Annotated in this window: 60 protein-coding genes and 1 tRNA gene (2 of these 61 only partly in view); 38 read left to right on the top strand and 23 right to left on the bottom strand. The window is 68.5% G+C overall.

The genetic code is table 11. The features are described from left to right. The 4 genes from BEP68_RS04340 to BEP68_RS04355 form a co-directional block, all read left to right on the top strand. A protein-coding gene (locus BEP68_RS04340; protein WP_187249349.1) for a Na+/H+ antiporter NhaA crosses the window boundary here: on the top strand, nucleotides 1-275 show its 3' portion. 892 nt of this gene lie to the left of the window's left edge; only the last 275 of its 1,167 coding nucleotides appear in the window; the start codon falls outside the window, past its left edge; its stop codon occupies nucleotides 273-275. Nucleotides 276-360: 85 nt separating this feature from the next. Continuing rightward, nucleotides 361-975, top strand: coding sequence for a MazG family protein (locus BEP68_RS04345; RefSeq protein ID WP_187249591.1), 615 nt, complete (start codon nucleotides 361-363; stop codon nucleotides 973-975). 65 nt (nucleotides 976-1,040) lie between these two features. Beyond that, nucleotides 1,041-2,291, top strand: coding sequence for a histidine--tRNA ligase (locus BEP68_RS04350; RefSeq protein WP_222839175.1), 1,251 nt, complete (start codon nucleotides 1,041-1,043; stop codon nucleotides 2,289-2,291). A gap of 53 nt (nucleotides 2,292-2,344) precedes the next feature. Further along, the gene (locus BEP68_RS04355) at nucleotides 2,345-3,157 is read left to right on the top strand and encodes an SGNH/GDSL hydrolase family protein (protein WP_187249351.1); all 813 of its coding nucleotides are present in this window, start codon (nucleotides 2,345-2,347) and stop codon (nucleotides 3,155-3,157) included. Here BEP68_RS04355 and BEP68_RS04360 read toward each other — a convergent pair. Then, entirely contained in the window at nucleotides 3,126-3,650 is a 525-nt protein-coding gene (locus BEP68_RS04360) for a VOC family protein (RefSeq protein ID WP_187249352.1), read from the bottom strand. The two genes, BEP68_RS04355 and BEP68_RS04360, sit on opposite strands and share 32 nt — an antisense overlap. A gap of 155 nt (nucleotides 3,651-3,805) precedes the next feature. Here BEP68_RS04360 and BEP68_RS04365 point away from each other — a divergent pair, with 155 nt between their 5' ends. Then, nucleotides 3,806-4,609 (top strand): AraC family transcriptional regulator, encoded by an 804-nt coding sequence (locus tag BEP68_RS04365; protein ID WP_187249353.1) that lies wholly within the window; start codon nucleotides 3,806-3,808, stop codon nucleotides 4,607-4,609. Here the strand turns inward: BEP68_RS04365 and BEP68_RS04370 are convergent, their stop codons facing one another. Both BEP68_RS04370 and BEP68_RS04375 read right to left on the bottom strand, forming a co-directional pair. Beyond that, the gene (locus BEP68_RS04370) at nucleotides 4,610-5,836 is read right to left on the bottom strand and encodes an APC family permease (protein ID WP_187249354.1); all 1,227 of its coding nucleotides are present in this window, start codon (nucleotides 5,834-5,836) and stop codon (nucleotides 4,610-4,612) included. Between the two features lie 48 nt (nucleotides 5,837-5,884). Then, on the bottom strand, nucleotides 5,885-6,355 hold the full coding sequence (locus BEP68_RS04375; protein ID WP_187249355.1) for a DUF4442 domain-containing protein: 471 nt from the start codon (nucleotides 6,353-6,355) through the stop codon (nucleotides 5,885-5,887). 100 nt (nucleotides 6,356-6,455) lie between these two features. Between BEP68_RS04375 and BEP68_RS04380 the strand changes: the two genes are divergently transcribed. The 11 genes from BEP68_RS04380 (at nucleotide 6,456) to BEP68_RS04430 (ending at nucleotide 16,752) form a co-directional block, all read left to right on the top strand. After that, nucleotides 6,456-6,806: a GntR family transcriptional regulator gene (locus tag BEP68_RS04380; protein WP_072590965.1), complete on the top strand. Its 351-nt coding sequence runs from the start codon at nucleotides 6,456-6,458 to the stop codon at nucleotides 6,804-6,806. Continuing rightward, nucleotides 6,803-7,822, top strand: a complete 1,020-nt coding sequence (locus BEP68_RS04385) for a DUF1648 domain-containing protein (protein WP_187249356.1) — start codon at nucleotides 6,803-6,805, stop codon at nucleotides 7,820-7,822. The genes BEP68_RS04380 and BEP68_RS04385 overlap by 4 nt, the downstream gene beginning before the upstream one ends. Nucleotides 7,823-7,895: 73 nt before the next feature. Next, entirely contained in the window at nucleotides 7,896-8,846 is a 951-nt protein-coding gene (locus tag BEP68_RS04390) for a CPBP family intramembrane glutamic endopeptidase (protein ID WP_187249357.1), read from the top strand. 31 nt (nucleotides 8,847-8,877) lie between these two features. After that, nucleotides 8,878-9,537: an O-methyltransferase gene (locus tag BEP68_RS04395; protein WP_072590968.1), complete on the top strand. Its 660-nt coding sequence runs from the start codon at nucleotides 8,878-8,880 to the stop codon at nucleotides 9,535-9,537. A 99-nt stretch (nucleotides 9,538-9,636) separates the two neighbouring features. Next, the gene (gene eno / locus BEP68_RS04400) at nucleotides 9,637-10,917 is read left to right on the top strand and encodes a phosphopyruvate hydratase (protein ID WP_053095504.1); all 1,281 of its coding nucleotides are present in this window, start codon (nucleotides 9,637-9,639) and stop codon (nucleotides 10,915-10,917) included. A gap of 53 nt (nucleotides 10,918-10,970) precedes the next feature. Beyond that, complete coding sequence (locus BEP68_RS04405) at nucleotides 10,971-11,534, top strand: FtsB family cell division protein (RefSeq protein ID WP_083569297.1); 564 nt, start codon at nucleotides 10,971-10,973, stop codon at nucleotides 11,532-11,534. A gap of 68 nt (nucleotides 11,535-11,602) precedes the next feature. Beyond that, the gene (locus BEP68_RS04410; RefSeq protein WP_053095505.1) at nucleotides 11,603-12,145 is read left to right on the top strand and encodes a DUF501 domain-containing protein; all 543 of its coding nucleotides are present in this window, start codon (nucleotides 11,603-11,605) and stop codon (nucleotides 12,143-12,145) included. Next, nucleotides 12,142-13,434: a S8 family serine peptidase gene (locus BEP68_RS04415; protein ID WP_053095506.1), complete on the top strand. Its 1,293-nt coding sequence runs from the start codon at nucleotides 12,142-12,144 to the stop codon at nucleotides 13,432-13,434. Before BEP68_RS04410 ends, BEP68_RS04415 begins: the two co-directional genes overlap by 4 nt. 39 nt (nucleotides 13,435-13,473) lie before the next feature. Further along, nucleotides 13,474-14,943 carry an NAD(P)/FAD-dependent oxidoreductase gene (locus tag BEP68_RS04420; protein WP_053099042.1) on the top strand — a complete coding sequence of 490 codons (1,470 nt, stop codon included), beginning with the start codon at nucleotides 13,474-13,476 and terminating at the stop codon, nucleotides 14,941-14,943. Between the two features lie 286 nt (nucleotides 14,944-15,229). Then, complete coding sequence (locus BEP68_RS04425; protein ID WP_187249358.1) at nucleotides 15,230-16,045, top strand: cation-transporting ATPase; 816 nt, start codon at nucleotides 15,230-15,232, stop codon at nucleotides 16,043-16,045. Further along, the gene (locus tag BEP68_RS04430; RefSeq protein WP_261987722.1) at nucleotides 16,042-16,752 is read left to right on the top strand and encodes a DedA family protein; all 711 of its coding nucleotides are present in this window, start codon (nucleotides 16,042-16,044) and stop codon (nucleotides 16,750-16,752) included. Before BEP68_RS04425 ends, BEP68_RS04430 begins: the two co-directional genes overlap by 4 nt. 11 nt (nucleotides 16,753-16,763) lie before the next feature. Here the strand turns inward: BEP68_RS04430 and BEP68_RS04435 are convergent. After that, nucleotides 16,764-16,836, bottom strand: a tRNA-Leu gene (locus BEP68_RS04435). A 324-nt stretch (nucleotides 16,837-17,160) separates the two neighbouring features. Here BEP68_RS04435 and BEP68_RS04440 point away from each other — a divergent pair. From BEP68_RS04440 to BEP68_RS04450, 3 genes are all read left to right on the top strand, one after another. Then, nucleotides 17,161-18,408 (top strand): alanine racemase, encoded by a 1,248-nt coding sequence (locus BEP68_RS04440; RefSeq protein WP_056277950.1) that lies wholly within the window; start codon nucleotides 17,161-17,163, stop codon nucleotides 18,406-18,408. Then, entirely contained in the window at nucleotides 18,405-19,718 is a 1,314-nt protein-coding gene (locus BEP68_RS04445) for a D-arabinono-1,4-lactone oxidase (RefSeq protein WP_187249359.1), read from the top strand. The genes BEP68_RS04440 and BEP68_RS04445 overlap by 4 nt, the downstream gene beginning before the upstream one ends. Nucleotides 19,719-19,805: 87 nt before the next feature. After that, nucleotides 19,806-20,372: a LemA family protein gene (locus BEP68_RS04450; RefSeq protein ID WP_187249360.1), complete on the top strand. Its 567-nt coding sequence runs from the start codon at nucleotides 19,806-19,808 to the stop codon at nucleotides 20,370-20,372. Between the two features lie 90 nt (nucleotides 20,373-20,462). Here the strand turns inward: BEP68_RS04450 and BEP68_RS04455 are convergent, their stop codons facing one another. Together BEP68_RS04455 and BEP68_RS04460 are read right to left on the bottom strand one after the other, a co-directional pair. Continuing rightward, nucleotides 20,463-20,948 (bottom strand): hypothetical protein, encoded by a 486-nt coding sequence (locus BEP68_RS04455; RefSeq protein WP_187249361.1) that lies wholly within the window; start codon nucleotides 20,946-20,948, stop codon nucleotides 20,463-20,465. After that, nucleotides 20,945-22,207, bottom strand: a complete 1,263-nt coding sequence (locus tag BEP68_RS04460) for a winged helix-turn-helix domain-containing protein (RefSeq protein WP_056277957.1) — start codon at nucleotides 22,205-22,207, stop codon at nucleotides 20,945-20,947. Before BEP68_RS04460 ends, BEP68_RS04455 begins: the two co-directional genes overlap by 4 nt. 79 nt (nucleotides 22,208-22,286) lie before the next feature. Between BEP68_RS04460 and BEP68_RS04465 the strand changes: the two genes are divergently transcribed. Next, nucleotides 22,287-23,483 carry an AI-2E family transporter gene (locus tag BEP68_RS04465; RefSeq protein WP_082297766.1) on the top strand — a complete coding sequence of 399 codons (1,197 nt, stop codon included), beginning with the start codon at nucleotides 22,287-22,289 and terminating at the stop codon, nucleotides 23,481-23,483. After that, a complete protein-coding gene (gene ilvA / locus BEP68_RS04470; protein ID WP_053095513.1) occupies nucleotides 23,480-24,709 on the top strand; it encodes a threonine ammonia-lyase in 1,230 nt (409 codons plus the stop codon). Before BEP68_RS04465 ends, ilvA begins: the two co-directional genes overlap by 4 nt. Before the next feature lie 76 nt (nucleotides 24,710-24,785). Here ilvA and greA read toward each other — a convergent pair whose 3' ends face one another. Continuing rightward, nucleotides 24,786-25,274 (bottom strand): transcription elongation factor GreA, encoded by a 489-nt coding sequence (greA, locus tag BEP68_RS04475; RefSeq protein WP_053095514.1) that lies wholly within the window; start codon nucleotides 25,272-25,274, stop codon nucleotides 24,786-24,788. Between the two features lie 96 nt (nucleotides 25,275-25,370). Continuing rightward, nucleotides 25,371-25,757 carry a DUF4307 domain-containing protein gene (locus tag BEP68_RS04480; protein WP_053095515.1) on the bottom strand — a complete coding sequence of 129 codons (387 nt, stop codon included), beginning with the start codon at nucleotides 25,755-25,757 and terminating at the stop codon, nucleotides 25,371-25,373. 69 nt (nucleotides 25,758-25,826) lie between these two features. Here BEP68_RS04480 and BEP68_RS04485 point away from each other — a divergent pair, with 69 nt between their 5' ends. After that, entirely contained in the window at nucleotides 25,827-26,111 is a 285-nt protein-coding gene (locus BEP68_RS04485; protein ID WP_053095516.1) for a hypothetical protein, read from the top strand. 16 nt (nucleotides 26,112-26,127) lie between these two features. On the opposite strand, the gene trhA is transcribed toward BEP68_RS04485, so the two are convergent. Next, entirely contained in the window at nucleotides 26,128-26,856 is a 729-nt protein-coding gene (gene trhA, locus BEP68_RS04490; protein WP_072590976.1) for a PAQR family membrane homeostasis protein TrhA, read from the bottom strand. 96 nt (nucleotides 26,857-26,952) lie between these two features. Between trhA and BEP68_RS04495 the strand changes: the two genes are divergently transcribed. From BEP68_RS04495 to BEP68_RS04510, 4 genes are all read left to right on the top strand, one after another. After that, a complete protein-coding gene (locus BEP68_RS04495) occupies nucleotides 26,953-27,732 on the top strand; it encodes an isoprenyl transferase (RefSeq protein ID WP_053095518.1) in 780 nt (259 codons plus the stop codon). Between the two features lie 260 nt (nucleotides 27,733-27,992). Next, nucleotides 27,993-29,312 (top strand): PhoH family protein, encoded by a 1,320-nt coding sequence (locus BEP68_RS04500; RefSeq protein ID WP_053095519.1) that lies wholly within the window; start codon nucleotides 27,993-27,995, stop codon nucleotides 29,310-29,312. Between the two features lie 143 nt (nucleotides 29,313-29,455). Continuing rightward, on the top strand, nucleotides 29,456-31,687 hold the full coding sequence (locus BEP68_RS04505) for a carbon starvation CstA family protein (RefSeq protein WP_187249362.1): 2,232 nt from the start codon (nucleotides 29,456-29,458) through the stop codon (nucleotides 31,685-31,687). After that, nucleotides 31,687-31,893 (top strand): YbdD/YjiX family protein, encoded by a 207-nt coding sequence (locus BEP68_RS04510; RefSeq protein ID WP_053095521.1) that lies wholly within the window; start codon nucleotides 31,687-31,689, stop codon nucleotides 31,891-31,893. Before BEP68_RS04505 ends, BEP68_RS04510 begins: the two co-directional genes overlap by 1 nt. Before the next feature lie 68 nt (nucleotides 31,894-31,961). On the opposite strand, the gene BEP68_RS04515 is transcribed toward BEP68_RS04510, so the two are convergent. The 5 genes from BEP68_RS04515 to xseA are packed head-to-tail and all read right to left on the bottom strand — an operon-like array spanning nucleotide 31,962 to nucleotide 36,267. Continuing rightward, complete coding sequence (locus tag BEP68_RS04515; RefSeq protein WP_053095522.1) at nucleotides 31,962-33,377, bottom strand: class II fumarate hydratase; 1,416 nt, start codon at nucleotides 33,375-33,377, stop codon at nucleotides 31,962-31,964. After that, complete coding sequence (locus tag BEP68_RS04520) at nucleotides 33,374-34,063, bottom strand: carbonic anhydrase (RefSeq protein ID WP_053095523.1); 690 nt, start codon at nucleotides 34,061-34,063, stop codon at nucleotides 33,374-33,376. Before BEP68_RS04520 ends, BEP68_RS04515 begins: the two co-directional genes overlap by 4 nt. A 5-nt stretch (nucleotides 34,064-34,068) precedes the next feature. Beyond that, nucleotides 34,069-34,707, bottom strand: a complete 639-nt coding sequence (locus BEP68_RS04525) for a DUF4245 family protein (RefSeq protein ID WP_187249363.1) — start codon at nucleotides 34,705-34,707, stop codon at nucleotides 34,069-34,071. After that, entirely contained in the window at nucleotides 34,704-34,943 is a 240-nt protein-coding gene (locus BEP68_RS04530; protein ID WP_053095525.1) for an exodeoxyribonuclease VII small subunit, read from the bottom strand. The genes BEP68_RS04525 and BEP68_RS04530 overlap by 4 nt, the downstream gene beginning before the upstream one ends. 31 nt (nucleotides 34,944-34,974) lie before the next feature. Further along, nucleotides 34,975-36,267 (bottom strand): exodeoxyribonuclease VII large subunit, encoded by a 1,293-nt coding sequence (gene xseA, locus BEP68_RS04535; protein WP_187249364.1) that lies wholly within the window; start codon nucleotides 36,265-36,267, stop codon nucleotides 34,975-34,977. Nucleotides 36,268-36,357: 90 nt separating this feature from the next. Between xseA and BEP68_RS04540 the strand changes: the two genes are divergently transcribed. The 3 genes from BEP68_RS04540 to BEP68_RS04550 all read left to right on the top strand — a co-directional run bounded on the left by BEP68_RS04540 (nucleotide 36,358) and on the right by BEP68_RS04550 (nucleotide 39,011). Further along, on the top strand, nucleotides 36,358-37,401 hold the full coding sequence (locus BEP68_RS04540; RefSeq protein ID WP_053099044.1) for a 4-hydroxy-3-methylbut-2-enyl diphosphate reductase: 1,044 nt from the start codon (nucleotides 36,358-36,360) through the stop codon (nucleotides 37,399-37,401). Between the two features lie 2 nt (nucleotides 37,402-37,403). Further along, on the top strand, nucleotides 37,404-38,195 hold the full coding sequence (locus BEP68_RS04545; protein WP_187249365.1) for an IclR family transcriptional regulator: 792 nt from the start codon (nucleotides 37,404-37,406) through the stop codon (nucleotides 38,193-38,195). A gap of 276 nt (nucleotides 38,196-38,471) precedes the next feature. Continuing rightward, a complete protein-coding gene (locus tag BEP68_RS04550) occupies nucleotides 38,472-39,011 on the top strand; it encodes a DUF6264 family protein (RefSeq protein WP_187249366.1) in 540 nt (179 codons plus the stop codon). A gap of 62 nt (nucleotides 39,012-39,073) precedes the next feature. Here the strand turns inward: BEP68_RS04550 and fbaA are convergent, their stop codons facing one another. Continuing rightward, nucleotides 39,074-40,102 (bottom strand): class II fructose-bisphosphate aldolase, encoded by a 1,029-nt coding sequence (gene fbaA, locus BEP68_RS04555; protein WP_053095529.1) that lies wholly within the window; start codon nucleotides 40,100-40,102, stop codon nucleotides 39,074-39,076. A gap of 183 nt (nucleotides 40,103-40,285) precedes the next feature. On the opposite strand from fbaA, the gene glpX reads away from it, so the two are divergent. Together glpX and BEP68_RS04565 are read left to right on the top strand one after the other, a co-directional pair. Beyond that, nucleotides 40,286-41,272, top strand: coding sequence for a class II fructose-bisphosphatase (gene glpX, locus BEP68_RS04560; RefSeq protein WP_053095530.1), 987 nt, complete (start codon nucleotides 40,286-40,288; stop codon nucleotides 41,270-41,272). 170 nt (nucleotides 41,273-41,442) lie between these two features. Next, entirely contained in the window at nucleotides 41,443-41,739 is a 297-nt protein-coding gene (locus tag BEP68_RS04565) for a hypothetical protein (RefSeq protein WP_053095531.1), read from the top strand. 2 nt (nucleotides 41,740-41,741) lie between these two features. On the opposite strand, the gene BEP68_RS04570 is transcribed toward BEP68_RS04565, so the two are convergent. Continuing rightward, nucleotides 41,742-43,094 carry a DNA recombination protein RmuC gene (locus BEP68_RS04570; RefSeq protein ID WP_150115171.1) on the bottom strand — a complete coding sequence of 451 codons (1,353 nt, stop codon included), beginning with the start codon at nucleotides 43,092-43,094 and terminating at the stop codon, nucleotides 41,742-41,744. Nucleotides 43,095-43,138: 44 nt separating this feature from the next. Continuing rightward, nucleotides 43,139-43,732, bottom strand: a complete 594-nt coding sequence (locus BEP68_RS04575; RefSeq protein WP_187249367.1) for an exonuclease domain-containing protein — start codon at nucleotides 43,730-43,732, stop codon at nucleotides 43,139-43,141. 59 nt (nucleotides 43,733-43,791) lie between these two features. Here BEP68_RS04575 and BEP68_RS04580 point away from each other — a divergent pair, with 59 nt between their 5' ends. Together BEP68_RS04580 and ychF are read left to right on the top strand one after the other, a co-directional pair. Further along, a complete protein-coding gene (locus tag BEP68_RS04580) occupies nucleotides 43,792-44,541 on the top strand; it encodes a class I SAM-dependent methyltransferase (RefSeq protein WP_187249368.1) in 750 nt (249 codons plus the stop codon). A 50-nt stretch (nucleotides 44,542-44,591) separates the two neighbouring features. Beyond that, complete coding sequence (gene ychF / locus BEP68_RS04585; protein ID WP_056277996.1) at nucleotides 44,592-45,665, top strand: redox-regulated ATPase YchF; 1,074 nt, start codon at nucleotides 44,592-44,594, stop codon at nucleotides 45,663-45,665. 63 nt (nucleotides 45,666-45,728) lie between these two features. Here the strand turns inward: ychF and BEP68_RS04590 are convergent, their stop codons facing one another. Together BEP68_RS04590 and BEP68_RS04595 are read right to left on the bottom strand one after the other, a co-directional pair. Further along, nucleotides 45,729-46,061, bottom strand: coding sequence for a hypothetical protein (locus BEP68_RS04590; RefSeq protein ID WP_285363091.1), 333 nt, complete (start codon nucleotides 46,059-46,061; stop codon nucleotides 45,729-45,731). 106 nt (nucleotides 46,062-46,167) lie between these two features. Beyond that, the gene (locus BEP68_RS04595) at nucleotides 46,168-46,947 is read right to left on the bottom strand and encodes an alpha/beta fold hydrolase (protein WP_187249369.1); all 780 of its coding nucleotides are present in this window, start codon (nucleotides 46,945-46,947) and stop codon (nucleotides 46,168-46,170) included. A gap of 84 nt (nucleotides 46,948-47,031) precedes the next feature. On the opposite strand from BEP68_RS04595, the gene BEP68_RS04600 reads away from it, so the two are divergent. Beyond that, nucleotides 47,032-48,804, top strand: a complete 1,773-nt coding sequence (locus BEP68_RS04600) for a GNAT family N-acetyltransferase (RefSeq protein ID WP_187249370.1) — start codon at nucleotides 47,032-47,034, stop codon at nucleotides 48,802-48,804. A 6-nt stretch (nucleotides 48,805-48,810) separates the two neighbouring features. On the opposite strand, the gene BEP68_RS04605 is transcribed toward BEP68_RS04600, so the two are convergent. After that, nucleotides 48,811-49,917: a N(5)-(carboxyethyl)ornithine synthase gene (locus tag BEP68_RS04605; protein ID WP_187249595.1), complete on the bottom strand. Its 1,107-nt coding sequence runs from the start codon at nucleotides 49,915-49,917 to the stop codon at nucleotides 48,811-48,813. Between the two features lie 232 nt (nucleotides 49,918-50,149). Here BEP68_RS04605 and BEP68_RS04610 point away from each other — a divergent pair, with 232 nt between their 5' ends. The 3 genes from BEP68_RS04610 (at nucleotide 50,150) to BEP68_RS04620 (ending at nucleotide 53,059) form a co-directional block, all read left to right on the top strand. Further along, nucleotides 50,150-50,713 (top strand): alpha/beta fold hydrolase, encoded by a 564-nt coding sequence (locus BEP68_RS04610; protein ID WP_053095540.1) that lies wholly within the window; start codon nucleotides 50,150-50,152, stop codon nucleotides 50,711-50,713. 5 nt (nucleotides 50,714-50,718) lie between these two features. Continuing rightward, complete coding sequence (locus BEP68_RS04615) at nucleotides 50,719-51,255, top strand: isochorismatase family protein (RefSeq protein WP_187249371.1); 537 nt, start codon at nucleotides 50,719-50,721, stop codon at nucleotides 51,253-51,255. 139 nt (nucleotides 51,256-51,394) lie between these two features. Next, nucleotides 51,395-53,059 (top strand): ABC-F family ATP-binding cassette domain-containing protein, encoded by a 1,665-nt coding sequence (locus BEP68_RS04620; RefSeq protein ID WP_187249372.1) that lies wholly within the window; start codon nucleotides 51,395-51,397, stop codon nucleotides 53,057-53,059. 3 nt (nucleotides 53,060-53,062) lie between these two features. Here the strand turns inward: BEP68_RS04620 and BEP68_RS04625 are convergent, their stop codons facing one another. The 3 genes from BEP68_RS04625 to BEP68_RS04635 all read right to left on the bottom strand — a co-directional run bounded on the left by BEP68_RS04625 (nucleotide 53,063) and on the right by BEP68_RS04635 (nucleotide 54,453). Further along, a complete protein-coding gene (locus tag BEP68_RS04625; protein WP_053099048.1) occupies nucleotides 53,063-53,407 on the bottom strand; it encodes a LysR family transcriptional regulator in 345 nt (114 codons plus the stop codon). A 132-nt stretch (nucleotides 53,408-53,539) separates the two neighbouring features. After that, nucleotides 53,540-53,839: a Fe-S cluster assembly protein HesB gene (locus BEP68_RS04630; RefSeq protein WP_053095543.1), complete on the bottom strand. Its 300-nt coding sequence runs from the start codon at nucleotides 53,837-53,839 to the stop codon at nucleotides 53,540-53,542. A 104-nt stretch (nucleotides 53,840-53,943) separates the two neighbouring features. Continuing rightward, nucleotides 53,944-54,453 carry a GNAT family N-acetyltransferase gene (locus BEP68_RS04635; protein ID WP_372984305.1) on the bottom strand — a complete coding sequence of 170 codons (510 nt, stop codon included), beginning with the start codon at nucleotides 54,451-54,453 and terminating at the stop codon, nucleotides 53,944-53,946. A 96-nt stretch (nucleotides 54,454-54,549) separates the two neighbouring features. On the opposite strand from BEP68_RS04635, the gene BEP68_RS04640 reads away from it, so the two are divergent. Further along, a protein-coding gene (locus tag BEP68_RS04640) for a Dps family protein (RefSeq protein ID WP_053095544.1) crosses the window boundary here: on the top strand, nucleotides 54,550-54,682 show its 5' portion. It continues 422 nt past the right edge of the window; only the first 133 of its 555 coding nucleotides appear in the window; its start codon is at nucleotides 54,550-54,552; its stop codon lies beyond the right edge, outside the window.

The following is a 54,682-nucleotide window of genomic DNA, read 5'->3' on the forward strand; positions in this document are numbered from 1 at the left end:
TCTCCCTGTTCGGGTGGCTCGCGATGCGGATCCGGCCCCGAGGCGCGGCGCCGGCCCTGCCGTTCGCCGACATCTTCGCCGCCGGCGCGCTGGGCGGCATCGGCTTCACCGTCTCGCTTCTGCTCGCCAACCTCGCCTTCGCGGCCGACGCCGGCACCCGCGATCAGGCCATCCTCGGTGTGCTCGTCGGCTCGCTCGTGGCTCTCGTGCTCTCGGGTGTGATCGTGTCACTCCGCGCCCGTACGTACCGACGACGCGGCGCCGTGACCTCGTGACCGCGAGGCGACCCGAGTGGCGTTCGAAGGAGGACCGGTGAGTGCAGAGCCCGCCCGCGACCCGCTGCGCGCCGCAGCCGAGACGATGCGCGAGGTCCGGGATCGCTGCGTCTGGTCGCAGCAGATCACCCATCGTGATCTCGTGCCGTATCTCATCGAGGAGTCGCACGAGGTGATCGACGCCGTCGAGGACGGCTCACGGGCCGACCTGCGTGAGGAGCTCGGCGACCTGCTCTGGCAGGTGCTGTTCCACGCCGCGATCGCCGCGCAGGACCCCGACGACCCGTTCGACATCGACGATGTCGCGGCCACGCTCACCGAGAAGATGGTGCGGCGGCATCCTCACGTCTTCGCGGACGAGGTCGCGACGACCCCTGAAGAGGTCCTGGTGCACTGGAACGCCGCGAAGGCGGCGGAGAAACGCGCGAGACGCAGCGTCCTCGACGGGATCCCGCGCGGTATGCCGGCGCTCGCGCTGGCACAGAAGGTCGCCGGTCGAGCCGAGGGGGCCGGCGTCGTCGTCGCCCGGACCGATGCGGACGGGGCTGGACCGGCGCCCTCCTCGGAAGAAGAGCTCGGCGACGCTCTTCTCCGCCTCGTGGCGGTCGCGCGCGCCGAGGGCTGGGATGCCGAACGAGCGCTGCGCGAACGGCTCCGAGCGGTCGAGGCCGAGGTCCGCGAGGCGGAATCCGAAGCCTGAGTCCACGGCCTGGCCCGCCGACCTGGAAAGATGGAGGCGTGGCTACTGTGAACCCGCCGCGCGGAATGCGCGACATCCTCCCCGCCGACAAGGCTCGCCGCGAGCGCGTCCTCTCCGTGATCCGTGATCGTTACCGCTCGCACGGGTTCGACGAGATCGAGACCCCGGCGCTCGAGGAGTACTCGCGACTGCACGCCGGCATCGGCGGCGACAACGAGAAGCTCGCCTACAACGTGCTGCGCCGCGGCCTCGATGCGGATGCCATCCGCGACGCCGCCGACGACCAGGGCGCCCTGGCCGACCTCGGTCTGCGATACGACCTCACGGTTCCGCTCGCGCGCTTCTACGCGAGCAATCGCGCTCAGCTCCCCGGTGTGTTCCGCGCGATCCAGATCGGTCCGGTCTGGCGTGCTGAGCGACCGCAGAAGGGGCGCTACCGCCAGTTCGTGCAGTGCGACATCGACATCATCGGCGACGACTCGTCGCGCGCGGAGGCCGAGCTCATGGTCGCCTCGCTCGCTGCGGTCGACGCACTGGGTCTCGAGGGCGCCACCGTGCGCATCAACGACCGCCGTGCGCTGGACTGGATGCTCGACAGCTTCGGCTTCACGGGCGACGAACGTCCCGGGGTCCTCATCACGATCGACAAGCTCGACAAGATCGGGCCCGACGGCGTCGCCGCCGAGCTGCGCGAGCGCGGTTCGGCGCCATCGGCCGTCGACGCGTTCGAAGCCTTCCTCCTGCGCCCGCAGACGATGGAGTACAACCCCTTCGGCGAACGTCAGATCCGCAAGGCGCTTCCCGACGGTGCCCCGGACGAGATCGTCGGACACCTCGTCGCGATCGGCGAGGCCGTCGCCGCCGGCCGAGGCGCGACCGACATCCCGCTGGTCTTCGACCCGTTCCTCGTGCGCGGCATGGGCTACTACACGGGCACGATCTTCGAGCTGGCCCACCCTTCGGTGTCGTACTCGCTCGGCGGCGGCGGTCGCTATGACGGCATGATCGGCCGCTTCCTCGGCCAGCAGGTCCCTGCCGTCGGGTTCTCGCTGGGCTTCGAGCGCCTCGTCGACCTCGTGACGGCGGGCGCGGATGCCGGCGAGCGCGCCGTCGTGCTCATCCACGACGCCGACGTGCCGGTCGCCGAGCTCGTCATGCACAAGGCGGGTCTCGTGGGCTCCGGGGCGCGAGTGCGGCTGGAACGGCGCACGAAGAACGTCAAAGCCCTGCTCGAGCGCTCGGCCGCCGACGGATACACGGAGTTCGCGACCGTCTCGGCGGGAACCTCGGAGCTGGAGCTCAAGCCCCTCTCCTGAGTTCGGGGGATGCCGTTCACTCGGCGTTCACGCCGTTCCGGTCGAATCGGGACATGAGCCGACCGCCGTTCGTCGCCGTCGCGGCGGTGGGTGTCGCCACCGCGGTGGCCGCCGCCGTAATCCGGGTCGTCCTCACCCGACAGGCCGCGATCGCGCGTCGACGCATCGGCAAGCCGCTCGGAGAGGAGTCGATCGACGCCGACCGCGTCTGGCGTCGTTCGCTCGACGGCATGCCGATCGATCTGCTCGTGCTCGGAGACTCGCTGGCGGCGGGCCTCGGCGCCGAGCGGCGCAAGGAGACACTGGGCGGACGACTCGCCAAGGGTCTGGCGCGACGGATGCGACGACCGGTCCATCTGCGCACGGCCGCCGTCGTCGGGTCCGAATCGCCCGACCTCGCCGCCCAGCTCGACGCGCTGCCCGAGGACTACGCCCCGCATGTCGCCGTGATCGTGGTCGGGGGCAACGATGTGACGCACCGCATCCCCGTCGCCGTCTCGACGCAGCACCTGCGGGAGGCCGTCCGACGGCTGCGTGCTCGGGGTGCGGAGGTCGTGGTCGGCACCTGTCCCGATCTCGGAGCCCTCCGCCCGGTACCGCAGCCTCTGCGGCGCCTGATGTCGAGCATGTCCCGTCGACTCGCCAGGGTTCAGGCCGAGACCGCTCGTGCCGAGGGCGCGCACCCCGTCGACCTCCGCCGCGCCGTCGGCCCGATGTTCTTCGACGATCCGGAGGCGATGTTCAGCCTTGATCGCTTCCACCCGAGTCCGCTCGGCTATCGGCGCACGGCGGAGGCACTGCTCCCGGCCACGTGTCGGGCTGCCGAGACCGCGCTCAGCTCGCGCCGTCAGACGGGGCAGCACTGAAGGACGCCGCCCAGTCGGCGACCCGCCGTGCGCTCTCCTCGTCCGAGAGGTCTTCGACCCGGGTCATCACCGACCATCGCACGCCGAACGGATCCCGGATGCTGGCGAATCGGTCTCCCGACACGAACGCCGACGGAGCCTCGCGCACGGTTGCGCCCGCGGCGACGGCACGCTCGACGACGGCGTCGACGTCCGAGACATAGAGTCCCATCGAGTAGCAGTCGTCGTCTCCCGACGGCGCAGAAACCAGATGATAGTCGGGGCTCGGCTCGCCCAGCTGCAGGTGGCCGAACCCGAAGTCGAGGTCCGCATGGGCGACGACACCGCCGAACTCCGTGACATCGATGACGCGAGCGCCGAAGACGTCCCGGTAGAACTCGATCGCCTCCCGCGCCCGGGGGACCGCGAGGAAGGGAGTGAGGGAGGTCGCGCTGTTCGGTCGGCCGTCCGTCGTGTGATCGCCGGTCACGCCGGTCCTGTTCTCGGTGCTCATGCAGCCACAGTAAGGAGCAGTCGCAGACGCGCGCTTGAACTTGCGCGACACGATCGTGCGCCGGGGTCATAGGGTCGAGGCATGGACGTCGACGACCTCGGACCGATCGTGTCCGCCATGCGGGTCACAGTGGCGATCCTCGCCGGCGGCTAGCGATGCGTGCGACCCGCGGTGTGCTGTATCCGGCCCGGCTGCCGGACTTCCATCGTCTGCCGCCTGCGACCGCCGCGCGGGACCTCGCGGTGTGGTTCTGGATCCCCGAGTGGAGCATCGAGCCCGCTCGATCGTCTCGCCAGGAGATCGTCGGCTACCCGGCGCTGAACCTCGTCGTCGAGAACGGTGACGTGAGTCTGTCCGGGGCGACGACACGGGCTTCGCATCGCGAGCTGACCGGCACGGGCTGGGCAGTGGGCGCCCTGCTGCGACCCGCAGCTGTCGCGGCCCTCATCGACGACCCTGCCGCACTCGTCGATTCCGAGCAGCCGGTCGTCGCTCCCGAGCTCGCGGACGGGGTCAGTGCTGCGATGGCGTCGGGGGAGGGGCATCGCGAACTCGCCGTCGCGGTGTTCTCGGAGTGGCTCGCTCGTCGGGTCGGACCCCTCGACGACAGTGCGAGGCATGCGAACGCGCTGGTCGAGGTGCTCATGGAGGAGGGCGCGGCCGACTCGGTCGAGGAGGCCGCGACCCGACTCGCGGTCTCGCTGCGCACGCTGCAGCGCCTCGCCCATCGTCACGTCGGAGTGTCGCCGGCCGCCATGATCCGGCGCCGCAGGCTGCAGGAGGCCGCGGAGCACCTGCGTCTGCACCCATCGGTCGATCTGGCGGATCTCGCCGCCGACCTGGGGTACGCGGATCATGCCCATCTCACCCGCGACTTCCGGAACGTGCTCGGAATCGCGCCCCGCGCGTACCGGGCGTCCTCCGCGCAGGACGTTCGGAGCGCTGCCGCGCCACCCTGATCAGCGCGCGAGCCGCAGCCGGATCATCCGATAGAGCACACCGACCAGCACGACCGCGGTACCCACCACCGAAGCCACCACCGGCAGCGTGTTCACGAGTACGAGGCACCCGAGCGCACCGACGACCTGCAGCACCCGCGGATAGCGGCGAGCCGCAGTGCGCTGGCGGAATGCCGCCGCATTGGCGATGAGGTAGTACAGCAGTACACCGAACGAGGAGAAGCCGATCGCGTCGCGCAGATCGGCGACGAGCACGATCATCACGATGATGACCGCGATCGTGATCTCGGCCCGACGGGGTACGTGCCAACGCTCGTCGACCTTCGCGAGGAAGCGCGGCAGATCCTCTTCGCGGGCCATCGCCAGTGTGGTGCGACCGATGCCGGTCAGGAGGGCGAGCAGAGCTCCGAGCGAGGCGGCGGCCGCGGCCACGCGGACGACAGGAGTGAGAGCCGTCCACCCCGAGGCCGTTACGACATCGGCGAGAGGGGTGGTGCTCGTGACCGCGTCGCCGCCGAGCACGACGACGACCGTGATCGCGACGAGCGTGTAGACGACGACCGTGCCGCCGAGGGCCAGGGCGATCGCCCGGGGGATCGTCCGGGCGGGGTCGACGACCTCTTCGCCCATCGTCGCGATGCGCGCGTATCCCGCGAACGCGAAGAAGAGCAGGCCTGCGCCCTGCAGCACCCCGTACGCGGAGGCATCCGGAAGGGGAGCCGGGGCGGTAGACGAGGAACCGCCGAGGCCCACCGCGACCACCACGGCGAGTCCGAGCAGCGAGCACACGACGAGGATGCGCGTGACGAGGGCGGTTCGCGTCACGCCGAAGCAGTTGACCGCCGCGAGAGCGACGACGGCAGCGACGGCGACCGGCACCTGCCAGCCGTCAGGTGCGGCGTAGGCGGCGAAGGTCATGGCCATCGCCGCGCAGCTGGCGATCTTGCCGATCACGAAGCTCCATCCGGCGACGAATCCCCACCACGGGCCGATCTCGGCGCGGGCGTACGCGTAGGTGCCGCCGGCGACAGGATGCGCGGCGGCGAGCTGCGCCGAGGCGGTCGCGTTGCAGTAGGCGACGATCGCGGCGATCGCCAGGGCGATCAGGATGCCGCTTCCGGCGACTCCCATGGCCGGTGCCCACACGGAGAACACGCCTGCGCCGATCATCGAACCGAGACCGATCGCGACGGCGTCGACCAGTGTCAGGCGGCGGGCGAGGGGCATCCCGTCATCGTGGCACGTCCGGGTGAACGTCCGGTATCGCCGTCGCCGTCAGCCCCGAGCGGAGGTGACGCGCTGCTTCTCGCGGATGTAGACCTGTCGGCGGACTCTGGCGACGACGTCTCCGTCGCGGTCGGTGATGACGGTCTCGAACCACTCGAGCACCTTCGCACCGCCGTTCGCCCGCTCGCGGATCTCCTCGGCCCGCTCGCGGCTGACCTCGAACTCGGCGGTCAGCACCCCGCGCCCGGGCTTGACGAACTCGATCTCGCCCCGGGTGTCCCAGACGACATAGTCCCGGCCGAGCTGATGCATCACGAGCATGAAGAAGTACGGGTCCGTCATCGCGGACATCGAGCCGCCGAATGCCGTCTTCACGTAATTGCGGGTGAACACGTTGATGTGCAGCTCGACCGTAGCGTGCGTCCAGTCCTCGCTGAAGCGGCGGATGCGGATGCCGCTGAACAGATTGGGGACCCACAGGCTCATGCCCGTGGCGAGACGACGGGGAGTGATGCGCATGAGGTCAGTGTGGCCGACGGCCTGATCCGGACAAAGCTCGCTGGAGGGTTGCGACAGTTGTTATAGTTTATGTAGAACTACTAGAAGATTGGAGGACGGGATGCTGATCCGCATCGACGCCGACAGCGCTCGGCCGCTCTTCGATCAGGTCGCGGCATCCGTTCGCGCCGATGTCCTCGCCGGACGTCTCGTGCCGGGTGACCGGCTGCCTGCCGCCCGTGAACTCGCCGAGGCGCTCGAGATCAACCTGCACACCGTGCTCCGTGCCTATCAGCAGCTGCGCGACGAGGGGCTGATCGATCTGCGCCGTGGCAGGGGAGCGGTGGTGTCCGCTGCTGCATCTCCGCTCGCCGAGCTCTCACAGGACATCGCCGCGCTCGTCGCCCGCGCCGCATCCCTCGGACTCTCTTCCTCGACACTGGCCGCGCTCATCAAGGAGACCGACGCATGACCCCCGAGATCCGCCGCGCCCGCACCGCCTTCTGGTGGGTCGGGGTCATCGTCCCCGCCGCTCTGATCGTGCTCGCCGCCGTCATCGTCCTGGCGTGGCTGCCCGACATCCCCGATCCTGCGGCGATCCACTGGGGCCTCGACGGGGCCGATGGCTTCGCGCCGCGGTGGACGCCACTGGTCATGCTGATCGGCCTGGGCGGAGGGATCGTGGCGATGTTCGCGATCATCGTCCTGGTCTCGCACAGGCTGCCCCCACGGGGCTCGGGCGGGCCGCTTCCTCAGTCGCAGTGGTCGACGACCGCCCGTCTGCTCGGAGCGGCCGGCCTCGCGATGGCGGGCCTGATGTCCATGCTCGCGATCACGACGACCGGCTCCCAGCGAGGGCTCTCCGATGCGACCGAGGCGCCCGACATCACCCCCTGGGTCCCGGTCATCGTCGCGATCGCCGCCGGCCTCGGGGTGATCGGATGGTTCGCGCAGCCGAAGGTGCCCGTCGCGTCCGTCGCGTCCGCGGATCCGGCGGCACCTCTGCCTCTCGCCGACCACGAGCGCGCCGTGTGGATGAAGACCGTGAACGTGGCCCGCAGTGGCCAGGTCGTCCTCGGGATCAGCGTCTTCTTCACGGTCGCCGTGAGCGTGCTGCTGCTCGCCCGGGGCATCGCCGCCGGGTGGATCGTGGCGGGCATCACTGTGGTCCTCGTCATCGTCGTGGCGACCGGTCTGTCGTTCCGGGTGCGGGCGAGCACCGCTGGCCTTCGGGTGCGCTCCGTCGCCGGATGGCCGCGTCTCGAGATCGCCGCGGCCGACATCGCCAGCGCTCGCGCGGTGCAGGTCGACCCGTTCGCCGAGTTCGGCGGCTGGGGCTACCGAATCGGCACCGACGGGCGGCGCGGATTCGTGCTGCGCACCGGCGAGGCCCTCGAGATCACCCGCACAGACGGTCGCGTGTTCGTCGTCACCGTCGATGACGCCTCCACAGCGGCATCTGTCCTCGCTTCCGCAGCATCCCGATGATCGCACCGCACATCGACACCGAACAGCACATCGACACCGATCAGCACATCGACACCGAACCGGGAGTCAATCCATGACCCGCATCAGAGCCGCATCCGTCGTCCTCTTCGTCGCGCTCGCGTGCGGGCTCGCCTGGCTCGTCGCCCTGCCGCTGTGGCTGGGCGACGGCCTCGCCGAGCCCAGCACCTGGTTCCTGCTGCCCGTGATGATGCTGACCCCCGCGCTCGCCGCGCTCGTGGTCACCCTCGCCCTGCGTGTGCCGGCACCGGGGGAGCGGCTCCGCTTCCTGGGCATCTGGCCCCTGCGCCCGGCCAGGCGGGTCGTCTGGCTGATGGTGGCGGGCTGGCTCGTCCCTCCGGTTCTCGTCGCGCTCGGCATCGTGGTCGCGGCGGCCTTCGGATGGGTGCAGCTCGACCCGACGTTCTCGGCGTTCTCCGCTGAGATCGCGAGGTCGCTGCCCGCCGGTGCGCCGATGCCCCCGATCGAGCTCATCGTGATCTCGCAGATCGTGACGATCCCTGTCGGCGCCCTGATCAACAGTGTGCTGGCGTTCGGCGAAGAACTCGGCTGGCGCGGGTGGCTCGTCCCGGCCCTGCGACCGCTCGGCACGTGGCCGGCACTCCTCATCAGCGGAGCGATCTGGGGCTTCTGGCACAGCCCGGTGATCCTGCTGGGCTACAACTTCGGGCGCACCGACATCACCGGCGTGCTGTTCATGATCGGCGGCTGCATGGCCTGGGGTGTGCTGCTGGGCTGGCTGCGTCTGCGCTCCGCATCGGTCTGGCCCGCCGTCCTCGCGCACGGCTCGCTGAACGCGGCCGCCGGACTCGTCCTCATCTTCGCCGCATCGCAGCCCGATCTCGCACTCGCCGGACCTCTCGGCGTCGCGGGATGGATCGTCGCGGCGGCGGTGATCGCCGCATTGGCACTCACGGGCCAGTTCCGTCGTCAGCCCGAGCTCGCGGGCGCGCCCGGGCGGCTGCTGTCCGCTCCCCGAGCCGGGAGGGGTCCGCAACCCTCTTGACGCTCTTCGGGGCTCACGGTTTGCTGAGGGCATGGAATCCACTCCCGCCGCCTGGTCGAATGCCGACGCCTATCTCGCTGATCTCCTCGTCGGTCATGATCCGCAGCTGGAGGCGGCGCTGGCCGCTCAGCACGATGCCGGTCTTCCCGAGATCGAGGTCGCGCCGGTCGGCGGCAAGCTCCTCAACCTCCTCGCCCGCATCAGCGGCGCTCGCCGCGTGCTGGAGATCGGAACGCTCGGCGGGTACTCGACGATCTGGCTCGCACGGGCGGTGGGTCCCGAGGGGCGGGTGATCACCGTCGAGGCCGAAGCGGACAACGCCGCCGTGGCCCGCGCGAGCATCGATGCCGCCGGCGTCGGAGACCGCGTCGACATCCGGATCGGCCGAGGTGCCGACGTGCTCCCCACGCTGGTCGGCGGCTTCGACCTGGTCTTCATCGACGCCGACAAGGAGTCGAACACGGTCTACCTCGACTGGGCCGCGAAGCTGGGCCGTCCCGGAACCGTGATCGTGCTCGACAACATCGGACGGGAGGGTGAGATCGTGCGCGACGATGCGACCGACCCCAAGGTCGTCGGCACCAGGGATGCACTGCGGATGCTGGGCGAGGACCCGCGCTTCGACGCCACCGCGCTGCAGACGGTCGGTGTCAAAGGCTGGGACGGCGTCGCGCTCGCTGTCGTCGTGTGAACCTCCGGCCCCGACCCGGGTGCTGAGGGCCGGGCGGGCTAGACTGGGCGCGGATCGACGACGCTCCACACACCTTTTCTCTGAGCAAGGAGCACATCAGTGGCACTGATCGAGGCTGTAGGCGCACGCGAGATTCTCGACTCGCGCGGAAACCCGACCGTTGAGGTGGAGGTGCTCCTCGACGACGGCGTAGTCCAGCGGGCAGCCGTCCCGTCGGGTGCATCCACCGGCGCATTCGAGGCGTACGAGCTGCGCGACGGCGACAAGAGCCGTTATGGCGGCAAGGGCGTGCTCAAGGCCGTCGACGCCATCATCGACGAGCTCGGACCGGCGCTCGAGGGCATCGAGGCGAGCGAGCAGCGCATCGTCGACGAGATCCTGATCGAGACCGACGGCACCGAGAACAAGCAGCGCACCGGCGCCAACGCGATCCTCGGCGTCAGCCTCGCCGTCGCGAAGGCCGCGGCCGACTCGGCCGATCTGCCCCTGTTCCGCTACCTGGGCGGCCCCAACGCGCACGTGCTGCCCGTGCCGCTCTTCAACGTGATCAACGGCGGCGAGCACGCCGACAACGGCATCGACATGCAGGAGTTCTTCCTCGCGCCGATCGGCGCCGAGACGTACTCCGAGGCGCTCCGCTGGGGTGTCGAGACCTACCACGTGCTGCGCGGCGAGCTGAAGGCCGCCGGCTACGCGACGGGCCTCGGCGACGAGGGCGGCTTCGCCCCCGACCTGCCCAGCAACCGCGAGGGTCTCGACTTCCTCGTCAAGGCGATCGAGAAGGCCGGCTTCAAGCCGGGCACCGAGATCGCGCTCGGCCTCGACGTCGCAGCGACCGAGTTCTTCAGCGACGGCGTGTACCGCCTCGACAACAAGGACTGGACCGGCCCCGAGCTGATCGAGTACTACCAGGGTCTGGTCAACGACTTCCCGATCGTCACGATCGAGGACGCCCTCGCCGAGGACGACTGGGACAACTGGAAGCTCCTCACCGACGCTCTCGGCTCGAAGGTCCAGCTCGTCGGAGACGACCTGTTCGTCACGAACCCGACGCGTCTGGCTGACGGCATCAAGCGCGGCGTCGCCAACTCGCTGCTCGTGAAGGTCAACCAGATCGGAACGCTCACCGAGACGTTCGACGCGGTCAGCCTGGCGCAGCGCTCGGGTTACACCGCCATGCTGTCGCACCGCTCGGGTGAGACCGAGGACACGACGATCGCCGACCTCGTGGTCGCGACGAACGCGGGTCAGATCAAGGCGGGTGCGCCTGCTCGCAGCGAGCGCGTCGCGAAGTACAATCAGCTTCTGCGCATCGAGGAGGAGCTGGGCGACGCGGCTGTCTTCGCCGGCCGCTCCGCGTTCCCGCGCTACCAGGGCTGAACACAGCTGAGACAGACAGAAGCCGCCTGAGCGGCTCGAACGGAGGAGGAGCCGTGGCACGACGACCGGCTCCTCCTTCGGCGTCTCCGGGGGCGACCCGGCCCGCCTCAGCGCCGCCGTCGCCCGCACAGCGCACCGCGGGTCGGACGCCCCGGGGTGCGGCGAGCAGAGGCGCGCAGGACCGCAGGGTCGATGTGCGCGAGTGGGCCTCCGGCATCCGCCTGTCGGCCTTCTCGGTCATCATGCTGTCTCTCGTGGTCCTCGGCGCATGGGTGCTGGTGCCGACGCTCGGCACCTTCATCGATCAGAGGCAGAAGATCTCGGCTCTGGAGCAGTCGATCCAGGTCTCCGAAGACCAGATCGCCGCGCTCGAGAAAGAGCGTGAACGCTGGAACGACCCGGCGTACATCACCACCCAGGCGCGTGAGCGCCTGTATTACGTCAAGCCCGGCGAGGTCGTGTACCTGATCGACAACGACCTCGACCCCGCCGCGCTTCCGCAGCAGCAGGGCCCGGTCAGCGACACGCTCGAGGAGACGCCCTCCGACTGGATGCCGCAGCTCCTGCGCACTCTGACGTCCGCCGGACTCAGCGACACGGCCGCAGTCGCCCGCTGACCTGCGCCGCCGCCGCACGGGGCGTGTGCTCCGAGCATCCTCCCGGTCGGCTCCCGTACGCTGGTCGGGTGACCACGCCGCCATTCCCCGCCCCCACGACCGCCGAACTCGCCGTGGTGTCGGCCCAGTTGGGGAGAACCGCGCGCGGCGTCGTCGGCATCGCAGCCCGTTGCGTGTGCGGCAACCCCACGGTCGTCGCCACCACGCCGAGGCTGCCGGACGGAACGCCGTTCCCCACCTTCTACTACCTCACCCACCCTGCCGCGACTGCGGCCATGTCGACTCTCGAGGCCACTCAGGTCATGCCGGAGCTCGCGGCGCTCCTCGCCGAGGACGACGGGGTCGCGGCGGCCTACCTCGCGGCGCACGAGGCCTACCTCGCCGACCGTGCGCAGTTCGGCGAGGTCACCGAGATCGACGGCATCTCGGCCGGCGGCATGCCCACGCGCGTCAAGTGCCTGCACGCTCTGGCCGGTCACGCTCTCGCGGCCGGCCCCGGCGTGAACCCGATCGGCGACGTGGCGCTCGAGCGTTCGACGTGGTCTCCCGAGAAGTGCCGGTGCGACGCCCCGGGCGCGGCGCTGCGCGACGTCGAGGCGTCGACCGAATGAGGCCGCCGCGGATGCTGCGCAACGGCGTCGCGGTGGCGACGATCGTGGCATCCGTCCTGCTACTCGGCGCAGCGGCGACGCCGCCGCCGGTGCCCGATGATCCTGCCGATCCGGTGCGCGCCGCCGAATACTGGCTCGATGGCGCCGGGATCCGAGACGCCTGGCAGACCACCCGCGGCGACGGAGTGACCATCGCCGTCATCGACACCGGGATCGCCAAGGTCCCGGGAGTGTTCGACGGGGCCGTCGTCGGCGGCACGGACGTGTCCGGCACCGGGACACCCGACGGGCGCACCCCGGTGGGTGCCATCGACGGCAATCACGGCTCGTGGGTCGCATCCCTCGCCGCCGGGCGCGGCGCGGCCGACGGCAAGGGCATGATCGGCGTCGCCCCCGAAGCCGATCTGCTCTCGATCTCCGTGGGGTTCGGCGCAGCTGCCGCCGTGCCGTTCACCGAGCAGGTGGCGAAGGCGATGCGCTGGGCGGTCGATCACGGGGCGGACATCATCAACCTCTCGTTCACCACGAACACGCTGGACTGGGACAAGAGTTGGGACGACGCGTTCCTCTACGCCTTCGAGAACGACGTCGTGGTCGTGGTCGCGGCGGGCAATCGGGGGAGCGGCACCGACATCATCGGCGCCCCCGCGACGATCCCCGGCGTGCTCACGGTCGGCGGAGTCGATCAGACGGGCACGGCGAGCATCGAAGCCTCGACGCAGGGGATCACCATCGGCATCGCGGCACCCAGCGAGGGCCTGCGCGGCGTCTCGGCGGACGGCACGGTCGTACCCTGGAGCGGCACCAGCGGTGCGGCGCCCATCGTCGCGGGCATCGCGGCCCTCGTCCGGTCCGCGCATCCCGAGCTCGATGCCGCCAACGTCATCAACCGCATCATCAAGACGGCGATCGAGGTCCCTGGCATGGCGGATCCGCCCGACCCCCTCTACGGCTACGGTCTGGTGGATGCCGAGGCGGCGATCAGCGGGGACGTGCCCAAGGTCTCCGAGAACCCCATGGGAGACCTCGCCGAGTGGGTCCGCCTGTTCCGTCGGGCGGAGACGGTCCCGCAGCCGGAACCCACCGCCGCGCCGGTCGAGGTGCCGCCTCTGCCGGATGCGGACGCGCCGACGGAAGCCGGTTCACCGCTGCTTCCCAGCGCTGAATCGCTGCGCTACGGTACCCTGCCGCTCATCGCGCTCACAGTCCCTGGTATCCTGATAGCGCTTGGCGTCACCGCAGCTGCCCGGCGCATCCGATCGGCGCGCGCACGCACGCCACATTCCTGACTCCCGAGGAGTTGTCCCCCTGTGCCTCAGAACAGCACTGTGCCCAAGATTCTGATCGTCGGTGGAGGCTATGCAGGCTTCTACACGGCGTGGAAGCTGGAGAAGCACCTTCGCAAGGGTGAAGCAGACGTCACCATGGTCGACCCGCTGCCGTACATGACGTACCAGCCGTTCCTCCCCGAGGTTGCCGCCGGCTCGATCGAAGCCCGACACTCGGTGGTCGCCCACCGTCGTCACCTCAAGCGCACGAACGTGCTCACCGCCAAGGTGACCGGAATCAACCACGCCGAGAAGGTCGCGACGATCACGCCTCCCGTGGGCGAGCCGTACGAGTTCGCGTACGACCAGATCGTGGTGACCGCGGGTGCCGTCTCGCGCACCTTCCCGATCCCGGGCATCGCAGACAACGCGATCGGCCTGAAGACGATCGAGGAGGCCGTCGCGATCCGTGACCGCCTGATGTCGAACTTCGACAAGGCGGCGTCGCTGCCTGCGGGCCCCGCGCGCGATCGCCTGCTCTCCGTCGTCGTCGTCGGCGGTGGCTTCGCCGGCATCGAGGTGTTCGCCGAGCTGCGCTCGCTCGCCTCGTCGCTGGTCAGCAAGTACCCGCAGCTGACCTTCGACGACACCCACTTCCACCTCATCGAGGCGATGGGGCGCATCATGCCAGAGGTCTCGCTGCAGACGAGCGAGTGGGTGCTCAAGGACCTCGCGAAGCGTGGCGCCAACGTGCACCTCGACACGCAGCTCACCAGCGCGGTCGACGGCAACGTCGAGCTGTCGACGGGTGAGGTCATCCCCACCGATCTGATCGTCTGGACCGCCGGTGTCATGGCGAACCCGACGGTGGTGCGCGGTGGCGACCTCCCGATCGAGGAGCGCGGCCGCATCCAGACCCGCGCAGACCTCCGTGTCGGCACCCCCGAGGCCTTCGTTCCCGGGGCCTGGGCCGCCGGTGACGTCTCTGCCGTCCCCGACCTGTCCGGTGGTGGCGTCGGCGGCTTCTGCGTGCCGAACGCCCAGCACGCCGTCCGTCAGGCGAAGCTCCTCGCGAAGAACATCGTCGCCGTGCTGCGTGGCGAGGACCCGAAGGAGTACTTCCACAAGAACCTCGGCGCCGTCGCGGGCCTCGGGCTCTACAACGGTGTCTTCCAGTCCGGCAAGATCGCCCTCAAGGGGTTCGTCGCCTGGGTCGCCCACCGTGGATACCACGGCCTCGCGATGCCCACGTGGGAGCGCAAGTTCCGCGTGGTGTGGGGCTGGTGGAACAACCTGTGGCTCGGTCGCGACCTGGTGAACCTCGAGACGGTCCAGAACCCGCGCTATGTCTTCGAGGAGTTCGCCGCTCGCCCGCGTCCGGCCGCCGATGCGCCGGCTCCCGCCGTCACGGCTCCGGCCGCGCAGGCGACCGCCGTCGACAAGGCTGCTGACGAGAAGCCCGCCGGCCAGAAGACCGGTGCCAAGAAGCCGGCCGCCAAGAAGACCGCCGAGACGGCTGCCGCCAAGTAGTCCTCTCCTCGAACGCCCCGATTCCTCCGGAGTCGGGGCGTTCGTCGTCTCCGCCGACGGGGCGTGTCTCGCACCCCGTTCATAGGCGCGCTTGCTACCGTCGGCAGCGCAAGGGGAGTACTCCCGTCTGCGGTGGTGTCGTCATTACGGATACGAGGTCGTGTCCCGGCCCACCGGCCCGTGAGGGTGGAGGAGACCTGGCGTCCGTATCCGCGGACGGCCAAGGACCCCTCACCGCACCGCTGTCGAGACCCGTGGTCGTCCACACCACGAAGGAATCGTCACCATGGGAAAACTCAACCGACTGCTCGGGATGGCCGCTCGCGCCCTCGATCTCGACGAGAGCGGATCCCGCACGGATCGCGACGGCTCGCGGGGGCAGACGCCTCCCGCGCCCGGACGGCGTCACCCGGAAAATGATCGATACTCTCCTCCGCCGGTGCACCGGATGTCGCGTGACCCATACTCTCCGCCTCCTGCCGGTGCCGCCTCCGCCTCCCGTGCAGCCGGATCGGGGTCGGACGCCGACCGGGCCGCGATCGCACGATACGACTACCTGCTCGAGACCGCCGATCCGCACCGCGTCGAGCAGATCCATCGCGAGGCGTTCGCGCGGCTGACGCCGGCGCAGCGCGCGCAGGTGCAGGAGCGCATGAACACGGAGCTCGCGCCCGGCGAACGCCCGACCTCGTCCTCGCCGGAGGATCTCGCACGCGCGGCCGGGCGCTCCGAGGCGGCGCACCCCGGACGCATGCGCGGCATCCTGTCGCGGGTGCGCGGGTTCGGCGCTGCCGGTGCCGTCGGCGGCGCCGCCGTGGGCGCGTTGGGCATCGTGGCGGTCGGCGCCGTCGGCAGTGCCGTCGCCGCCCCCCTTCTCGAGCAGGCGGCCGGGCTCGGTGTCGACTTCGACGCGCTCGCGCAGGGTGTCGACGTCGAGGCGATCGCGAGCGGACTCGGCGGAGAGGAGCTCGCGGGAGCCGCTGAGGGTGTTCTCGGATCGGCCGGTGAGACCGTCTCGGGCCTCGGCGACACCGCGAGCGAATGGGGTCAGCGGCTCGGCGACCTCGGCATCCCCGGAATCGGCGATCTGTTCGGCCGATGAGCGGCGCGATCATGGCGGCCGCCGAGTCATCGCCGTCGGATCACGGATTCTCCGGCCTCACCGGGTTCGCCGCCGACGTCCTCACCCAGCTCGGCGACATCGGCGTGGGCGTGCTGGTGTTCCTCGAGGTGCTCGTCCCGCCCATTCCGAGCGAGGTGATCCTGCCGTTCGCCGGGTACCTGAGTCAGAGCGGCGACCTCACGCTCGGCTGGCTGATCGTGTGGAGCACCCTCGCCTCATGGATCGGAGCGCTCCTGCTCTACTGGCTCGGGGCGGCCATCGGCATCGAGCGGGCCGTGCGGCTTCTCGCGGCCACCAAGCTGGTCAGCCGCGGCGATCTGGACCGGGGAGTGGCCTGGTTCCAGCGAAGCGGAGGGTGGACGGTGCTCGTGGGGCGGATGGTCCCCGGAGTCCGCAGCCTGATCTCGATCCCTGCGGGTGCCACGCGGATGAACCTGGCGCGATTCAGCGTCTACACCATCGTGGGCAGCGGCCTGTGGAACACTCTGCTCATCGGGGTGGGTGCCCTGCTGGGAACCCAGCACGAGCAGCTCGAGCACCTGCTCGGGTATCTCGACTACGCCGTGTATTCAGCGCTGGCGATCGCCGTCGGTGTGCTGGTCCTGCGCCGAATCCGTGAGGCGCGCGGGTCGGCATCCGCGAACGGACAGACCCGCGGCGCGGCAGATCGACGCGCGGATGGCTGAGAAGCGCGCTGTGCCCCCGCTGGGACTCGAACCCAGACTGAAGCGATTTTAAGTCGCCTGCCTCTGCCATTGGGCTACGGGGGCTCCATGTGACTGGCTCAGATTACACGGGTATATCGGCCGCTCCGGCGCCGCATCCCGCACGGACAGGGCGAAGGGAGACGGGCGTCCCAGCGCCCGTCTCCCTGTGATGCTGCTGAGACAGCATCGCTACCCCCCGGCAACCGGCCGGGCACGGCCGGTGAGCCGCCACGAATGACGGCCTCAGTGATAGAGACGGCGACCGTGGATGTTCATTACGAGCATTGCGGCTAAAGTACCGGGATTCCGGACGTGGCCGTACGACTGCGCTGCGACTCGATCTCAGAAAGCATGAATCCGCGTCCGCGCTGGACATAGGGTGGGGGAGTGCTCGACCTCATCGCCGATATGAGCCCCGATCAGGGACGAAACGCAGTCTCCCCCGAGTGGCACGACCCGTCACGGTACTGGCCGCGCCTGTCTGCGGCGACCGGCCACCTCTCTGCTCCCGTGGCGGTGATCGACAGAGAAGCGCTCCGGCACAACGCCCTGGATCTGCTGGTCCGTGCGGGCGGACTGCCGATCCGCGTCGCCTCGAAGTCGGTGCGCGTGCGCTCGGTGCTCGACGCGGTGCTGCAGCTTCCCGGCTACCGGGGGATTCTCGCGTTCACCCTCGCCGAAGCGCTCTGGCTCGCCGAGACCCATGACGACATCGTGATCGGCTACCCGACGGTCGATCGCGCGGGACTCGCGCAGCTCTTCGAATCCGAAGAGGCGGCGCGGCGCATCACGCTCATGGTCGACGACCCGGCGCATCTCGACATCGTCGACAGCGTCGCGCCTGCCGGCCATCGCCCCGACATCCGTGTCGCGATCGACGCGGACGCCTCACTGCGATCGGCGGCGCTCGGTCATATCGGCGTCCGCAGGTCCGCGCTGTTCACTCCGGGAGAGGTGGCGGCCTTCGCTCGCACGATCGTCCGCCGCCCCGGCTTCACGCTCGTCGGCCTGCAGATGTACGAGGCCCAGATCGCCGGGCAGGGCGACAACGCGGGACCGGACGCGCCGGTGATCCGTCTGATGCAGGCGCGCTCGCGGTCAGAGCTGCGAGACCGACGAGCCGCGATCGTCGGCGCACTCTCGGAGATCGCCCCTCTCGAGTTCCTCAACGGCGGAGGGACCGGCTCCCTCGAGTTCACCGGCAGCGACGAATCGCTGACCGAGGCGAGTGCCGGCAGCGGACTGCTCGGAGGGCACCTCTTCGACGGGTACCGATCCTTCCGCCCGGCACCGGCGTCGGCGTTCGCGTTCGACGTGGTGCGGCGGCCGGCCGCCGACATCGCGACCGTGCTCGGTGGCGGATGGATCGCCTCGGGCCCCGCCGTGACGTCGCGACAGCCGTCGCCCGTCTGGCCGCAGGGACTGCGCACTCTGTCGCGCGAGGCCGCGGGCGAGGTGCAGACACCGCTGCAGGGGCGAGAGGCCCAGCACCTCGGAGTGGGCGATCGGGTCTGGTTCCGCCACGCGAAGAGCGGCGAGCCTGCCGAGCGCATCGACAGCTACCAGCTCGTCTCCGGCGACGAGATCGTCGACGAGCTTCCCACGTATCGCGGCGAGGGGAAGGCGTTCCTGTGACCCGGATCGGCGGAACCTGGCAGAACTGGGGGCGGTCGGCGCAGGTGAAGCCGCTCCGCGTCGAGCGCCCGCGCACGCCGGAAGGCGTGCAGCGCGCCGTCCGGGCGGCTGTGTCGCAAGGTCTCACCGTGAAGGCGGTCGGAGCGGGGCACAGCTTCACGGGCATCGCCGTCGCCCCCGGGGTGCTCCTGGAACTCGACGACATGCAAGGACTCGTATCGGCCGACGCGTCCACCGGCCGCGCGACCCTGCTCGCGGGAACCCGGCTGCACCGCATCCCCTCACTGCTTGCGCCGTTCGGTCTCGCCATGGAGAACCTCGGCGACATCGACCGTCAGTCCATCTCCGGCGCGATCTCGACCGGGACCCATGGGACCGGGTCCGGGTTCGGAGGACTCGCCACACAGGTCGTCGCGGCGACCATGGTGACCGCAGCCGGCGAGTTCCTGAGAGTGGACGAGAGGCAGAACACCGATCTGCTGCCCGCGGTCACACTGGGGCTCGGCGCGCTCGGGATCCTGGTCGACATCACGCTGCAGTGCGTGCCGAACCTCCTCCTGGAGGCAGTCGACGAGCCAGCGCCTCTCGACGACGTTCTCGAGACCCTGCACAGTCGGGTCGAGGAATCGGACCACTTCGAGTTCTACTGGTTCCCGCACACGGACATCGCTCTGACCAAGAGACAGACCAGACTGCCGGAGTCGACACGGCGGCAGCCTCTCCCCGTCGTAGGGCGCTGGATCGATGAGACCCTGCTCTCGAACGGCGTATACCGGGCGGTATGCGCCGCCGGGCAGGTGGCACCCGTCATCACTCCGCCGTTCAACAGGCTCGCGGTGAAGCTCACGGGCGACCGGCGCTACACCGAGCTGTCGCACCGCGTCCTGACACAGAGCCGCACGGTGCGGTTCCGCGAGATGGAGTACGCGCTGCCCGTCGAGAACGTCGTGCCGGCCTTCCGCGCTGTGCGCGAGCTCATCGAGCGACGAGGATGGCGCATCGAATTCCCTATCGAGGTGCGCTTCGCGGCGGGCGACGACAGGTGGCTGTCGACGGCGTACGGCAGGGCCACGGGGTACATCGCGGTCCACCGCTACTGGCGCGCCGATCCTTCGGTGTACTTCGAGGCCGTGGAGCAGATCATGCTCGAGCACGGCGGACGCCCCCACTGGGGCAAGCTGCACACGCTGAACGCCGAGCAGCTGCGAGAGCGCTATCCGCGGTTCGACGACTTCACCGCCGTGCGCGACCGGCTCGACCCGGATCGCCGATTCACGAACCGATACCTGGATCGCGTTCTCGGCGCATGACGGGGCTGCAGCTGACCGTCGCACACCCAGTCGACGCGCAGGCTGCGCCGATAGGATGAGACAAACACGAGGAAGGGTGGGCCTCTGATGGAATGGCTCGTGCCGGTACTGATCGTCGTCGGTGTGATTCTGCTCATCGGAATCTACCTCTGGGCGACCTACAACTCGCTGGTGCAGCTCAACGTCCGCGTCGACGAGGCCTGGAGCGGCATCGCGGTTCAGCTGAAGCGCAGAGCGGATCTGATACCCAACCTCATCGAGACGGTGAAGGGCTACGCCTCGCACGAGAAGGCGGTGTTCGAGAACGTCACGCGTGCGCGAGCGGAGACGCTGTCTGCCGGCAGCCCCGGCGAGGCGGGCATCGCCGAAGGTCATCTGCAGCAGGCGCTCCGCAGCCTGTTCGCGGTCGCCGAGGCCTATCCGCAGCTGCAGGCGAGCCAGAACTTCCTTCAGGTGCAGCAGGCCCTCGTCGACACCGAGGACAAGATCCAGGCTGCGCGCCGCTTCTACAACGGCGGGGTCCGCGAGCTGAACACCAAGATCAAGGTCTTCCCCAACAATCTCTTCGCCAAGGGACTCGGATTCACCGAGCGCGAGTTCTTCGAGGTCGCCGACAGCGGCGCGATCTCCGAGCCGCCACGCGTGCAGTTCTGATGTGTCACAAGGCCCGATGCGCACCAGCGCATCGGGCCTTCTGCATGTCCGGCCGCCGGTGGCGAGTCGATCCCGGGGCCTGAGCGTCGCTCACCAGACGTCGAGCTCCACAGCGTCACCCTCGACGGTCACGCCGCCGCGGAGCATCCAGGAGTCCGTGCGATACGTCTCGGTCCTCGGACTGCCGTCCTGACCTGTGCCAGACACGGTGGCGACGAGGACGCCCCCGTCGGCGACGAATCCACCGTCCGTGAGCTCCAGGACCGGCAGCTGCTCTATGCGGAACCGGACGTCGTCGACCGAGGCGAACTCGGTGCCCCAGGGGATCCTGATCCCGCATCCGTCGGGAACGGCGTCATCGGAGACCTCCGCAGACGTGCACTCCTCGAGGTGGTCGTCCAGCGCCTGCTGTGCGGTCGTGCGCACATCGATCTCAGGCGTCGGTGCGCTGCTCGTCGCCGGGGGACCGGCAGCAGGGGACACATCGCCGGATGACAGCCACAGCCATGATGCCGCCACCACGACGACGAGAGCGGCACCGACGCCGCCGATCGCCCATGCCCTGCGGCGGTTCACGAGGGCACCTCTCTCGCGTGCACATGGCGACGCACGGACGTGTCCGGGCGAACCGAGAGTGCGGCGTGAAGAGCCTCTGCCGCGGTGCCCCACCGCGAGACCGAGACATGCGCGAGGCCCTGCCATTCCGCTGCGAGCGCCAGCTCTGCGGCGATCCGCTCAGCGTCGGCGTCAGGCCTGGCCTGAGGTTCCCACCAGGCCGACTGCACCTGAAGCGTCGACGTCGCGCGGTCGGCCTTCAGATCGACGCGGGCCACGATCCGGTCGCCGACGAGCACGGGCAGCGAGTAGTAGCCGTATCGCCGCTTGTCGGCGGGGACGTAGATCTCGATCCTGTAGTCGAGCTCGAAGGCGCGCAGCGCTCTGTCGCGGAACCAGACGACGGGATCGAACGGTGTCAGCAGCGCTGACGCGTCGATGCGGCGCGGCAGCACGGCATCCCGATGTCGCCAGCTCGGGAGCGGGCGCCCACCGCGGTCCCAGCCCCGCACCGACACCGGGAGCAGCTCGCCCGTGTCGACCAGATCGGCGATCGACTGCGAGACCGCCGCGCGATCGCGGATGCGGTGGTAGTCGGCGAGATCCGACTGCGTCGCGACTCCCGACGAGCGCGCCGCCCGACGTGTGAGCTCGCGGATCGCATCGTCCCGCGGCACGTGGCGCGACAGGATGGCGTCGGGGATCACCTGCTCGGCAAGAGCGTAGCTGCGCTCGAAGCCCTTCCGACCGCTGATCGCGACGTCCCCGGTGCGCCACAGATGCTCGAGCGCGAGCTTGACGTCATCCCAGTCCCACCATGTGCCGCGCTCGCGGGGCGCATCTTCTCGGAGATCCGCCGGTCGCAGTGGGCCCCGCGCCCTGAGCTCGTCCTGCACCCAGCGCAGCGTCCGCGTGTTCAGGCTCATCCACGAGTCGGCCGCCGCCCATCGGGCGCGGAAGTGATCCATCCGGAATCGCCACAGCGGCCAATCCTCGATGGGGATGAACGTCGCCTCATGAGCCATGTACTCGACGTAGTGGGTGGTCCGGGAGTGGAACACCCGATCGAACAGCGCGGGATCGTAGGCTCCCAGACGCGAGAACAGCGGCATGTAGTGCGACCTCGCGAACACGTTGACCGAGTCGATCTGCAGCACGCCCAGCCGATCCATCACCCGGTGGATGTGCCGGGCCGACACCGATGCGGGGCGTGCGCGGGAGAAGCCCTGCGCGGCCAGCGCGATGCGACGGGCCTGGGCGGAGCTGAGGGTCTCGGTCACCTCGTCAGGGTATCTCCGAGCGCCGACATCCGGGCCTCGTACGTCCGGACGCGCGGCGCCCGCGCCGTAGACTTGGGCGATGAGCGAAGAGCTGCGTCCACGGCTGAGAGACCTCTTCCGTCCGCGCCCGGTCTCGCCGGATCGCACGGTGACCACCGAGGCCGATGAAGCCGTCCCGCGAGGACTCCGCATCACGGCCGCATATTCCTGGCGCATCCTGCTGATCGCAGCGGTGGTGGCCGGATTCATCTGGCTCGTGATCGAGCTGAAGCTCCTCGTGATCCCGCTCATGGTCGGCATCCTCATCACGGCTCTGCTGTGGCCGGGATTCCAGTGGATGCTGCGCCACCGGTTCCCGCGCTGGCTGGCAGTGGCGCTGTCGATCATCGGCACGCTCGCGATCGTCTCCCTGCTGCTCTGGCTCGTCATCTGGCAGGTCCGCGCCCAGCTGCCCGACGTGCAGGCGCGGAGTTCCCAGGCGATCGAGGAGTTCCGGCAGTTCCTTCTCAACGGACCGCTGCACCTGAGTGAGACGCAGATCCAGGACTACATCGATCAGGGCCTCGGCATCATCAACGAGCAGACGCAGACGCTCCTCAACGGGGCTCTCGCGGTCGGCACGACCGCCGCGCATGTGGTGACCGGCGCGGTCCTCTCACTGTTCATCCTGATCTGCCTGCTCGCCGACGGTCGGGGGATCTGGCGCTGGACGCTGCGCCTGTTCCCGCGCGCGGCGCGACCGGCCGCCGACGCGGCCGCGAGCAACGGCTTCGCGACGATCGTCAACTACGCCCGCACGCAGCTGCTGGTGGCCGCGATCGACGCGGTCGGCATCGGCGTGGGTGCCGCTCTGCTCGGCGTCCCGCTGGCGATACCGGTCGCCGTGCTCGTCTTCCTCGGATCCTTCGTGCCGATCGTCGGTGCGGTCGTGACCGGCGCGATCGCGGTCCTGCTGGCCCTCGTCTACAACGGGCCGTGGATCGCTCTGGCGATGCTGGCCGTCGTGCTCGGTGTGCAGCAGCTCGAGGGGCACATCCTGCAGCCGATCCTGATGGGCTCCGCGGTGAAGGTGCACCCGCTCGCGGTCGTGCTCGTCGTCGCCGGCGGCTCGATGGTCGGCGGCATCCCCGGAGCGCTGTTCGCGGTGCCTCTCGCAGCGTTCGTCAACGTCGCAGCGGTGACCGTCAGCACGGGGTCGTGGAAGACCGGCGACGTCCCGAACGCAGACCTAATCTGGAGCACAGTTCCGCGCGAGCGGAGACGGAGGAATCGATGAGCGCAGTCCCCAGCCTGGACGAGTTCGAGAAGGCAGCTCAGAGTCTGGCTGAGGTGATCACGCGGACGCCGACGTTGCCTTCGCGCGCTCTGTCGGATGTCCTCGGAGCGCCGGTCGTGCTCAAGATGGAGAACCTGCAGCGAACGGGATCCTTCAAGATCCGGGGATCCGCATATCGCCTCTCCCAGCTGAGTGCCGAAGAGCGCGCGCGCGGCGTGGTCGCGGCCTCCGCCGGCAATCACGCGCAGGGCGTCGCCCTCGCGGCGCAGACCCTCGGAATCCCGGCGACCATCTTCGTGCCGATCGGCATCCCGGTGCCCAAGCTGCTGGCGACCAGGAGCTACGGCGCCGAGGTCGTGCTCGAGGGAGAGACGGTCGCGACGTCGCTGCGGCTCGCCGCCGAGTTCGCCGAGCGCACGGGAGCGGTGATCATCCATCCGTTCGACCACCGCGATGTCGTCATCGGCCAGGGCACGCTCGGACTCGAGCTGCTCGAGGATGCTCCGGACGTCGACACGATCGTGCTGGGGATCGGCGGGGGAGGCCTGATCGCCGGTGTCGCCGCTGCGGTGAAGGCGAAGGCCGCCGAGATGGGCCGCACCGTCCGCATCATCGGCGTCCAGGCCGAGAACGCCGCGGCGATGCTTCCCTCGCTCGAAGCGGGATACCCGGTCGACATCGAGACGAAGCCCACGATCGCTGACGGCATCCTGGTCGCGCGCCCCGGCGCCATCCCGTTCGAGATCATCAAGGACCTCGTCGACGAGGTCGTCACGGTGACGGACGACGACCTCGCACGCGCCATCCTCGTGCTGCTCGAGCAGTCCAAGGTGATCGCGGAGCCGGCGGGTGCCGTCGGAGTCGCCGCGATCCTCGCCGGCAAGGTGAAGGCCAGCGGCAAGACCATGGCCGTGGTCTCCGGTGGCAACATCGACCCGCTGCTGCTGCAGCGCGTGGTCTCTCACGGTCTGGCGGCATCCGGCCGGTACCTGACGATCCGCATCCCGCTGCCCGACCGTCCCGGTCAGCTGGCGCGGGTGTCCGAGCTGATCGCGGAGGCCGGCGCCAACGTGATCGAGGCGATGCACACCCGTCACGGGCACGGGCTGCAGATCAGCGAGGTCTTCCTCGAGCTCAGCGTCGAGACGCGGGGCACCGAGCATTCCGAGCACACCCTCGACACCCTCCGTCGTGCCGGCTTCCAGCCGATGATCGTTCCGGACTGACCCGCGACGACAGAAGGCCCCGTCCATTCGGACGGGGCCTTCTGTCGTCGCGGAACGCGCGCGTGATCGGAGCGCGTCAGCCGGTGTAGGTCTCGACGTTCACGATCTCGACCGAGATCGCGCGGCCGTTCGGCGCCTCGTACGAGGACTTCTCGCCGACCTTGAGTCCGAGGATCGCCTGTCCGAGCGGGCTGGCCTCGCTGTACACGTCGAGGTCGCTGCCCACGGCGATCTCACGGCTGCCGAGGAGGAAGACCTCTTCGCCACCGGCGACCACGGCGGTCACGACCGTGCCGGGCTCGACGATGCCGCGGCTCGCGGGCGCCTCGCCGACCTTGGCGGTCTTGAGAAGGTTCTCGAGGGTGCGGATCCGCGCCTCCTGCTTGCCCTGCTCGTCCTTGGCGGCGTGGTACCCGCCGTTCTCCTTGAGGTCGCCCTCTTCGCGTGCCGCTTCGATGCGCTTGGCGATCTCTTCGCGACCGGTGGTGGAGAGGTGCTCGAGCTCGGCGACGAGCCGGTCATACGCTTCCTGCGTGAGGAAGGGAACCTGAGCGTCAGTAGACATGACGAAGCTCCTTCGTTAGGTACCCGGCGACGTTCCGCGGGGGATATGCCAAGACGCCCCGGCACGGTGCCAGGGCGTCATCTGTCTGGCTCGAGTCTAAGCGACCCAGCAGCTGTTCACCAAACCTGTCGTGGCGCTCGAGACGGTGGGAACCGTGGCAGAGAGCGCCTGCGAATGGGCATCTCCGGCGGGGATCTCGACGACCTTCCAGCCGACGACCCCGAACTCCTCGTCCAGCGCCTCGACGATGCAGGCCACGTCCTTGCCCTGCACCCCGGTGATCTGGAAGCGCACGGTGACGCTGTGCTCATCCACCAGATCGAAGCCGAGATCGTCCGAGTCGACCGCGTTCATCTGCGCCGCGACGATCATCCAGCCGAACGCGCCGACGAGAAGTGCCGCGATGGCGATCAGGACGATCCATGGCCCCCGGCGGGAGCGGGTGCGACCGTAGCGGTCGTCGAGCTGTTGTGCGGTCGTCACGGGGTAGGTCTTCCGGTCGTTAGGCTGGGAACTCCAGGTTATGCGACCTGCGCATGAAAGGCAGACTCCATGCTCGCTCTGACCGAGACACCGATGCCGACGCCCACGATGACGGTGGCACCGGAGCTGGTCACGCCCGGATTCGTCGGCTTCGCCGCCGTCGTGATCATCCTGATCGCGGTGATCCTGCTGATCCTCGACATGAACCGTCGCATCCGTCGGGTCCGCTACCGCGAAGAGGTCAGGGATGAGCTCGACGCCGAAGAGGCCGCGCGGGCGGCTGACGAGGCGACCGAGACGGATGCCGACCTGCCGATCGTGCGCGAGGGCGACGACGACCCCGAGAAGCGCTGACCGAGCCTTCGGCGGGTCAGGCCCCGAGTGACGGGGACAGCGGTGCGAGAGCGATGAGCAGACACGCGACCCAGTGGCACAGGAAAGCGAGCACCGTGCATACGTGGAAGATCTCGTGGAACCCGAAATGGCCGGGCCACGGGTTGGGCTTCTTGATCGCGTAGACGACCGCGCCGCCCGTATAGAGGAGCCCTCCGACGATGACGAGCACCATCATCGTGGCGTTCGCGACGAAGAGGTCGGCGAGGTACATCACCGCAGCCCAGCCCAGAAGCAGGTAGAGGGCGACGTACAGCCACCGCGGAGCATTGATCCAGAACACCCGGAACAGGATGCCGAGAAGCGCCCCGCTCCACACGAACACGAGCAGCAGGGCGCCCTTCTGAGGGGGCAGAGCGAGCACGGCGAGCGGCGTATAGGTGCCGGCGATCAGCAGCAGGATGTTCGCGTGGTCGATCCGCTTGAGGATCACCTTGACCTTCGGGCTCCAGTCGATCCGGTGATAGAGAGCGGAGTTGCCGAAGAGCAGCAGCGAGGTGGCCATGAACACGGCGGCGGCCCACTTGGCCGCGCCGCCCTGCGCGACGGTGATCAGCACCACCCCGGCGACGATCGCGACGGGGAACGTGGCCGCGTGGATCCAGCCGCGCCAGGTCGGCTTGATCTCGACGGCGGCGTCGTGCGCCGCCTCCTCCAGGAGGGGCAGCTGGGGGACGTCAGGTACCGAGGAGTCGGGAGTGCTCACGCCTTCACTCTATGCGGGCGCCCATGCAGGCGAGCGTACATATCCTGAGCGTCGGCCCTGGGTCCGCCGACGCCGACGCGATAGCGTAGGGAGGTGATGACACGCGATGGTCAGGGGCGGGGGCCGCTGTACCGCCTCTACACCAGCCGGCTGCGCCGCCATCTCGATCCGGCGACCGTTCCCCATCACGTCGCCATGATGATCGACGGCAATCGGCGCTGGGCCAGGCAGCTCGGCTACGAGACTCCCGCGGAGGGACACAGGGCGGGTGCCGCCAAGATGCGCGAGTTCCTCGGCTGGTGCGACGAACTCGGGGTGCGGGTCGTGTCGCTGTATCTCCTGTCCAGCGACAACCTGCGAAAGCGCGACTCCGCCGAGCTCGCCGATCTGATCGAGATCATCGCCGAGCTCGCCGAGGCACTGTCGCGCGAGGGCAATTGGCGTGTGAAGCACGTCGGACGCTCCGACATCCTTCCCGCGGAGCTCGCGAAGGTGCTGGACGACGCACAGGAGCGCACGCGCGACCACACCGGCCTCCACGTCAACCTCGCGGTCGGCTACGGCGGACGCAACGAGATCGTCGATGCGGTGCGCAGCATCGTCACGGCGCATCAGGCGTCCGGCGGCACGATCGAGGACCTCGCCGCTCATCTGACCCCCGAGATGATCGGGGAGCATCTGTACACCGGCGGCCAGCCGGACCCCGATCTCGTCATCCGCACGAGCGGCGAGCAGCGTCTGAGCGACTTCCTGCTCTGGCAGAGCGCCCACAGCGAGTTCTACTTCGTGGAGGCGCTCGGGCCGGACCTGCGACAGGTCGACTTCCTCCGCGCGATCCGCGACTTCGCCGACCGTGACCGGCGCTTCGGCCGCTGACCTCGCCGACGACGCCACCCCGCGTTAACCAACACGTAACGAACTCGTGGCGTGTCGAGTTCGTCAAATGTCGGCGGCTGGTCGTAGCTTCTAGGCATCGGGCAAGGTGCCCGTCGGGTCGGCCTCAGGATGACGACTCGTGACCCCCTGGTCGACTCGTTCGAATAACCGGGAGTTCCCCGGGTCGGGAGTGGGTCGTGACCTCACGTACAGCGCAGCAGTCCACCAGCACCGCGCAGCAGTCCACCCGTAAGACGACGATGCGAGCGGGGGCGGAGGGTCCTGATCAGGATCTTCGGACCTATGTGCTCGACACGTCCGTCCTGCTGAGCGATCCGCAGGCGTTCTTCCGGTTCGCCGAGCACTCGGTCGTCCTTCCGGTGGTGGTCATCACCGAACTCGAAGGCAAGCGGCACGACCCGGAGATCGGATACTTCGCCCGTCAGGCGCTTCGCCACCTCGATGACCTTCGTGTCGAGCACGGACGGCTGGACTTCCCCGTCGAGGTCGGCGAGGGCGGCACGCTTCGGGTCGAGCTGGCCAACACGGACTCCTCGGTGCTCCCGGCCGGCATCCGGCTGAGCGACAACGACACCCGCATCCTCTCGGTCGCGATGAACCTCGCGCAGGACGGTCAGGACGTCACGATCGTCTCGAAGGACCTCCCGATGCGCGTCAAGGCGGCCTCGCTCGGTCTGCGTGCCGAGGAGTACCTCGCCGAGCAGGCCGTCGATTCGGGATGGACCGGAATCACCACCCTCGACCTGTCCGGTGACGAGATCAGCGATCTCTACGAGAGCGAGGTGGGCATCAGCGAAGATGCGAGGGGCCTGCCAGTGAACACCGGGCTCATCATCCACTCCGAGCGCGGTTCCGCACTCGGCAGGATCACGGGAGACGGCGAGTACAAGCTCGTCCGCGGCGACCGCGACATCTTCGGCATGCACGGGCGGTCCGCCGAGCAACGGATCGCGATCGACCTGCTCACCGACCCGGACATCGGCATCGTCTCGCTGGGCGGGCGCGCGGGCACCGGAAAGTCCGCCCTGGCTCTCTGCGCCGGCCTCGAGGCGGTGCTCGAACGACAGCAGCAGAAGAAGATCATCGTCTTCCGCCCGCTGTTCGCCGTCGGAGGCCAGGAGCTCGGCTACCTGCCCGGCGATCAGGGCGAGAAGATGGGCCCGTGGGGGCAGGCGGTGTTCGACACGCTCGGTTCGGTCGTGTCCGGCAACGTCATGGAGGAGGTCGTCGAACGGGGCATTCTCGAGGTGCTCCCGCTCACGCACATCCGCGGTCGGTCGCTGCACGACGCGTTCGTGATCGTCGACGAGGCGCAGTCGCTCGAGCGCAACGTGCTGCTGACCGTCCTCAGCCGCATGGGGCAGAACTCGCGCGTGATCCTGACCCACGACGTCGGCCAGCGCGACAACCTCCGTGTCGGCCGTCATGACGGCATCGCCAGCGTGATCGAGACGCTCAAGGGGCATGACCTGTTCGCCCACGTGACGCTGATGCGGTCCGAGCGCTCCGCGATCGCCGCCCTGGTGACCGAGCTTCTCGAAGGGGGCGAACTCAGCTGACCTGAGTGGTCCGACAGCGGATGCCGTGATGTCACGGCATCCGCTGTCGCATGTTCCGGCGGATGCGTCGGCGATTCGCTTCCGTCGGCGTGGTCGTCGGATTACGCTCGTGGCACCGAACGCAGACGATGGAGTGATGCGCCATGAGTGACACAACGAAGACTGTCGAAGACCACTCGCTTCCCCCGGTGGCTGTCGATGAGAAGCCGCGCTGGACACCGCTGAAGATCGTCCTCTGGGCGGCGATCGCGCTACTGGGCGGTGTCGCCTGGACGATGCTCGCCATCGTCAGAGGCGAGACGGTGAACGCCATCTGGTTCGTGTTCGCGGCGGTCTGCACCTATCTCGTCTTCTACCGTTTCTACTCGAAGTTCATCGAGCGCAACCTCGTCAAGCCGAACGACCGGCGCGCGACACCCGCCGAGTACAAGGCGGACGGCAAGGACTACGTCGCGACCGACCGTCGAGTGCTGTTCGGTCACCACTTCGCCGCGATCGCGGGTGCCGGCCCTCTCGTGGGACCCGTGCTCGCCGCGCAGATGGGCTACCTGCCGGGCACGATCTGGATCATCGTCGGAGTCGTCCTGGCGGGTGCGGTGCAGGACTACCTCGTGATGTTCTTCTCGATGCGCCGGGGCGGGCGCTCTCTCGGCCAGATGGCCCGCGATGAGCTCGGTCGATTCGGCGGCACGGCGGCCATCGTCGCCACACTCCTCATCATGATCATCATCACGGCGATCCTCGCTCTCGTCGTGGTGAACGCCCTCGGCGAGAGCCCCTGGGGCGTGTTCTCCGTGGCCATGACGATCCCGATCGCCCTGTTCATGGGGGCGTACCTCCGGTGGATCCGACCAGGCAAGATCACCGAGGTGTCGCTCATCGGGTTCGTGCTGCTGATGGCGGCGATCATCGGCGGCGGGATGGTCGCCGAGACCGACTGGGGTCAGGCGGTCTTCACCCTCGACCGCACGACGATCGCGTGGGGGATCATCATCTACGGCTTCATCGCCGCGGTGCTGCCGGTGTGGATGCTGCTCGCTCCGCGCGACTACCTCTCGACGTTCATGAAGATCGGCGTGATCGTGGCACTCGCCGTCGCGATTCTCTTCGTGCGGCCGGAGATCACTGTCCCGGCCTTCAGCGAGTTCGCGGCGGGGGAGACGGGGCCGGTCTGGGCGGGTTCCCTCTTCCCGTTCCTGTTCGTGACGATCGCCTGCGGGGCGCTGAGCGGATTCCATGCGCTCATCGCGTCGGGCACCACGCCGAAGATGATCGAGAAGGAGAAGCAGACCCGCTTCATCGGCTACGGCGGCATGCTCATGGAGTCGTTCGTCGCGATCATGGCGCTCGTCGCCGCGATCTCGATCGACCGTGGTCTGTACTTCGCGATGAACTCCTCGCCGGCCGCGACCCTCGGCACCGTCGAAGGCGCCGTGCAGTTCGTCAACAGCCTCGGGCTGACGGGGGTGAACCTGACCCCCGAGATGCTCACGAGCACGGCCGAGGCTGTGGGGGAGGAGTCGATCGTCTCCCGGACCGGCGGTGCGCCGACCCTCGCTCTCGGCCTCGCGCACATCATGCAGCAGTGGATCGGCGGCACCGGGATGATGGCGTTCTGGTATCACTTCGCGATCATGTTCGAGGCGCTGTTCATCCTGACCGCAGTGGATGCCGGCACCCGTGTCGCGCGATTCATGCTGCAGGACTCGGTCGGCAACGTCATCCCCCGTTTCAAGGACACGTCGTGGCGGGTCGGGGCCTGGATCTGCACGGCGGTGATGGTCGCGGGCTGGGGCGCGGTGCTGATCATGGGCGTCACGGACCCTCTCGGCGGCATCAACACCCTGTTCCCGTTGTTCGGCATCGCCAACCAGCTGCTGGCGGCCATCGCGCTCGCCGTGGTGCTCACCATCGTCGCCCGCAGGCGCACGTTCACGGTTCTCTGGGTGGTCGCTCTGCCGCTGGCATTCGTGACGGTCGTCACCGTCACGGCGTCGCTGCAGAAGATCTTCTCGAGCGTGCCGCAGGTCGGGTACTTCGCCAATCACGTCGCCTTCCGCGACGCGCTCGCTGAGGGCGAGACGTCGTTCGGCACGGCGACCAGCGTCGCCGCGATGGAGGCGGTGGTGCGCAACACGATGATCCAGGGCATCCTGTCGGTGACTTTCCTGGTGCTGTCTGTGATCGTCATCACGATCTCGATCGTCAAGGTTATCCAGGCGGTGCGACCCGGGCCGATCATCGACCACGAAGACCCGGAGGTGCCGTCGCGTCGGTTCGCTCCGGCAGGACTCATCGCCTCACCGGAGGAGCGCGCGGTCGAGAAGGAGTGGAACGCGCTGCCCTCGTCCGCCCAGCCGACGAGGGGGCACTGATGTCTGCGGCGGTGGCCGAGGCGGCGCGCAGGATCTGGCACTCCGTCGCCTGGTACATGAACGGCGTGACAGGGCAGTCGCGGTACACGGCCTACGTCGCGCACGAACGGGAGCGGCATCCCGAGCGAGAGCCGCTCACCGAACGCGAGTTCTGGCGGGCGCACTACGCCCAGCAGGATGCCGACCCCGGAGCCCGCTGCTGCTGAGGGGGCAGAGACGACGGATGCCGCAGGGAACGAGTCCCTGCGGCATCCGTCGTGTCAGTATCCGGTGATCAACCCGGGTGGGTCATCGACAGCAGGTCGAGCTTCTCGTCGAGCTGCTCGAGCGTCAGGTCTCCGCGCTCGACATAGCCGAGGTCGATCACGGCGTCGCGCACCGTGATGCCCTTCGCGACCGAGTGCTTGGCGATCTTCGCCGCAGCCTCGTAGCCGATGAGCTTGTTGAGCGGGGTGACGATCGACGGGCTCATTCCGGCGAAAGCCGCCGCGCGGTCGAGGTTCGCCTGCAGTCCGTCGACGGTCTTGTCGGCGAGCACGCGCGAGGCGTTGGCGAGCAGACGGATCGACTCGAGAACGGCGGTGCCCATGACCGGGATCGCGACGTTGAGCTCGAACGAGCCGGATGCTCCGGCCCAGGCGACGGTCGCGTCGTTGCCGATCACTCGTGCGCACACCATCAGCACGGCCTCGGGGACGACCGGGTTCACCTTTCCGGGCATGATCGAGGAACCCGGCTGCAGGTCGGGGATGTGCAGTTCGCCGAGTCCGGTGTTGGGGCCGGAGCCCATCCAGCGCAGGTCGTTGTTGATCTTGGTCAACGAGACGGCGATCGTGCGCAGCGCGCCGGACGCCTCGACGAGACCGTCGCGGTTGGCCTGTGCCTCGAAGTGATCCTTGGCCTCGGTGATCGGAAGCTCGGTCTCGGCTGCGAGCAGCTCGATGACCTTCTGCGGGAACCCGAGCGGGGTGTTGATGCCGGTGCCGGTGGCGGTGCCGCCGAGCGGGACCTCGGCGACGCGCGGGAGGGCCGACTGCACGCGCTCGATGCCGAGGCGCATCTGACGGGCGTAGCCGCCGAACTCCTGGCCCAGGGTGACGGGCGTGGCGTCCATGAGGTGCGTGCGACCCGACTTCACCGCGTCCTTCCACAGCTCGGCCTTCGCCTCGAAGGCGACGGCGAGGTGGTCGAGCGCGGGGATGAGGGTGTCGATGAGCGCCTGCGTGACCGCGATGTGCACCGAGGTCGGGAACACGTCGTTCGACGACTGCGAGGCGTTCACATGGTCGTTCGGGTGCACATCCGCACCGAGGATGCGCGTCGCGAGGGTCGCGAGCACCTCGTTCATGTTCATGTTCGACGACGTGCCGGAGCCCGTCTGGTAGGTGTCGACGGGGAACTCGCCGTCATGTGCACCGGATGCGACCTCGTCGGCGGCCTGGGCGATCGCGTCCGCGATGGCCCCATCGAGCGTGCCCAGCTCCTTGTTCGCGAGCGCGGCGGCCTTCTTGATGCGCGCGAGGGCGGCGATCTGCGTGGATTCGAGGCCCTTGCCCGAGATCGGGAAGTTCTCGACGGCGCGCTGCGTCTGTGCGCCGTAGAGCGCGTTCACGGGAACCCGCACCTCGCCCATCGTGTCGTGCTCGATGCGGTAGCCCTGCGCGTCTGCGCCGCTGTGCTGGTCGGTCATTCCGAACCCTCCTTGGTTGCGGGGCTGTGCCCCTCGGTGTCGTTTCCGTCTGTGTCGAGTCCGACCGTGATGACGGGAATCGCGGTTCCCTCGGCCAGACGGTAGTTGGCGCCGACGATGCCCAGACGACCCTCGGCGACGGCGTGGGAGATCACCTCGGACGACTGCAGCAGGTCGCGGACCGTGTTGCGCAGGTGCTCCTGGCCGACCAGGTCGGCGTCGATCTCGGCGACCGTGGTCCCGCCGCTCTCGACGAGCACCTTCCGGGCCGCAGGCACGATCGGTGCGATGAGCTTCCAGATGTGCGGCGGCAGCGGCGCCGCGTCGATCGCGGTGCCGTCGATGGCGGCGCGCACAGCACCGCACGAGTCGTGTGCGAGCACGACGATCAGGGGGACGTTCAGCACCGCGACCGCGTACTCGAGGCTCGCGACGATCGACTCGCCGATCACCTGACCGGCATTGCGGACGACGAACAGGTCGCCGAGCCCCAGGTCGAAGATGATCTCCGCGGCCAGCCGGGAGTCGGAGCATCCGAACAGGGTGGCGACAGGATGCTGCGCCGCAGCCAGGTGCTTGCGTCGGGCGACATCCTGATTCGGGTGCCGCGGGGCGTCATCGACGAATCGCTGGTTGCCCTCCTGCATCTGCTTCCAGGCGGCGGCGGGCGTGAGCGTGTCTGTCATGAGGGCTACTCCGAGAGGTCGCGGATCTGGGGGACGAGGGACTTGGCGAGCTCGGCGGTGGAGTCGGCGGAGCGTGAGCCGTAGAGCAGCAGGTAGTCGTCACCCGCCTGGGTGCCGATCGCATAGGTGATGTTCTGCTTCGCACCGGCATCGCCGAGGTCGTAGACGTCCCACTCCAGCCCGCCGATCGACGTCGTGTCCGTCGGCGCGGTTCCGTTGAGGCGCTGCGGGGCCCAGGCTGCGTCAGCATCGAAGGCCTGTGCCAGCTTGATGAATCCGCGCTCATCCTCGGCTGACGGGGCGAGGGTGACATCCCAGACCGTCGCCGCGCCGCTCGTGAGCTCGGCCGTGTTGACTCTCCAGAAGTCGGCCAGGTCGGGCACGATCACCGGGCGATCCATGGTGGACTCCACGTCCGCGGCTACGCCGACCACGTCGATCTTCTGGGCGGTCGCGGGTTCGCCACGGGGAACTGCGAGCACGATCACCGTGACGATGGCCAGCGTGACGATCAGAGCGGCCACCAGGCTGCGCACCGTCTGGCTCGAGCGATAGGCCTTGCTCGACGCGGCCTTGCGGGCCGCCGTCTCTTCGGGGGTCTCCGGCCGGCCCAGTTCGGCGACGATGGGCGCGGGCTTGCTCATGAGTCGTCTCCGTCGGCGGCACCGGTCGACGTGGCACGGGCGGCCTCGAGGCGACGCTTGGCGCCGAGCAGCCATTCCTCGCAGCGGGCCGCCAGGGCCTCGCCGCGCTCCCAGAGAGCGAGCGACTGCTCGAGGGTCGGAGCGCCCTGTTCGAGCTCGGAGACGACCTTCACGAGCTCATCGCGAGCGGCCTCGAATGACAGCGTGTCCACAGGGGTGTCGTTCGGCGCACTCACGCCTCCATCCTACGCGGTGCGCGGGACCCGCTCATCCGGAGCGGGGCACCGGTGCTTCCGGGATCTCGCCCTCGGAACGGGCCGTGACGGAGCCGCGGTCGACCGTGATCGTCAGGCTGCTGCCGGCCGGAGCGTCGGCGGCGTCGCGGAGGATCACTCCGCCCTCGAGATGGGCGATCGCATAGCCGCGCGACAGCGTGGCCGCGGGGGAGAGCGCCCGCAGTGAGGCTCGCAGCTCGCTCGTCGCACGGCCGGCCGCATCGTGCTGACGGGTGATCGTGTCGCGTCCTCGCGAGAGCAGCAGCCACACGTCCTGAGAACGCGACTCGATGATCGGGTCGGGGGAGCGCAGCGAGGGACGGGACCGCAGCTGCTCGAGCTGCGCGATGTCGTGCGACAGCCGCTGCGTCAGTCGGGTCGTGGCTCGGGATCGCAGCTGCGCGATCAGCGCCCGCTGCTCGCTGACGTCGGGTACGACGCGCTTCGCGGCATCCGTCGGAGTCGATGCGCGCAGGTCGGCCACGTCGTCCAGAAGCGGATGATCGTTCTCGTGTCCGATCGCGCTGACGATCGGAGTCGTTGCCGCGGCCACAGCCCGGACGAGTCGTTCGTCACTGAATCCGAGCAGCGTCTGCGGATCGCCGCCGCCGCGGGCGATGACGATCACGTCGACATCCGGGTCGGCGTCCAGTCGTGCCAGAGCGGCGAGGGTCTCGGGGACGCACCGGTCGCCCTGAACAGCCGCATACTCCGTGCGGAAGCGCACCTGGGGCCAGCGCAACTCGGCGTTGCGGTGCACGTCCTTCTCGGCATCCGACTTCTCTCCCGTGATCAGGCCGATCACATGGGGGAGGAACGGGAGGCGCTTCTTGCGCGAGGCGTCGAACAGGCCCTCCTGGCGCAGCTGCAGTCGCAGCTTCTCCAGCTTCTCCAGCTGATCGCCGAGGCCCACGTGCTTCATCGCCGAGACGGCGAAGCTGAAATCGCCGGCCTTGACGAAGTAGTCGGCCTTGACGGCGGCGACGACATGGTCGCCGACAGCCAGATCGCCGGGGATCCGCGGGCGCACACTCGACCAGATCCTGATGGAGATCTGCGCGTCGGAGCGGGTGTCCTTGAGCCGGGCGAAGATGTTGCCCCCGCGCACGTTCCAGGAGGTGATCTCGCCTTCGACCCACACCGTGTTCCAGCGCGCCACGAAGTCGCGGATCGTCGCGTTCAGGCGTGCGACCGAGGTCGGTGCGTCGGCCGAGGAGTCGCGCGGGGCGACCGCATCCGCCGGCGGAGTCTCGCCAGGACGCGTCGATGCTTCGAAGACCGTCATGCGCTCGGTGCCCCTTCCCGCTCCTGCTCAGGTTCTCGGCGGTAGAATTCAAGGGTGACCTCGACTGCCGTTCATCTGCCTCTGCCGCGCATCCCCCGAGTACGTGGGGCGGCCGGGCGGCTTCAGGATAACCCGGTCGTCGGGAACAAGCGTGTTCTGCTCGCCGCTCCGCGCGGATACTGCGCCGGCGTCGACCGGGCTGTGGTCGCCGTCGAGAAGGCGCTCGAGCGCTACGGCGCGCCGGTCTACGTGCGCAAGCAGATCGTGCACAACATCCACGTCGTCACCGAGCTCGAGGAGAAGGGCGCGATCTTCGTCGAGGAGGTCGACGAGGTTCCCGAGGGCGCTCACGTCGTCTTCAGTGCGCACGGAGTCTCGCCCGCGGTCGTCGAGGCGGCGTCGGACCGCGGCCTGCACGCCATCGACGCGACCTGCCCGCTGGTCACCAAGGTGCACCGCGAGGCAGTGCGTTTCGCCCGCGACGATTTCGAGATCCTGCTCATCGGCCACGAGGGGCACGAAGAGGTCGAGGGCACTGCGGGAGAGGCTCCCGAGCATGTGACCATCGTGAACTCGCCCGCCGAAGCCGACACCGTGCAGGTGAAGGACCCCTCGAAGGTGGTCTGGCTCTCGCAGACCACGCTCTCGGTCGACGAGACCATGGAGACCGTGAACCGACTGCGGGCCCGGTTCCCCGAGATGCACAATCCGCCGTCCGATGACATCTGCTACGCCACGCAGAACCGCCAGGTCGCCATCAAGAAGGTCGCGGCGAACGCCGACCTCGTGATCGTCGTCGGTTCCTCGAACTCGTCGAATTCGGTGCGCCTCGTCGAGGTCGCGCTCGAATACGGCGCGAAGGCCGCCTATCGCGTGGACTACGCCGAAGAGGTCAAGCAGGAGTGGCTCGACGGCGTTGCGACGGTCGGTGTCACCTCCGGCGCCTCCGTGCCCGAGGTGCTGGTTCGCGAGGTCCTCGACGCACTCGACGGAGCGGGTTACCGCGACGTCGAAGAGGTCAAGACGGCGGAGGAGGACCTCATGTTCTCCCTGCCCAAGGAGCTGCGACAGGATGCCGCGGGTCAGCGAGACGCGCGTGCGCTGGGAGGCCGTTCCTCCAGCGGGAACGCCTGACGGTGGCCGCCACAGAGGCGGCGCCGACGCTGATCGGCTCGGTGCAGCGCGCGCTCCGACTCGTCGACATGGTCGCGAACTCTCCGCGCCCGGTGCCGGTCAAGGCTCTCGCCATGCGAACCGGCCTCACCCCGGGTACGACCTACAACCTCGTGCGCACACTGGTGCATGAGGGGTATCTCGTGAGCGAGCCCGACGGTCTGGTCCTCGGCGAGAACTTCCCCGCCTTCCGGCTGCAGTCCGACGCCGGGGGCGTGTTCTTCGCGCACGTCCGCATGGCCCTGCGTCAGACCGCCGACGAGGTGGGTGCTTCCGCATACCTGTCCCGCTATCAGGACGGCGAAGTGCACCTCATCGACATCGTGGATGCCCCGCGCAGTCCTCGGCTCGATCTGTGGGTGGGTCTGGATTCGAGCGCGCATGCCACGGCGCTCGGCAAGCAGATCCTCAGCGATCTGAGCGGAGAGGAGCGTGACGACTATCTCTCGCGGCATCCGCTGGAGGAACTCACGTCTCGCACGATCAGTGACCGGCGTGCGCTGATCGCGGAGCTCGACCGCTCTCCGGGATTCGCCGTGGACCGCGAGGAGTATGCGATCGGCAATACCTGCATCGCCGTTCCCGTGATCGCCCCGAGCGTCAGAGCCTCACTCGCCGTCTCGCTTCCGGTGGGACACCCGCGCTTCGATCGCGGCCTGGTCGGGAAGCTCAAGCTCGTGGCGAGGCGGTTGTCCATGCAGTTGGGGGCGGACGCTCTGGGCGGCGGCGCAGCCCGTCTGGCGACGCCGATCTGACGCAGCACGCGTCGCCCGTCTGATGCTCTTCACTATCTGAAGAAGTGCCTCTGGTGCTCGGGCACGCGCTTTCCTACCATGTGAGGTGTAGTCGTCTGTGCAATCGGCGCTACAGGTGGAGGAATGTCCCCAGCGTTCCTCACCCCACTTGGATGACGAGCGTCCCCAGCGTTCCGAGTCCGCGGCCCCGAGGAGTCCCCACTCCTCCGGGGCCGCCATTCTTTTGACGCCCGCAGTCTGTGAGTCGTGCAGAGACCGGGCGGATACCATGGCCGAATGACCGATCAGCGTCCCCAGTACGGCGAAATCGCGACCCTCGAAGAGCAGCGGAGGGCAGCAGGGCTGCCGCCGCTGGGCGAGGTGCCGGCTGTGGATGTGAGCGGGGCCGAGAACCCGCCCGCTCCCGGTGACCGAGTCCCGTCCGCATCGGCAGCGGCTCGTCCGCGTCCCGTCGATCGCTTCGTGACCATCGCACTGCTCGCCTACGGGCTGATCAATGTCGTGATGACAGGACTGTCGTACCTCGACTTCTCCACCGCGATGAATCAGATGATGACGGTGCTCGGCGTGGACGGCGAGTTCACCAACTTCGCTGAGGGCCGGATCTGGGGCACCGTCGCGGCGATCGTGCTCGCCGTGGGCTGGTCGCTCACCGCTTTCCTGTCGATCCGCCGCCTGCGCGCCGGCAAGCTCTCGTGGTGGGTTCCGCTGGTCGGTGCGGCCGTGACCCTGCTCGTGGCGTCTGTATGCGCCGCGATTCCGCTGATGAACGACCCGGCGTTCATCGACTTCGTCGCCAAGACGGCGGGTGGATGACCCCGTGAAACAGGAGATGCCCCCGGCCGTTCGGTCGGGGGCATCTGCGTTGTCAGGCTGGATCAGCTCTGGGACTGGCCGTACGAGCCGAGCTGGCGCGTGGACTCGACGACGCGAGCGGCCATGGCCGTCTCCGCGATCTTGCCCCAGGCGCGCGGGTCATACTGCTTCTTGTTGCCGACCTCGCCGTCGACCTTGAGCACACCGTCGTAGTTCTTGAACATGTAGTCCGCGATGGCACGCGTGTAGGCGTACTGCGTGTCGGTGTCGATGTTCATCTTGATGACGCCGTTGGCCACCGCGAGGGCGATCTCCTCATCGGTCGAACCAGAACCGCCGTGGAAGACGAGGTCGAGCGGCTTCGCGCCGGTGTTGTACTTCGCGGCGACCTGCTGCTGGATCTCTCCGAGGAGCTCGGGACGCAGCTTCACTCCGCCCGGCTTGTAGACGCCGTGGACGTTGCCGAACGTGAGGGCTGCGATGTAGCGCCCCTGCTCGCCGAGACCGAGCGCCTGTACGGCCTGGTCGACGTCCGCGAACGTCGTGTAGAGGGCATCGTTGGATCCCTCGTGCGCCACACCGTCTTCCTCGCCGCCGACGACGCCGATCTCGACCTCGAGGATGGCGTTGATGTTCTTCATGCGGGGCAGGAGATCCTTGGCGATCTCGATGTTCTCCGCGAGCGGCACGGCCGAGCCGTCCCACATGTGGGACTGGAAGATCGGGTTGCGTCCCGCCTTGACCTCGTCTTCGGAGGCGGAGATCAGCGGCTCGACGAAGCCGGCGAGAGCATCCTTCGGGCAGTGGTCGGTGTGCAGCGCGACGGTGATCGGGTAGTTCTTCGCGACCTCGGTCGCGAAGCGCGCGAAGGCGAGTGCGCCGGTCGCGCGGGCCTTGACCGTGTGGCCGGCGAAGTAGTCGGCGCCGCCGGTGGTGACCTGGATGATTCCGTCGGAACCTGCCTCGGTCAGGCCCTGGAGGACCGAGTTGATGGTCTGCGAGCTCGAGACGTTGAAAGCCGGGTACGCGAAGCCGCCGGCCTTCGCGCGGTCGAGCATTTCGGCGTACTGATCCGGGGTGGCGACGGGCATGAGAACTCCTGCGATTTGGGGAAGCCGGGACAGCAGTCACTCTATCGGGGCTGACTGCCCGATGCTGTCGGCGGTGACCGGGCGAGCACGCCCTCCTACCCGTGTGTTAAGAATCGGGATTCCTTCGTCGTCGTTCGACCGAAAACTGCCGTTTCAGACGTTCACGCTGGTTAGGCTGACCGCATGGTTAGTCTTACAGCGGATCTCAGCCCCCTTCGTCCCGATCGAAACCTCGCGATGGAGCTGGTGCGGGCCACTGAAGCAGCCGCCATTCGCGCCGTTCCGTTCATCGGTCGTGGCGCGAAGGAGGCGGCGGACGGCGCCGCCGTCGATGCGATGCGTGCCTTCCTCGGGACAGTGGCCTTTCAGGGGCGAGTGGTCATCGGTGAGGGCGAGAAGGACAATGCTCCGATGCTCTTCAACGGCGAAGAGGTCGGCACCGGCAGCGGCCCGGAGTGCGACATCGCGGTCGACCCGATCGATGGCACCTCGCTGACCGCAGCAGGACGTCAGAATGCGCTCTCGGTCATCGCCGTCTCCGATCGCGGATCGATGCTCGACGCGTCCAGCGTCTTCTATATGGACAAGCTCGTCACGGGCCCTGCCGGTGTCGGAGTGGTCGACATCCGCCTGCCGATCGGCGAGAACATCCGCAAGCTCGCGGGGGCTCTCGGCAAGCCGGTGGACGAGATCGTCGTCTCGGTGCTGAACCGTCCGCGTCACGAGCAGCTGATCCAGGAGATCCGGGATGCCGGTGCCGGGACGCGACTCATGAGCGACGGCGACGTCGCCGGCGGGATCAACGCGGCGCGTCACGCGGCCCGAACCGACATGTGCGTCGGGGTGGGCGGCAGCCCCGAGGGAATCGTGACGGCGTGTGCGATCAAGGCTCTCGGCGGTCACATCCAGGGGCGTCTCTGGCCTCGCGACGACGATGAGCGCCAGCGCGGAATCGACGCCGGCCTCGACATGGACAAGGTCTACGAGGCCGACGATCTCGTGCGCGGGGACAACACGATCTTCGTCGCCACCGGCGTCACGGACGGCCAGCTGGTGGCCGGCGTCCGACGCGAGGGCGGCTACATCTACACCGAGAGCGTCGTGCTGCGCGGTGCCTCGGGAACCCTTCGCCGGATCGCCTCGGAGCACCTCGTCTCGAAGTGGCTCTGACTGCCGTGACCTGAGAGCGCGAGTCGGGAACGGGCCCCTCATCGTTACCGACCCGGTACCGCCTGTGCGGTGCTGAGCCGAGCTTTCTCGTGCGTTCGTGTGACAATTGACACTGGATTTGTCGCCGTCGACGGAGCCGCCAGGCACCGCAGGCACAGGAGGGCAGACCGATGACAACGCAGCACACGAATGGTTCCCAGGGCACGCCGACCAAGATCGTGACGACGCCGACCGGCCGGATCATGCGGATCAACGTCGACGAGGCCGGAGTGCCTCTGCCGATCGCGACTCCGGCGGCGCCTGTCGTCAAGACGGCTGTCTCAGATCCCGCTCGACGTGCGGACGTGCTGTTCCGCAAGCGCCTCGACGAGGGGCACGAGATCAGCTCCTGGTGGATGGTCGGAGCTTTCGTCGTGACCAGCGGCCTCGTGATCCTGCTGCTCAGCGGCGTACCGGGCGTCGCCTGATCTCAGCGGCGGGGCTCTTCCGCCTCGACCGGTCGGGATGCTGAATCCGCGTTCGCCGATTCGTCGTCGCTGACCCGGCCGCGAACGTCTCCGACATCGGCCTGGATCGACGTACCCGGCGCAGCGGATGCATCGTCAGCAGCATGGGGGATGCGGAGCTCGGAGCCGATTTCCGCTCCTGAGCCGCTCATGAGCTCTGCCGAGGTGAAGCGTCGCGTCTGCGCGGTGATCGCCGGTGGGGCGGAGTCGAGCGTCGACGCGCTGATTCCGGGGAACTGCCTGGCCGTCACGAGCACACGGCTCTCGAGCGAACCCGCGAATCTGTTGTAGCTGTCGACCGTGCGCTCGAGTGCGCGGCGCAGATCGTCGGCGTGCCCCGCGAGGACGCCGAGTCGGTCGTAGAGCTGGGTGCCGAGATTCAGCAGTGCGCGCGCCTCGGTCGACACCTCTTGCTGCGTCCAGCTGTAGGCCACGGTCTTGAGCACGGCCCACAGATTCACCGGGGACGCGAGCGCCACCTTCTTCGTGAATGCGTAGTCCAGCAGCGTCGGATCTTCGTCGATGGCTGCGGCGAGCAGCGACTCGCTCGGCAGGAAGCAGATGACGAACTCAGGACTGGCGTCGAGGCCCGTCCAGTACGCCTTCTTCGCGAGTGCGTCGACGTGCGCGCGAACGGCCTTCACGTGCTTCTGCATGTGGGAGCGACGCTGGGTCTCATGCGCGTCCCCGATCGGCAGTGCCGATGCCTCGAGGTAGGCATCGAGCGGAACCTTGGCGTCGACCGCGATCGATGTGCCGCCGGCGAGACGGATCACCATGTCGGGCCGTCCCTGACCCCGGTCCGACGAGATGCTGGACTGCAGATCGAAGTCGACGTGTCGGATCAGCCCTGCGGCCTCGACGACCCGTCGCAGCTGCGTCTCACCCCAGACCCCTCGTGTGGCGGTCGAGCGAAGTGCTCCGGCCAGCGACTCGGTCGTCGAGCGCAACGCCTCGTCGGACTCCTGCGCGCGCCTGAGCTGCTCCGCGAGCGATCCGAACTGCGCATGACGCTCCTGCTCGATCGCCGAGACCTTCTGCTGCATCTGCTGGAGACTCTCGCGCACGGGAGCGAGAGCGGTGAGCACCGCATTCTGCTGCTGCACCCGCTGCGCCTCGGCGCGCTGCTCGAGCCTCGCGTGCTCGACGGCATCCCGATACAGGTCGTACTGTCGGTCGCGATCGTCTCGAGCTGCGGCGAGCTCGGCCTCGGCGCGAGCGAGGTCTGCTGCTCCGCGCGATCCGCGGAGGAACCACCCCACGGCGGCGCCGGCCGCGAGCGCGACCAGGAGAAGAACGAGCGTGAGAGCATCCATGTGCTCCATGATGCGCTCGGCCACGGACATTCGTCCGGTGCGACTCAGGCGACCGCGCGCTCCGGGGTGGCGACGACCGGCTCGGTCACTCGCAGCGACAATGCATCCGCCAGGGAGAAGACGTCGGGCGCGCCGTGTCGGCGAGCGGCGTCGATGATGATGTGGGCGCACGCGAGCGCGTCCGCAAGCGCGTCATGGTGCGAGAAGCCGGTGAAGCCCGCAGCCTCTGCGGCCTTCGGGAGTCGGTACGACTCGAGGTCGTAGGTCTTGCGAGCCACCTGCAGGCTGCACAGCGAGCGATACGGCGGGCAGTCGCCGCCGGTGGCCTCGGAAGCCCGGCGGAGCACATTGAGGTCGAAGCCCGCGTTGTGCGCCACGAGCACGTCGGCGCCGGCGAAGGCGCACAGGCGGTCGAACTGATCGGCCCAGGTGGCCGCGTCGATCACGTCGTGGGCGCGGATGCCGTGGATCTTGGTGTTCCACTCCTGGAACTCGTCGTGACCGGCGGGCGGGCGGATCAACCATCCGGCGGTGGCGACGATCCTGCCGTCGCGCACCCGTACGAGGCCGACGGAGCAGGCCGAGGCGGGGCTGGAGTTCGCCGTCTCGAAGTCGATTGCGGTGAAATCCAGTGGCACATCCCCACTCTCCCTCGGCATCCGAGACGCTCCAGGATGACGCGCCGTAGGCTGGCGACATGAGTACCGACCGAGCGACATCCTTCGGCGCCGAGGCCGCGAACTACGAGGCGGGAAGACCCGAGTATCCCTTCGAGGCCGTGTCGTGGATGCTCGATCCGATGCCTCACGGCTCCCGTCGCATCGCCGACGTGGGCGCGGGCACCGGAAAGCTCACACGTGTGCTCGCGCAGGCCCCGGATGCCGAGGTCGTCGCCGTGGATCCGGACGCCGCCATGCTCGCGACACTGCGGCGGAGCGTTCCCGGTGTTCCGACTTTCCAGGGAACAGCCGAACGGATGCCGCTGCCCGACGCCAGCCTCGACGCCGCCGTGCTGGGTCAGGCCTGGCACTGGGTCGAGCCGTCTGCGGCGTCCCTCGAACTCGGACGAGTCGTCCGCACCGGGGGAGTGCTGGGGCTGATCTGGAACATCCGCGACGAACGCGCGGACTGGGTGCGCCGTCTCACTGACATCATGCACAGCAGTCCGGCGGAGGACATGGTCAACGGACCCGGCTCCGACGGCCCGCGCATCGAGGCCCCGTTCACGGGGATCGAGAAGCAGCAGTGGGAGTGGACCCGGGCGATGAACCGGACGCAGCTGCATCAGATGGCGCGCTCGCGCAGCTACCTGATCGCGGCGTCGAACGACGAACGCTCAGAGATCACACGGCAGATGGACGTGCTGTTCGACGAGCTCGGACTCGACGGTGAGGGGACGATCGACCTGCCCTACGTGACGCACGCATTCCGCGCCGTGCGAGCCTGACGCCGACACCCGCAGGGGCTGCGCATCTGCGACCGGTAGACTCGACCCCCGTGGCTCTCACTATCGGAATCGTCGGCCTGCCCAATGTCGGCAAGTCCACCCTCTTCAACGCTCTGACCAAGAACGACGTGCTCGCGGCGAACTATCCGTTCGCGACGATCGAGCCGAACGTCGGGGTGGTGAACCTGCCCGATCCTCGTCTCGACAAGCTCGCCGAGATCTTCGGCAGCGAGCGCATCCTGCCCGCCGCGGTGTCGTTCGTCGACATCGCCGGCATCGTGCGCGGCGCGAGCGAGGGCGAGGGACTCGGCAACAAGTTCCTCGCGAACATCCGTGAGGCGGATGCCATCGCCCAGGTCGTGCGCGGGTTCGCGGATGACGACGTCGTGCACGTGGACGGTGCGGTCAATCCGGCATCCGACATGGAGACCATCAACGCCGAGCTCATGCTGGCCGACCTCGAGACCGTCGACAAGGCGATCACGCGGTACGAGAAGGAGGTGCGCGGCAAGAAGATCGAGCCCGTCGTCCTCGAGACCGCCAACGCGGCGAAGGATGCGCTCGAGCGCGGTGTGCTGCTGTCCGTCGCGGGCATCGATCTGACGCCGATCCGCGAGCTCGGACTCCTCACTGCCAAGCCGGTCATCTTCGTCTTCAACGTCGACGAGGGCGTGCTCACCGACGACGCACGCAAGGCGGAGCTCGCCGCGCTGGTCGCCCCGGCGAAGGCCATCTTCCTCGACGCCAAGATCGAGTCCGAGCTGATCGACCTCGACCCCGAGGATGCCGCAGAGCTGCTCGCGTCGACCGGGCAGGACGAGTCCGGTCTCGACCAGCTCGCCCGCATCGGCTTCGACACTCTCGGACTGCAGACCTACCTCACGGCTGGCCCGAAAGAGGCGCGCGCGTGGACGATCCCCAAGGGATCCAAGGCGCCGCAGGCCGCCGGAGTCATCCACACCGACTTCGAGAAGGGCTTCATCAAGGCTGAGATCGTCTCGTTCGACGACCTCGTCGAGACCGGGTCCGTCGTCGAAGCCCGCTCCAAGGGCAAGGCGCGCCTCGAGGGCAAGGACTACGTCATGCAGGACGGCGACGTCGTGGAGTTCCGTTTCAACAACTGAGCGAGGTTCTGCCCGAGTGCTGAGGAGATCGGCACCGGCGCGTACGAAGCCGCGGGGTGCGAATCAGATCTCGTCGCTACGTCGAGCACGCACGGTCCAGCCGACCTGCATCAGTGCCTCCGTGAGGCGGTCGGCGGCAGCGCTCGCGACGTCGACGCTTGCGTCAGAGCAGACGTCGATGGCGATCGGCGGCGGATCGGCGAAGCGTGGGATCTGCACCTCTGCCCAGGCGTCGGGCGACAGCGGTACCCGAGGGGACGCGGTGCGGGCGTCTCGGATGGCGCTGTCCGCCGCGAAAGCGATGACGTCCAGCGCATGGAGCTTGGTGATCGGCATGTCCACCACGAGGGTGACGGCGAAAGTCGCGTCTGCGGTATCCCCGAATTCTGGCCTCACCGCATGAAGATATCACTGCGCGGTCGGTGCGGATACGAGCGTCACAGCGACGGGCGATGATCGCCATGCTGTGGAGTCGCGAGCGAACTCGGCGCGCACAGCCGGTCTAGCTGCGACGCTCGACATCCTGACTCAAGAGCTCGGGCCAGGCTTCGACATCTTCAGGAGTGCGGGCGACCGCCAGGGTCGCGTGCGGGAGCAGCTCGGCAAGGGATTCTGCGGTCCACAGCGGGTGGCCGGGGTCGTCCACCCAGGCCAATATCGTCGTCGGCACATCGATCCCTGCGACCGCCTCAGGGGCGGGCAAGTCGCTGAGCGCTGCACCGCGAAGCAACGACGGCAGAAGGGCATCGGCGACGTCGGGCCATGTCTCCGGTGCCGAGACGGCGGCCGGGGGTGGCGTCGATCCGCGCGTGCCGGCGAGGAACGCCTCCACACCATCGGCTTCGATCAGCGCAGCCGCGGCTCGGTAGATATCCGCTTGAGCGGGTCTGGTCTTCCACCCGGTGGGCGGCACCATGAGTGTGAGTCCCGTGAAGCGGTCCGGCTCGAGCGACGCAGCGTGCAGAAGGGTCGCGGCACCCATCGAGGGGCCGACCCCGTGGACGCGCTCGCCGGGGAACCAATGATCGAGCAACCGCAGAAGATCATCCGCCAGGTTCGGCCAGCGATAGTCGTCGGCAACCTTCCGCCCGGTCGAACGGCCATGGCCGCGTGCGTCGTACCGCAGGAGTCGAGTTCCGCTCAGTCCGCGACCGAGGTCGAGATTGAGCACCCGGTCGCGGGCCCGGCTCGACGTGAGGCCATGCAGCTGGACGACGGGGTGCCCGCCTTCATCGCTCAGGGCGACAGCCAGCTCGGCTCCGGGTACCTCGAAGGTGGGCATCAGGCTCCTCGATCGATGACTGAGCGAGTCTGCTCGGGCAGTCGTGTTGAGTGATCAGGTTATCCGGACGATATGGTGCTACCCATGCGACTGACCAACGTCACGCACCTCCGCCTCCCCTTCGGACGGCTCTGGGGGTACGACGTCAGCGCGTCCGCGCTCGGACGACCCCTGCCCGTGTCGTTCGACCAGCGACTGCATGTCGGAGCGGGTGACCGACCCGGCTCCTGGATGGCTCTGTCGTTCCGGTTGCCCGCACAGACCGATCGTGAATCGATCGCGGATGCGTGGCTGGCTGTCGTCGCTCGACATGGCACGCTGCGATCGGCCTTCGCACGTGGTGCGGACGGCGATCCGACGCTTCACGAGATCGAGATCAGCCCCGGAAGCTGGGTCGAGCATCAGGTGGGCCCTGGTCAGGCGGTCAATGACGCGCTGCGCGATATCCTCGACGCGGAGTGCTCCCCATACGGACGTCCGTCCCATCGGCTGTGCGTGCTGGAGACCGCTGCGGGGCTCACGGTCGTGATCGCGGCGGACCACGCGCACGTCGACATGTGGTCGATGCTCGTGATCGTGCGCGATCTGCTGTCCGCGCTGGACGCGGGCAAGACGGGCGCGAAGCCGATGTCGACGCCGAGGTCGGCGCCGGCGTTCGTCGAACACACGCAGGCGTTGCTGGACAAGGACCCTGCACCGGACCACGTGCGGCGCCGATGGGAAGCGATCATCGCGGACAGCGGCGGGGTGATGCCGCAGTTCCCTCTATCTCTCGGCGCACCCGAGCCGCATCGCGAGCGCGTGGAAGTGCGCGATGTCTTCGATGTCGACGACGCCGCGGCATTCGCCGCGCAGGCCCGTGACGATGGCGTCTCCACGCTCGCATCTGCGGTCGTCGCGATGACTGCGGTGACGCGCGAAGTCGCGGGTACTGCGCTGCGAGCCGTGTTTCCCGTGCACAGTCGCTTCGAGGACGACTGGCATGACTCGGTCGGCTGGTTCATCACGAATTCCGTCCTCGAATCGGAGCTCGCCGAACCGCACGCTGCAGCAGCGGCCGTCAAGGAAGCAGTACAACTCGGTGCGTGGCCGCTCGCAGATGTGCTCGCACCGTGGGGTGGGATGCCGGTGGCTCCCGGGATGTTCGCGATCTCGTGGCTGGATCTGCGCAGGCTGCCCGTGCGGATCGACTCCGTCGGGCTCGACGCCCAGTACGTCAGCGCGGCAACCGACACCGACGGCGTCATGCTGTGGTTCATCCTGGACGAGTCCGGTCTGCACCTGAGATGCCGCTATCCCGACACCGCAGAGGCTCGCACCAATGTCGGCGGATGGCTCGACCTGCTCGTAGCCAGGATGCAGGCCGACGCGCGGTCCTCGGTGCGGGGACGACTGCAGGTGGCCGGCCGAACCTTCCGTGTCGAGCGGGCGACTCGGGATGACATCGAGGCGATCGCAGCGCTGCTGTCGGACGATCGATTCGGTGCAGATCGTGAGAGCGTCGAACTCGACCGATACGAGGCGGGCTTCCGCGCCGTCATCCGCGACGCATCCAACTACCTGGGGGTCGTCCGGGACAACGCCGACCGCATCGTCGCCACCATGCAGTTGACCGTCATCCCGGGGCTCTCTCGCGGCGGGTCGACCCGACTGCAGATCGAGGGACTGCGTGTCGCGACGGCGGAGCGATCACGGGGCCTGGGCGCGGCGATGCTGGAGTGGGCGCACGAGTTCGGTCGTGCGCGGGGGGCGACGCTGTCACAGATCACCACCGATGAGACTCGGGATCGCACCCGCGCGTTCTACACCCGGCTCGGCTACCAGACGGCCCACGTCGGGCTCAAACGGAACATCTAGCGCGCGTCACACCGCCAGGGCGTGCGGGTATTCCGTCGATCGTCCCTGGAAGCTCAGGATGCTCGGGTTCTGGATCCTTCCGTCGCGGATCTCGATCGCGCGTGTGAGCGTCGAGCTCTCGGCCCACGCGTCGGGGCCTTCGAGCACAGTGCGGAGGAAAGGCAGGAGAGCCTCGCTGATGTCCCACGTGGCCGAGTTCCAGAGATACGACGGGCTGTGGTCGACGGCGTAGTAGTTCACGCCCTGACCCACCGTGAACATCGGCTCGTCGAAGGTCGTCGGGGTCGCCCACTCGAAGCCCATGCCCTCGTCGCACGACACATCGATGATCAGGCTGCCCGAGGCGAAACGGGACAGGTCCTCGGTGCGCAGATACGTCAACGGCGCCGCGACATCCTGCAGGGTGCAGTTCACGACGATGTCGTACGTCGCCAGGAAGTCGGGGAGCAGCACGGAGCCGTCCTCCGTCTCGACCTCGCTGAGGTGCGTGGGTCCGTCGTCGGTGTTCAGCTGAGTGAGGTGCGAGTTGTGGATGGGGGAGCCCACGGCGGCCGCCCCGCGCTGAGTGAGGACTTCGATGTCGTGCACCCCGTGAGCATTCAATGCCGTCACCGCGCCGCGTGCCGTCGCCCCGAAGCCGATGACGACCGCGCGCAGGCGCGGGCCGTAGTCCCCGGTCGAGCCGACGAGGCTCATCGCATGGATGACCGAGCAGTAGCCGGCCAGCTCGTTGTTCTTGTGGAAGACGTGCAGGCTCATGTCTCCCTGCGGGGTCCAGTGGTTCATGGCCTCGAAGGCGATCAGCGTGAGACGGCTGTCGATCGCGGTCTGCGTGAGAGCGACGTCCTGCACGCAGTGCGGCCAGCCCCACAGGATGCCGCCAGCGCTGATCTCGGCGACATCCGCGAGCTGCGGCTTGGGCAGCAGCAGCACGTCAGCGGAGGCGAGCACGTCAGACCGCGCGGCGACCCGGCCGACGCGGGACTCCACATAGCCGGGCTCCAGCTGGAAGTCGACGCCGTACCCGTGCTCGACGATCATGCGAGCGCGCACATCCGCGTCGATGCGGTCGAGATGGCGGGGATGGATCGGGAGGCGCCGTTCGTTCTCCATCGAGGAGTTCGCCAGCAGGCCGAGGGTCAGAAGCTCCGGGCCGGAGGTCTGGGTATGGACGGACGAGCGTGTCGTGTCTGACAACGGGTTCCCATCTTCGGGGAACCAGAGTCAGCTCCTGGCCTGACTCTACGCCCCTGCGCGCCTGAGGTGGGGCGGCGACGATCTCCGCCGACGGGCTCGACTACGCTGGAAAGCGATCCCTGACATCCGAACGAGGAGCCGCGCGCCCATGACCGATACCCAGATCTTCGAGCCAGAGGGCCGCGCGATCCCCTTCGTGGATGAGGGAGACGGTCCGGTCAAGCTGGTTCTGATCCAGGAGCAGGGACTCGCCGCCGACGTGCTGGGCGTCGCCGCGCACTATCTCGCCGAAGAGGCGGGTTTCCATGTGCTGAGGATCGGCCACCGCGCGGCATCCGATGCCTCGCTCGACGAGCGTGTCGACGACGTCATCGACGTGATCGATCACGTCGGAATCGAGGACACCTGGGTCGGCGGTCATGGCTTCGGCGGGACGATCGCACGCGCCCTCGTGGCAGCGCACAGCGACCGGGCCAACGGTCTGCTGCTGCTCGGCGTCGAGGACGTCGACATCGCCGTCGCACCGGCGATCCCCGTGCTGATCGTTCAGGGAACCGAAGACACCGACACCCCGGCCGCCACTGCCGAGGCGTTGCAGGCCACGATGCCTGACCGTTCCAGCATCAAGACGATCGCCGGCGACCACCTGTTCCCGATGCACCACCCGATCGAGACCGGCGTGATCATCGAGGAATACCTGGACTGGGACTGACTCGGATGCCATCATCTGGCCGCACTGTCGTCCTCGCGATCGACCTGCAGGCCGGCGTGATGCCGGGATGCTTCGACGAGCACAGTGTGCTCGCGCGTGCCGCAAGCCTCGTCGAGCGCGCTCGCGACGGTGGGGTTCCCGTGGTCTGGGTCCACCACGACCCCGTAGGAGTGGGCACACCCGAGTGGGAGCTCGCCGCGCCGCTGCGGCGGGACGAAGGAGAGCCGTTGGTTCGCAAGAGCTACCGCGACTCCTTCGCCGACACGAACCTGCGCGAGACCCTGGACGCCCTCGGCGCGACACGACTGGTGATCACCGGCGCGCAGTCCGACTTCTGCGTACGCACCACGATGCAGCGCGCGGCGGCGGAAGGCTATGACGTGACCCTCGTGAGTGACGCGCACACGACGGTCGACACGGAGTGGGACGGCGTGCCGATCTCAGGTGAGCAGATCGTCGCGCACACGAACATGTACTTCTCGGGACTGCGGTATCCCGGGCAGGAGTTCGCGATCGCGACGCATGATCAGGTCGCGCTCTGACGAGAGTCGCGCCCTCTCGGCACGCTCGCTCAGGTCGCCTTCTTCATCCTCTGGTTCTCGCTCTTCTTCCGCGCCGTGGCCTGACGGTCACCGGGCCGGGGCGGGCGTGGACCAGCCGTGAGCCTGACAGACTGGTCTGATGACCGCCACCCTCGTCGCCCAGAACCTGGCAGGCGGCTACGGCCACCGCATCCTCTTCGAGGGCCTCGACCTGACCGTCGCTCCCGGTGACGTCATCGGCGTGGTAGGTGCGAACGGCGCAGGGAAATCGACTCTGCTCCGCCTGCTCGCCGGTGTGGATGCGCCGATGGGCGGGTCGATCTCGCTCGCGCCCACCGACGCTTTCGTCGGCTGGCTGCCTCAGGAGCATGAGCGCGTCGACGGCGAGACGGTGGCGGGATACATCGCGCGCCGCACGGGCTGCGCGACGGCGACGAGTGAGATGGATGCCGCTGCAGCGGCGCTCGGCGATCCCACGCTCGCCCCGGCGGGCACGGACCCCGCCGACACCTATTCTCAGGCGCTCGATCGGTGGCTCGCGAGCGGTGCCGCCGATCTCGAGGAGCGCATCCCTGCCGTGCTCGCCGACCTCGGTCTCCCGAGCACCAGCGGCGTCGCGGAGGACGCGCTCATGACCGGCCTGTCCGGCGGCCAGGCGGCTCGCGTCGGACTCGCCGCACTGCTGCTGTCGCGGTTCGACATCGTCTTCCTCGACGAGCCGACCAATGACCTCGACCTCGACGGGCTGGAGCGCCTCGAGGCGTTCGTCCGCGGTCTCCGCGGCGGCGTCGTTCTCGTCAGCCACGACCGCGAGTTCCTGGCTCGCAGCGTCACCCGCGTGCTCGAACTCGATCGCGCCCAGGGATCGAATCGTCTCTACGGGGGCGGCTACGACGCCTACATCGAGGAACGCGCCGTCGTGCGTCGGCACCTGCGGGAGAAGTACGACGAGTTCGCCGACAAGAAGGCGGACCTCGTCGCGCGGGCGCGCACCCAGCGAGAATGGTCGAGCCAGGGCGTCCGGAACGCGATGAAGAAGGCTCCGGACAACGACAAGATCAGGCGCAAGGCGTCGACGGAGTCGAGTGAGAAGCAGGCGCAGAAGGTGCGTCAGATGGAGAGCCGGATCGCACGACTGGACGAGGTCGAGGAGCCGCGCAAGGAATGGCAGCTGGAGTTCACGATCGGCTCTGCGCCCCGATCGAGCAGCGTGGTCTCGACACTCAACGGGGCGGTCTTCCAGCAGGGCGCGTTCACGCTGGGGCCGCTGTCTCTGCAGGTGGACGTCGGCGACCGCATCGGAATCACCGGTCCCAACGGCGCCGGCAAGTCGACTCTGCTCCGTGGGCTCCTCGGACGACAGCAACCCGTCGAGGGAACCGCGGCGCTCGGGAGCAGCGTGCAGATCGGCGAGATCGACCAGGCTCGGTCGCTGCTGATCGGCGATTCTGCGCTCGCCGATGCGTTCGAGGCTCTCGTGCCCGAGATGTCGTCGGCCGAGGTGCGCACTCTGCTGGCGAAGTTCGGTCTGAGGGCAGACCACGTCACGCGTTCCGTCGAAGCCCTGTCACCGGGTGAACGCACGCGGGCGGCACTGGCGCTGCTGCAGGCGCGGGGAGTCAATCTGCTCGTCCTCGACGAGCCGACCAACCACCTCGACCTGCCGGCGATCGAACAGCTCGAGCAGGCGCTCGAGTCGTACACCGGAACTCTGCTGCTGGTCACGCACGACCGACGGATGCTGGAGGCCGTCCAGACCGATCGGCGGTGGTCCGTCGAGAGCGGCCAGGTCACCGAACGCTGAGGCTCAGCGACCCTGACGCTTCTTGTAGGGCTTCGGCTGACCCTTCACGATGGGCGCGCGACCTTTGCCCTTGGACGCCTTGGCCTTGCCGCCGGCCGGGCCCGCCGTCTTCGGCGCGGGCGGGGGAGCCGCGGCCACGGTCGCCTGCGCTTCAGCGAGGAACAGCTCTCCCACATTCGTGAGTCGCGGCGTCCCTTCACGATTGATCAGCGTGTGTCCGACCTCGTCCTCGAGCTTGTCGAGAGAGGTGTACAGGGAGGCCAGGGGAATGCCCAGCTGGGAAGCGGCTCGGGGGAAGTGCAGCGTCTCAGCGAGGACGACGTAGCGACGGAGCAATGCCAGCTTCATGCGGGGGAACGGTCCTTCTGGATCCGCGACGATCACGGGTCTCCGTCTAACCTACGCGAGGCGGATGCGCGGCAGTCCCAGACGCACGGATGCCGCGGCTCGATGAGCCGCGGCATCCGGTGGCGGATCTCCTCAGGAGACCTGCGGAAGCACGGCGAAGGACACGGATCCCTCGTCATCGACGCCGGCGTCGAGCACCTTGTCATCGAGCGCGGCTGCGGCGGTCTCATCGAGGAAGAGTCGGGTGCCCGACACCTCGACGACCTGGTCGTCGGGTTCCGGGTCCGGCGTCACGAGGACGGCGAGGCGCGCACCCCCATCCGGTCCAGGGGCGGGCGTGGAGTGGATGCGAAGCCCGGCGTCGTCAGCGTCGGTCTGACGGCTGACGAGGGTGTTCACGATTGCGGTGGCGTTATCGGTGAGGGTGAGCACAAGACTCTCCTTCCGGTTGCGGTCACGACGCGGGTGCGGCGTGACGGGCCACGATTCCGCACTCGGCGGGACGATTCAACCCGACGCGCCCGTTCAGAGGGGTCTCACACCTGATGCAGAGGTTTTCTCAGGAACACCTGCTCGGTTCCGTCGCCCTGCGGCACGCGCTCGGCCTCCTCGTATCCGCATGACTCGTACAGGCGGATGTTGGCCTCGCTCAGACTGCCGGTGAAGAGCTCGGCCACATCCGCGCTCGACGCGCGTTCGGCCGCGTCGAGCAGCGTGCGCCCGATGCCCTCTCCCTGCATGTCGGGCGCGATCGCGATCCTGCCGATCAGCAGCACGCCGTCGTCCTCGACGAACCGGATGACCCCGACCAGCCGTCCGTCCTTCCGCGCCGCGAGGCCGCTGCTGGAACGCAGCTCGGCCTCCACTTCGGGGAGCGTCTGGGTCAGCGGGGGCATATCGGCGCTGCCGTAGATCTGCGCCTCCGACACGAACGCCGCGCGTTGCAGGGTGAGCACCTCACCCGCATCCGACTCCGAGGTCGGGCCGATCACCACATCCGATGCGTGGTCGTCGATCTCGGTCTGTGCTCTCTCTGATTTCGTCACTGAGCCACGATCTGATGAGACCGGGGGGACTGTCAACCCCCTCGATACGGGCCGCGAGCGGAGCTAATCTCGCAGTTTCCAACCCCAGGAGGACTCATGGCTGAGAAGAGCACGTCCAAGAGCGCGTCCAAGACCGGCACCGCATCCAAGCGCGGAGCGAAGACGACGAGAAGGCAGAACGCCGAGAAGGGATTCACGGCGTCGCCCACCCTCGCCGCGAACCTGCAGC

It is taken from the genome of Microbacterium sp. 4-7, assembly GCF_014332665.1.
Lineage (GTDB): Bacteria > Actinomycetota > Actinomycetes > Actinomycetales > Microbacteriaceae > Microbacterium.

Coding starts and splice junctions, on each gene's coding strand:
- BEP68_RS04350 (WP_222839175.1), top strand. CDS start 1,041: ATGCGCGACATCCTCCCCGCCGACAAGGCTCGCCGCGAGCGCGTCCTC.
- BEP68_RS04580 (WP_187249368.1), top strand. CDS start 43,792: ATGAGTACCGACCGAGCGACATCCTTCGGCGCCGAGGCCGCGAACTAC.
- xseA (WP_187249364.1), bottom strand. CDS start 36,267: ATGACGGTCTTCGAAGCATCGACGCGTCCTGGCGAGACTCCGCCGGCG.
- BEP68_RS04505 (WP_187249362.1), top strand. CDS start 29,456: ATGAGTGACACAACGAAGACTGTCGAAGACCACTCGCTTCCCCCGGTG.
- BEP68_RS04385 (WP_187249356.1), top strand. CDS start 6,803: ATGACCCCCGAGATCCGCCGCGCCCGCACCGCCTTCTGGTGGGTCGGG.
- BEP68_RS04355 (WP_187249351.1), top strand. CDS start 2,345: ATGAGCCGACCGCCGTTCGTCGCCGTCGCGGCGGTGGGTGTCGCCACC.
- BEP68_RS04345 (WP_187249591.1), top strand. CDS start 361: ATGCGCGAGGTCCGGGATCGCTGCGTCTGGTCGCAGCAGATCACCCAT.
- BEP68_RS04370 (WP_187249354.1), bottom strand. CDS start 5,836: ATGCCCCTCGCCCGCCGCCTGACACTGGTCGACGCCGTCGCGATCGGT.
- ilvA (WP_053095513.1), top strand. CDS start 23,480: ATGAGCGCAGTCCCCAGCCTGGACGAGTTCGAGAAGGCAGCTCAGAGT.
- BEP68_RS04415 (WP_053095506.1), top strand. CDS start 12,142: ATGAGGCCGCCGCGGATGCTGCGCAACGGCGTCGCGGTGGCGACGATC.
- BEP68_RS04550 (WP_187249366.1), top strand. CDS start 38,472: ATGACCGATCAGCGTCCCCAGTACGGCGAAATCGCGACCCTCGAAGAG.
- BEP68_RS04520 (WP_053095523.1), bottom strand. CDS start 34,063: ATGACAGACACGCTCACGCCCGCCGCCGCCTGGAAGCAGATGCAGGAG.
- BEP68_RS04425 (WP_187249358.1), top strand. CDS start 15,230: ATGGGAAAACTCAACCGACTGCTCGGGATGGCCGCTCGCGCCCTCGAT.
- BEP68_RS04430 (WP_261987722.1), top strand. CDS start 16,042: ATGAGCGGCGCGATCATGGCGGCCGCCGAGTCATCGCCGTCGGATCAC.
- BEP68_RS04565 (WP_053095531.1), top strand. CDS start 41,443: ATGACAACGCAGCACACGAATGGTTCCCAGGGCACGCCGACCAAGATC.
- BEP68_RS04515 (WP_053095522.1), bottom strand. CDS start 33,377: ATGACCGACCAGCACAGCGGCGCAGACGCGCAGGGCTACCGCATCGAG.
- BEP68_RS04495 (WP_053095518.1), top strand. CDS start 26,953: ATGACACGCGATGGTCAGGGGCGGGGGCCGCTGTACCGCCTCTACACC.
- greA (WP_053095514.1), bottom strand. CDS start 25,274: ATGTCTACTGACGCTCAGGTTCCCTTCCTCACGCAGGAAGCGTATGAC.
- BEP68_RS04360 (WP_187249352.1), bottom strand. CDS start 3,650: ATGAGCACCGAGAACAGGACCGGCGTGACCGGCGATCACACGACGGAC.
- BEP68_RS04485 (WP_053095516.1), top strand. CDS start 25,827: ATGCTCGCTCTGACCGAGACACCGATGCCGACGCCCACGATGACGGTG.
- BEP68_RS04595 (WP_187249369.1), bottom strand. CDS start 46,947: ATGCCCACCTTCGAGGTACCCGGAGCCGAGCTGGCTGTCGCCCTGAGC.
- BEP68_RS04600 (WP_187249370.1), top strand. CDS start 47,032: ATGCGACTGACCAACGTCACGCACCTCCGCCTCCCCTTCGGACGGCTC.
- BEP68_RS04380 (WP_072590965.1), top strand. CDS start 6,456: ATGCTGATCCGCATCGACGCCGACAGCGCTCGGCCGCTCTTCGATCAG.
- BEP68_RS04510 (WP_053095521.1), top strand. CDS start 31,687: ATGTCTGCGGCGGTGGCCGAGGCGGCGCGCAGGATCTGGCACTCCGTC.
- BEP68_RS04620 (WP_187249372.1), top strand. CDS start 51,395: ATGACCGCCACCCTCGTCGCCCAGAACCTGGCAGGCGGCTACGGCCAC.
- BEP68_RS04450 (WP_187249360.1), top strand. CDS start 19,806: ATGGAATGGCTCGTGCCGGTACTGATCGTCGTCGGTGTGATTCTGCTC.
- glpX (WP_053095530.1), top strand. CDS start 40,286: ATGGTTAGTCTTACAGCGGATCTCAGCCCCCTTCGTCCCGATCGAAAC.
- BEP68_RS04375 (WP_187249355.1), bottom strand. CDS start 6,355: ATGCGCATCACTCCCCGTCGTCTCGCCACGGGCATGAGCCTGTGGGTC.
- BEP68_RS04500 (WP_053095519.1), top strand. CDS start 27,993: ATGCGAGCGGGGGCGGAGGGTCCTGATCAGGATCTTCGGACCTATGTG.
- BEP68_RS04395 (WP_072590968.1), top strand. CDS start 8,878: ATGGAATCCACTCCCGCCGCCTGGTCGAATGCCGACGCCTATCTCGCT.
- BEP68_RS04390 (WP_187249357.1), top strand. CDS start 7,896: ATGACCCGCATCAGAGCCGCATCCGTCGTCCTCTTCGTCGCGCTCGCG.
- BEP68_RS04365 (WP_187249353.1), top strand. CDS start 3,806: ATGCGTGCGACCCGCGGTGTGCTGTATCCGGCCCGGCTGCCGGACTTC.
- BEP68_RS04610 (WP_053095540.1), top strand. CDS start 50,150: ATGACCGATACCCAGATCTTCGAGCCAGAGGGCCGCGCGATCCCCTTC.
- BEP68_RS04615 (WP_187249371.1), top strand. CDS start 50,719: ATGCCATCATCTGGCCGCACTGTCGTCCTCGCGATCGACCTGCAGGCC.
- fbaA (WP_053095529.1), bottom strand. CDS start 40,102: ATGCCCGTCGCCACCCCGGATCAGTACGCCGAAATGCTCGACCGCGCG.
- BEP68_RS04625 (WP_053099048.1), bottom strand. CDS start 53,407: ATGAAGCTGGCATTGCTCCGTCGCTACGTCGTCCTCGCTGAGACGCTG.
- BEP68_RS04605 (WP_187249595.1), bottom strand. CDS start 49,917: ATGGAGAACGAACGGCGCCTCCCGATCCATCCCCGCCATCTCGACCGC.
- BEP68_RS04525 (WP_187249363.1), bottom strand. CDS start 34,707: ATGAGCAAGCCCGCGCCCATCGTCGCCGAACTGGGCCGGCCGGAGACC.
- BEP68_RS04570 (WP_150115171.1), bottom strand. CDS start 43,094: ATGGATGCTCTCACGCTCGTTCTTCTCCTGGTCGCGCTCGCGGCCGGC.
- BEP68_RS04465 (WP_082297766.1), top strand. CDS start 22,287: ATGAGCGAAGAGCTGCGTCCACGGCTGAGAGACCTCTTCCGTCCGCGC.